51 protein-coding genes, 3 tRNA genes and 1 other RNA gene (2 of these 55 running past the window's edge) are annotated in these 56817 nt (G+C 63.1%); 25 read left to right on the forward strand and 30 right to left on the reverse strand.

Going from position 1 to position 56817, the window contains the following annotated elements; translation table 11 throughout:
• From VRS74_RS07535 to VRS74_RS07545, 3 genes are all read right to left on the reverse strand, one after another.
• A protein-coding gene (locus tag VRS74_RS07535; protein WP_354144756.1) for a tyrosine-type recombinase/integrase crosses the window boundary here: on the reverse strand, nt 1-188 show its 5' end (the start). 445 nt of this gene lie to the left of the window's left edge; 188 of the gene's 633 nt are visible here — the first part of the coding sequence; it begins with the start codon at nt 186-188; its stop codon lies off the left edge, out of view.
• Nucleotides 189-335: 147 nt separating this feature from the next.
• On the reverse strand, nt 336-608 hold the full coding sequence (locus VRS74_RS07540; protein WP_354144635.1) for a conjugal transfer protein TraD: 273 nt from the start codon (nt 606-608) through the stop codon (nt 336-338).
• On the reverse strand, nt 586-891 hold the full coding sequence (locus VRS74_RS07545; protein ID WP_354144757.1) for a conjugal transfer protein TraD: 306 nt from the start codon (nt 889-891) through the stop codon (nt 586-588). Before VRS74_RS07545 ends, VRS74_RS07540 begins: the two co-directional genes overlap by 23 nt.
• Nucleotides 892-1063: 172 nt before the next feature.
• On the opposite strand from VRS74_RS07545, the gene traA reads away from it, so the two are divergent.
• Both traA and VRS74_RS07555 read left to right on the forward strand, forming a co-directional pair.
• Entirely contained in the window at nt 1064-3961 is a 2898-nt protein-coding gene (traA, locus tag VRS74_RS07550) for a Ti-type conjugative transfer relaxase TraA (RefSeq protein ID WP_354144636.1), read from the forward strand.
• Nucleotides 3962-3971: 10 nt separating this feature from the next.
• Entirely contained in the window at nt 3972-4730 is a 759-nt protein-coding gene (locus VRS74_RS07555) for a DUF6118 family protein (RefSeq protein ID WP_354144637.1), read from the forward strand.
• A gap of 159 nt (nt 4731-4889) precedes the next feature.
• Here VRS74_RS07555 and VRS74_RS07560 read toward each other — a convergent pair whose 3' ends face one another.
• Nucleotides 4890-5363 carry a MarR family winged helix-turn-helix transcriptional regulator gene (locus VRS74_RS07560; RefSeq protein WP_354144638.1) on the reverse strand — a complete coding sequence of 158 codons (474 nt, stop codon included), beginning with the start codon at nt 5361-5363 and terminating at the stop codon, nt 4890-4892.
• A 77-nt stretch (nt 5364-5440) separates the two neighbouring features.
• Here VRS74_RS07560 and VRS74_RS07565 point away from each other — a divergent pair, with 77 nt between their 5' ends.
• From VRS74_RS07565 to VRS74_RS07580, 4 genes are read left to right on the forward strand one after another with little or no spacing between them, the layout of a single operon-like run.
• Nucleotides 5441-6328 carry an alpha/beta fold hydrolase gene (locus VRS74_RS07565; RefSeq protein ID WP_354144639.1) on the forward strand — a complete coding sequence of 296 codons (888 nt, stop codon included), beginning with the start codon at nt 5441-5443 and terminating at the stop codon, nt 6326-6328.
• A complete protein-coding gene (locus tag VRS74_RS07570; RefSeq protein WP_354144640.1) occupies nt 6325-6738 on the forward strand; it encodes a hotdog fold thioesterase in 414 nt (137 codons plus the stop codon). The genes VRS74_RS07565 and VRS74_RS07570 overlap by 4 nt, the downstream gene beginning before the upstream one ends.
• A 26-nt stretch (nt 6739-6764) precedes the next feature.
• Entirely contained in the window at nt 6765-7844 is a 1080-nt protein-coding gene (locus VRS74_RS07575) for an efflux RND transporter periplasmic adaptor subunit (RefSeq protein ID WP_354144641.1), read from the forward strand.
• A gap of 1 nt (nt 7845) precedes the next feature.
• Entirely contained in the window at nt 7846-10938 is a 3093-nt protein-coding gene (locus VRS74_RS07580) for an efflux RND transporter permease subunit (protein ID WP_354144642.1), read from the forward strand.
• A gap of 162 nt (nt 10939-11100) precedes the next feature.
• Here VRS74_RS07580 and VRS74_RS07585 read toward each other — a convergent pair whose 3' ends face one another.
• Both VRS74_RS07585 and VRS74_RS07590 read right to left on the reverse strand, forming a co-directional pair.
• Nucleotides 11101-12294, reverse strand: coding sequence for a tyrosine-type recombinase/integrase (locus VRS74_RS07585; RefSeq protein WP_354144643.1), 1194 nt, complete (start codon nt 12292-12294; stop codon nt 11101-11103).
• Nucleotides 12295-12490: 196 nt separating this feature from the next.
• Nucleotides 12491-12576, reverse strand: a tRNA-Tyr gene (locus VRS74_RS07590).
• A 136-nt stretch (nt 12577-12712) separates the two neighbouring features.
• Here VRS74_RS07590 and rlmB point away from each other — a divergent pair.
• A complete protein-coding gene (gene rlmB, locus VRS74_RS07595) occupies nt 12713-13510 on the forward strand; it encodes a 23S rRNA (guanosine(2251)-2'-O)-methyltransferase RlmB (protein WP_354144644.1) in 798 nt (265 codons plus the stop codon).
• A 22-nt stretch (nt 13511-13532) separates the two neighbouring features.
• Nucleotides 13533-14408 carry a hypothetical protein gene (locus VRS74_RS07600; protein WP_354144645.1) on the forward strand — a complete coding sequence of 292 codons (876 nt, stop codon included), beginning with the start codon at nt 13533-13535 and terminating at the stop codon, nt 14406-14408.
• Between the two features lie 105 nt (nt 14409-14513).
• Here the strand turns inward: VRS74_RS07600 and VRS74_RS07605 are convergent, their stop codons facing one another.
• The 6 genes from VRS74_RS07605 to VRS74_RS07630 all read right to left on the reverse strand — a co-directional run bounded on the left by VRS74_RS07605 (nt 14514) and on the right by VRS74_RS07630 (nt 21438).
• The gene (locus tag VRS74_RS07605) at nt 14514-14786 is read right to left on the reverse strand and encodes an HU family DNA-binding protein (RefSeq protein ID WP_354144646.1); all 273 of its coding nucleotides are present in this window, start codon (nt 14784-14786) and stop codon (nt 14514-14516) included.
• A 259-nt stretch (nt 14787-15045) separates the two neighbouring features.
• Entirely contained in the window at nt 15046-17442 is a 2397-nt protein-coding gene (lon, locus tag VRS74_RS07610) for an endopeptidase La (protein WP_354144647.1), read from the reverse strand.
• 125 nt (nt 17443-17567) lie between these two features.
• The gene (locus VRS74_RS07615; RefSeq protein ID WP_354144648.1) at nt 17568-18383 is read right to left on the reverse strand and encodes a hypothetical protein; all 816 of its coding nucleotides are present in this window, start codon (nt 18381-18383) and stop codon (nt 17568-17570) included.
• Nucleotides 18384-18447: 64 nt separating this feature from the next.
• Nucleotides 18448-19242 carry a class II aldolase/adducin family protein gene (locus VRS74_RS07620; RefSeq protein ID WP_435521387.1) on the reverse strand — a complete coding sequence of 265 codons (795 nt, stop codon included), beginning with the start codon at nt 19240-19242 and terminating at the stop codon, nt 18448-18450.
• 47 nt (nt 19243-19289) lie between these two features.
• Entirely contained in the window at nt 19290-19631 is a 342-nt protein-coding gene (locus tag VRS74_RS07625) for a YbaB/EbfC family nucleoid-associated protein (RefSeq protein ID WP_354144649.1), read from the reverse strand.
• Between the two features lies 1 nt (nt 19632).
• A complete protein-coding gene (locus VRS74_RS07630; RefSeq protein WP_354144650.1) occupies nt 19633-21438 on the reverse strand; it encodes a DNA polymerase III subunit gamma/tau in 1806 nt (601 codons plus the stop codon).
• An 87-nt stretch (nt 21439-21525) separates the two neighbouring features.
• On the opposite strand from VRS74_RS07630, the gene VRS74_RS07635 reads away from it, so the two are divergent.
• The gene (locus VRS74_RS07635) at nt 21526-22011 is read left to right on the forward strand and encodes a DUF4188 domain-containing protein (RefSeq protein WP_354144651.1); all 486 of its coding nucleotides are present in this window, start codon (nt 21526-21528) and stop codon (nt 22009-22011) included.
• 14 nt (nt 22012-22025) lie between these two features.
• On the opposite strand, the gene ffs is transcribed toward VRS74_RS07635, so the two are convergent.
• The 5 genes from ffs to VRS74_RS07660 all read right to left on the reverse strand — a co-directional run bounded on the left by ffs (nt 22026) and on the right by VRS74_RS07660 (nt 27153).
• An RNA gene (ffs, locus tag VRS74_RS07640) (signal recognition particle sRNA small type) lies at nt 22026-22120 on the reverse strand.
• Nucleotides 22121-22169: 49 nt separating this feature from the next.
• Nucleotides 22170-23042, reverse strand: coding sequence for a hypothetical protein (locus tag VRS74_RS07645; RefSeq protein ID WP_354144652.1), 873 nt, complete (start codon nt 23040-23042; stop codon nt 22170-22172).
• 274 nt (nt 23043-23316) lie between these two features.
• On the reverse strand, nt 23317-23595 hold the full coding sequence (locus tag VRS74_RS07650; protein WP_354144653.1) for an ETC complex I subunit: 279 nt from the start codon (nt 23593-23595) through the stop codon (nt 23317-23319).
• Between the two features lie 115 nt (nt 23596-23710).
• Nucleotides 23711-26143, reverse strand: a complete 2433-nt coding sequence (gene hrpB, locus VRS74_RS07655; protein ID WP_354144654.1) for an ATP-dependent helicase HrpB — start codon at nt 26141-26143, stop codon at nt 23711-23713.
• Nucleotides 26140-27153 carry a polyprenyl synthetase family protein gene (locus VRS74_RS07660; protein ID WP_354144655.1) on the reverse strand — a complete coding sequence of 338 codons (1014 nt, stop codon included), beginning with the start codon at nt 27151-27153 and terminating at the stop codon, nt 26140-26142. The genes hrpB and VRS74_RS07660 overlap by 4 nt, the downstream gene beginning before the upstream one ends.
• A gap of 67 nt (nt 27154-27220) precedes the next feature.
• On the opposite strand from VRS74_RS07660, the gene VRS74_RS07665 reads away from it, so the two are divergent.
• Nucleotides 27221-27538: a chorismate mutase gene (locus tag VRS74_RS07665; RefSeq protein WP_354144656.1), complete on the forward strand. Its 318-nt coding sequence runs from the start codon at nt 27221-27223 to the stop codon at nt 27536-27538.
• A 111-nt stretch (nt 27539-27649) separates the two neighbouring features.
• Nucleotides 27650-28033 (forward strand): PilZ domain-containing protein, encoded by a 384-nt coding sequence (locus VRS74_RS07670; protein ID WP_354144657.1) that lies wholly within the window; start codon nt 27650-27652, stop codon nt 28031-28033.
• 9 nt (nt 28034-28042) lie between these two features.
• Here the strand turns inward: VRS74_RS07670 and VRS74_RS07675 are convergent, their stop codons facing one another.
• The 4 genes from VRS74_RS07675 to VRS74_RS07690 form a co-directional block, all read right to left on the reverse strand.
• Complete coding sequence (locus VRS74_RS07675) at nt 28043-29554, reverse strand: sensor histidine kinase (protein WP_435521388.1); 1512 nt, start codon at nt 29552-29554, stop codon at nt 28043-28045.
• Nucleotides 29505-30182 (reverse strand): response regulator transcription factor, encoded by a 678-nt coding sequence (locus tag VRS74_RS07680; RefSeq protein ID WP_354144658.1) that lies wholly within the window; start codon nt 30180-30182, stop codon nt 29505-29507. Before VRS74_RS07680 ends, VRS74_RS07675 begins: the two co-directional genes overlap by 50 nt.
• Nucleotides 30183-30284: 102 nt before the next feature.
• A complete protein-coding gene (locus VRS74_RS07685; RefSeq protein ID WP_435521389.1) occupies nt 30285-30593 on the reverse strand; it encodes a PepSY domain-containing protein in 309 nt (102 codons plus the stop codon).
• Nucleotides 30594-30669: 76 nt separating this feature from the next.
• Nucleotides 30670-31401, reverse strand: coding sequence for an SIMPL domain-containing protein (locus VRS74_RS07690; protein WP_354144659.1), 732 nt, complete (start codon nt 31399-31401; stop codon nt 30670-30672).
• 116 nt (nt 31402-31517) lie between these two features.
• On the opposite strand from VRS74_RS07690, the gene VRS74_RS07695 reads away from it, so the two are divergent.
• The 5 genes from VRS74_RS07695 (at nt 31518) to accC (ending at nt 37408) form a co-directional block, all read left to right on the forward strand.
• Entirely contained in the window at nt 31518-33101 is a 1584-nt protein-coding gene (locus VRS74_RS07695) for an amidohydrolase family protein (RefSeq protein WP_354144660.1), read from the forward strand.
• Between the two features lie 48 nt (nt 33102-33149).
• Nucleotides 33150-34958, forward strand: coding sequence for an ABC-F family ATP-binding cassette domain-containing protein (locus VRS74_RS07700; protein WP_354144661.1), 1809 nt, complete (start codon nt 33150-33152; stop codon nt 34956-34958).
• A gap of 90 nt (nt 34959-35048) precedes the next feature.
• Entirely contained in the window at nt 35049-35498 is a 450-nt protein-coding gene (locus VRS74_RS07705; protein ID WP_354144662.1) for a type II 3-dehydroquinate dehydratase, read from the forward strand.
• A gap of 68 nt (nt 35499-35566) precedes the next feature.
• Nucleotides 35567-36055 (forward strand): acetyl-CoA carboxylase biotin carboxyl carrier protein, encoded by a 489-nt coding sequence (gene accB / locus VRS74_RS07710; RefSeq protein ID WP_354144663.1) that lies wholly within the window; start codon nt 35567-35569, stop codon nt 36053-36055.
• Between the two features lie 3 nt (nt 36056-36058).
• The gene (gene accC, locus VRS74_RS07715) at nt 36059-37408 is read left to right on the forward strand and encodes an acetyl-CoA carboxylase biotin carboxylase subunit (protein ID WP_354144664.1); all 1350 of its coding nucleotides are present in this window, start codon (nt 36059-36061) and stop codon (nt 37406-37408) included.
• 16 nt (nt 37409-37424) lie between these two features.
• Here the strand turns inward: accC and VRS74_RS07720 are convergent, their stop codons facing one another.
• Nucleotides 37425-37871: a GFA family protein gene (locus VRS74_RS07720; protein WP_354144665.1), complete on the reverse strand. Its 447-nt coding sequence runs from the start codon at nt 37869-37871 to the stop codon at nt 37425-37427.
• Nucleotides 37872-37874: 3 nt separating this feature from the next.
• Nucleotides 37875-38339, reverse strand: a complete 465-nt coding sequence (locus tag VRS74_RS07725) for an Lrp/AsnC family transcriptional regulator (RefSeq protein ID WP_354144666.1) — start codon at nt 38337-38339, stop codon at nt 37875-37877.
• Between the two features lie 174 nt (nt 38340-38513).
• On the opposite strand from VRS74_RS07725, the gene VRS74_RS07730 reads away from it, so the two are divergent.
• From VRS74_RS07730 to VRS74_RS07745, 4 genes are all read left to right on the forward strand, one after another.
• The gene (locus tag VRS74_RS07730; protein WP_354144667.1) at nt 38514-40367 is read left to right on the forward strand and encodes a histidine kinase dimerization/phospho-acceptor domain-containing protein; all 1854 of its coding nucleotides are present in this window, start codon (nt 38514-38516) and stop codon (nt 40365-40367) included.
• Nucleotides 40368-40439: 72 nt separating this feature from the next.
• Nucleotides 40440-40515: transfer RNA gene (locus VRS74_RS07735), tRNA-Ile, on the forward strand.
• 38 nt (nt 40516-40553) lie between these two features.
• Nucleotides 40554-40630: transfer RNA gene (locus tag VRS74_RS07740), tRNA-Pro, on the forward strand.
• A 76-nt stretch (nt 40631-40706) separates the two neighbouring features.
• On the forward strand, nt 40707-42041 hold the full coding sequence (locus tag VRS74_RS07745) for an MATE family efflux transporter (RefSeq protein ID WP_354144668.1): 1335 nt from the start codon (nt 40707-40709) through the stop codon (nt 42039-42041).
• A 57-nt stretch (nt 42042-42098) separates the two neighbouring features.
• Here the strand turns inward: VRS74_RS07745 and VRS74_RS07750 are convergent, their stop codons facing one another.
• Nucleotides 42099-44372: a TonB-dependent receptor gene (locus VRS74_RS07750; RefSeq protein ID WP_354144669.1), complete on the reverse strand. Its 2274-nt coding sequence runs from the start codon at nt 44370-44372 to the stop codon at nt 42099-42101.
• A gap of 214 nt (nt 44373-44586) precedes the next feature.
• Nucleotides 44587-45993, reverse strand: coding sequence for a M20/M25/M40 family metallo-hydrolase (locus tag VRS74_RS07755; RefSeq protein ID WP_354144670.1), 1407 nt, complete (start codon nt 45991-45993; stop codon nt 44587-44589).
• Nucleotides 45994-46118: 125 nt separating this feature from the next.
• Here VRS74_RS07755 and ettA point away from each other — a divergent pair, with 125 nt between their 5' ends.
• Entirely contained in the window at nt 46119-47792 is a 1674-nt protein-coding gene (gene ettA / locus VRS74_RS07760; RefSeq protein ID WP_354144671.1) for an energy-dependent translational throttle protein EttA, read from the forward strand.
• A gap of 44 nt (nt 47793-47836) precedes the next feature.
• Here ettA and VRS74_RS07765 read toward each other — a convergent pair whose 3' ends face one another.
• On the reverse strand, nt 47837-48346 hold the full coding sequence (locus tag VRS74_RS07765) for a YybH family protein (RefSeq protein ID WP_354144672.1): 510 nt from the start codon (nt 48344-48346) through the stop codon (nt 47837-47839).
• Nucleotides 48347-48751: 405 nt separating this feature from the next.
• On the opposite strand from VRS74_RS07765, the gene VRS74_RS07770 reads away from it, so the two are divergent.
• Nucleotides 48752-49774, forward strand: a complete 1023-nt coding sequence (locus VRS74_RS07770; protein ID WP_354144673.1) for an RcnB family protein — start codon at nt 48752-48754, stop codon at nt 49772-49774.
• 84 nt (nt 49775-49858) lie between these two features.
• Here VRS74_RS07770 and VRS74_RS07775 read toward each other — a convergent pair whose 3' ends face one another.
• Complete coding sequence (locus VRS74_RS07775) at nt 49859-50416, reverse strand: cytochrome b (RefSeq protein WP_354144674.1); 558 nt, start codon at nt 50414-50416, stop codon at nt 49859-49861.
• A 118-nt stretch (nt 50417-50534) separates the two neighbouring features.
• On the opposite strand from VRS74_RS07775, the gene VRS74_RS07780 reads away from it, so the two are divergent.
• Nucleotides 50535-51206: a prolyl hydroxylase family protein gene (locus VRS74_RS07780; RefSeq protein ID WP_354144675.1), complete on the forward strand. Its 672-nt coding sequence runs from the start codon at nt 50535-50537 to the stop codon at nt 51204-51206.
• A gap of 19 nt (nt 51207-51225) precedes the next feature.
• Here the strand turns inward: VRS74_RS07780 and VRS74_RS07785 are convergent, their stop codons facing one another.
• Both VRS74_RS07785 and VRS74_RS07790 read right to left on the reverse strand, forming a co-directional pair.
• Nucleotides 51226-51759, reverse strand: a complete 534-nt coding sequence (locus tag VRS74_RS07785) for a DUF1003 domain-containing protein (RefSeq protein ID WP_354144676.1) — start codon at nt 51757-51759, stop codon at nt 51226-51228.
• Nucleotides 51760-51769: 10 nt separating this feature from the next.
• Nucleotides 51770-53401 carry a lysine--tRNA ligase gene (locus VRS74_RS07790; protein ID WP_354144677.1) on the reverse strand — a complete coding sequence of 544 codons (1632 nt, stop codon included), beginning with the start codon at nt 53399-53401 and terminating at the stop codon, nt 51770-51772.
• A 229-nt stretch (nt 53402-53630) separates the two neighbouring features.
• Here VRS74_RS07790 and VRS74_RS07795 point away from each other — a divergent pair, with 229 nt between their 5' ends.
• Together VRS74_RS07795 and VRS74_RS07800 are read left to right on the forward strand one after the other, a co-directional pair.
• Nucleotides 53631-56273, forward strand: a complete 2643-nt coding sequence (locus VRS74_RS07795) for an ATP-dependent DNA helicase (RefSeq protein WP_354144678.1) — start codon at nt 53631-53633, stop codon at nt 56271-56273.
• Nucleotides 56274-56288: 15 nt separating this feature from the next.
• Nucleotides 56289-56816 (forward strand): SixA phosphatase family protein, encoded by a 528-nt coding sequence (locus VRS74_RS07800; RefSeq protein ID WP_354144679.1) that lies wholly within the window; start codon nt 56289-56291, stop codon nt 56814-56816.
• On the opposite strand, the gene soxR is transcribed toward VRS74_RS07800, so the two are convergent.
• Nucleotides 56813-56817 carry the end of a redox-sensitive transcriptional activator SoxR gene (soxR, locus tag VRS74_RS07805; protein ID WP_354144680.1) on the reverse strand. The gene runs 448 nt beyond the window's last position, so 5 of the gene's 453 nt are visible here — the last part of the coding sequence; its start codon lies beyond the right edge, outside the window; its stop codon occupies nt 56813-56815. The genes VRS74_RS07800 and soxR overlap by 4 nt on opposite strands.

The following is a 56817-nucleotide window of genomic DNA, read 5'->3' on the forward strand; positions in this document are numbered from 1 at the left end:
CAGCCGCGCAACTTGCTATCAATGGCTAGATCGAAGAGCGCTCGATCTCGAACGCGTCGCTCGCGATCGAGGAAAAAGCGGATCGCCCAAATCTGTTTCTGATTTAACGGTCGCTTCGGCCCGATCTTTGCACCAAAGTTCCAAGGCACCCGGTTCTGGGCAGCTGGGTCGAATTGTGAGTAAGTCATCTTCATTCTCCACGGCCAGAATGGCCGCGGAGAATGTCTGCTCTTGGGGGCTATGATCTCGAATGGCTACGTCTTGGATTGGGGCGCGTAGCTGCCATCAGCCAGCAGACGAAAAGCCATAAGAATTCTCCATGAAGCTCATCAATTTCAGCCCTGCTGCTCCGCCTCAAACGCCCGCTTGCCCTTGCGCCGGAACAGCACCAGCGCCTGCGCTCCATCCGGCCCGCGCAGCTTGGCGGCGACGGTGAGGAATGCACCGTAGAGTGCGGCGCGATCATCATCGGTGAGATCGACCAAATCGGCTTTGGCGACCAGGCCGCCCAGCTCGATCAGTTGCTTGGTCCGTTCGCGCCGTTTGACCTGCCACTCGCGCATGTCGGTTCGCGCCTTTGCCGCCTCAAGCCGATGCCGTACCGCCATCGAGCGGCAAAGTGCCTTCCGACTGTTTGTCAGGTCCGCTCGCAGTGTCGCGTGACTTTCGTTGAAAGAAGGCCGCGCCACGCTTGCGCCAGCCCTCCCCGGTTGCCTTGTCGCTTTTGGTAGCAGCATCGAGCAGCGCGCCAGCCAGAACATCGGCATCGAGCGCGTCGGCTCCGGTTGCCGTGACAAGCGCGCCGAGGTCGCGCGCTCGGCGTTCCTTCAACTGCTTTGCCTTGTCGGCGAGGGCCTTCAGCTCCGAATCAAAATCGCGGGGTTTGCGCATGGAGTTCTCCATCTTTGGTGTGATGGAGCCATGATAATGAGGACGGTAATCCAATGCAGTAAGGTCGCCGGGACAGTGTGATACCGCCTAGTCCCGATCAGGATTTTATCATGAGAGGGCGCGCTTATACGTCGTGCCGACGTGACGTTTGCGGTGTAACTGGATTGCCGACATGGCAATCTTTCACTTCAGCGCAAAGGTCATCGGAAGGTCGAGCGGACGCAGTGCCGTTGCGGCGGCGGCCTATCGTGCAGGCGAGCGACTGCACGACGAACGCATCGACCGCGATCACGATTTCACCAACAAGGCAGGCGTTCTTCATTCCGAAGTGATGCTGCCCAAAAGCGCGCCCGAAGCCTTCGCCGACCGAGCTACGCTGTGGAACGCGGTCGAGGCCGCCGAGAAGCGCAGGGATGCCCAGCTTGCCCGCGAGGTCGAGTTCGCCCTGCCCCGCGAGCTTTCGAAGAAAGACAACATCAAGCTGGCGCGCGAGTTCGTGAAAGCCGAGTTCGTCGAGAAGGGGATGATCGCCGATCTCAATGTCCATTGGGATATCGGCGAAGACGGCAAGGCTAAACCGCACGCGCATGTCATGCTGACGATGCGGGAAGTCACCAAGGACGGCTTTGGCGCAAAGGTCCGCGACTGGAACAAGACCGCGCTGATCGAGCAGTGGCGTGAGCGCTGGGCCGATCATGTCAATCGCGCCCTCGCAGAACGCGATATCGATGCACGGATCGATCACCGCAGCCTGGAAGCGCAGGGCATTGCGCTTGAACCGCAGGACAAGATCGGTCCCGCAGCCTCGCGCATTGGCGGGCGCGGGCTGGAAGCCGAGCGGATCGAGGAACACCGCGCCATCGCCCAGCGCAATGGTGAGCGGATTATTGCCAACCCGGCGCTGGCGCTGGATGCGATCACGCACCAGCAAGCCACGTTTACCAAGCGCGATCTTGCCGCATTCGTCCATCGGCACAGCGACGGCAAGGACCAGTTCGACGCTGCCTACAATGCCCTGCGCGCATCGCCTGACATGATCGCCCTTGGTAAGGACGGACGCGGGCAGGATCGGTTCACTTCGCGGGCGATGATCGAGACCGAACAGCGCTTGCATCGTGCCGCCGACGCGATGGCGCAGCGCGCCAAGCATGGCGTCAATGATGTGCAGCGAAACGCTGCTTTTGCCAGTGCGGCGAAGCGCGGTCTGGTTCTTTCAGGCGAGCAGAAATCAGCGTTCGAGCATGTGACGACGAAAGGCGGACTTGCGGTTGTCATTGGCTACGCCGGGACCGGCAAAAGCACGATGCTGGGCGTAGCCCGCGAGGCATGGAAAAGCGCGGGCTGCACTGTGCGTGGCGCAGCGCTGTCCGGCATTGCCGCCGAAGGCTTGGAGAACGGCTCCGGTATCGCATCGCGCACCATCGCCAGCCTTGAGCATCAATGGGGCAAGGGACGCGAACAGCTGACTCCCAAGGATGTGCTCGTCATCGACGAAGCGGGCATGGTCGGCACGCGCCAGATGGAGCGCGTGCTGTCCCATGCCGCCAAGGCCGGAGCGAAGGTTGTTCTGGTTGGCGACCAGCAGCAGCTTCAGGCCATCGAGGCAGGCGCGGCCTTCCGTGCGATCCACGAGCGCCACGGCGGGGTCGAAATCAGCGAGGTTCGCCGCCAGCTTTCCGCATGGCAGCAGGATGCGACCAGGCACCTCGCTACGGACAGAACCGGCGAAGCAATCCGCACCTACGAAGAACGCGGAATGGTCCATGCCGCCGACACCCGCGAAGCCGCGCGAACCGTACTGATCGAGCGCTGGGATCGGGAACGGCAAGGCAGCCCAGACGACAGCCGGATCATTCTCACCCACACCAATGATGAGGTGCGCGAGCTGAACCAGATGGCGCGCGGGAAGATGCGCGGGGCTGGCGCACTGGGTGCCGATGCCACGATCAAAGCAGCACGCGGCGAACGCCAGTTTGCATCGGGCGACCGCATTATCTTCCTTCGCAACGAACGCGGGCTTGGGGTCAAGAACGGGACGCTGGGCACGGTCGCAAAGGCAGGTACGCAACGCATGGCCGTGCGCACCGACGATGGCCGCGAGGTCGCCCTCGACACGAAAGATTATGCCCACATCGATCATGGCTACGCAGCCACGATCCACAAGGCGCAGGGCATGACCGTAGACTGTGCCCATGTGCTCGCCACTCCCGGCATGGACAGCCATTCCGCCTATGTCGCCATGTCACGCCATCGCGCGGGGCTGGCGCTGCACTATGGACGCGACGATTTTGCCGATCAGTCGAAGCTTGTTCGCACGCTCAGCCGCGAGCGCGGGAAGGATATGGCAGGCGACTACAAACCCGAACAGGCTTTCGCCGAACTGCGTGGAATCAGTTTCCGTGAGCGGATCATTGAGGCGGTCCGGCAGGTTCCGGAAAAGGCGAAATCGATCTTCGGAAACTTCCGACCGCAGGCCCGATCACTTGAGCCGCTTCCGGCACAAACCAACACGCAAAACGACCAGCTCCGCGCGGTCGAACGCTACGCCCGCGCGCTTGCTGATATCGGCACGATGCAGGCCCAGGGCTTGCCCGTACTCCCGCACCAGAAGGATGCGCTGGAGAAGGCAGGAAAGGCGCTCGAAGCGATCCGCCCCCATGCCGCCGCCGATCTCGCCAAGGCGCTGGAGCGGCGTCCTGAGCTGATTGCAGCAGCCGCTGGCGGGCGCAGCCAGGAGGCCATGCGCGCCATGGGCCAAGAGGCCGCAGTGCGCACCGATCCGGCGTTGCGATCAGAGCGCTTTGTCAGCGACTGGAAGGGGCTGAGCTCGGCACGCAAGCAGCTTGAGCAGCAAGGCGACCGTGCAGGCGCAGCACGCGTGTCAGCCAAGCTGACCGAGCTGGCGAAGTCGCTTGAACGCGATCCGCAGGTCGAGGGGCTGTTGCGCGGCAAGACCCGCGAACTGGGCATCGATCCAAAGCCCGAACGCAGCATCGCCAAGGAACTCACCCTGTCCCTCACCCGCGAACGCACCCGCGAACGCACCCGCGCTTTCGATATAGGCATTTAGGAGAAACGACATGGACGACGACCACATCGAAGAAGTGCAGCTGGACCTCGAAGTCGAGGAAGCGTCCGCGCCGCAGCCTGAGCCGGAAGCTGTGCAAGAATCCGATCCGGCAACGGAAGCCTTTGCCCGTCTCGAAGGCGAAATGGCGATGGTGCGCCATACGGTCCAGAACATGGCCAGGGAGCGCGCCGACATCGTTATCCCGGACTACACCGCGACGCTCGGCCAGATGGCCGATCAGCTGGCACATGTCTCCAAGAGGTTGACCGCAATCGGCAGCAAGCCTGCCATCGAGCTGACGCCGGAAGACATTGCAGTCCAGATCAAGCGCGCCTCGCTCGACATGCTGCGCGATGCAAGCGACCTGTTCCGGCAGGGCCGCAAAGACCTGGATTTTGCAACCGCTCAGCTCACCGCAATTGTCGGGCGCGTCCGCACCGAGGCCGAGCAGAAGCGGCAGACCTGGCGCTTTGCGGGTATCGGGTTGGCTGCCGGTATGCTGCTTTGGTCGATCCTGCCCGGCACCATCGCGCGGGCCATGCCCGAATCTTGGCATTGGCCAGAATGGATGGCTCGCAAGGCTGTTGGCGAGCCGACTATCGTAGAAGCGGGCATTCGGTTGATCCGGTCACAGAATCCAAAAGCTTGGGAGGAACTGGCTACAGCGCAGCTCATCCTGAGCGCAAACCGAGAAGCCTTGGCACGCTGTCATGAGCGAGCGTTGAAGACTGAGCAACCTGTCAATTGTACTATCAAGTTGGCTCCATAGCGCGACCGCTTTATCCCTCGCCAATCCGGAACGGACGTTCAGCTGACGACCCTAGTTGCGGACATAACTGGCCAAGCAGCAAAATTGCCACCGCTTCTCGGGGATGGCGTCAAATCCAGCTGGCCATGTAACATTCTCTTCGGGGGACCATCCCTCCCGCTAGGCATCGCCCAAATTGTGCTGCATTGTGGCCAAGGTAGAATTGAATGCTTCCAAGTCCTCGCCCTTTATCCCCTCAAGCAAGCGCGCATAGACCTGATCTGCTTCGATCCTCATTTTCGGAAGCAAGTCGATTGCAGCGGGCTGGAGGTGCACCTGCCACACGCGCCGGTCATTCTTGGCGCTGCGCCGCTCGACCAAGCCCAGATGTTCTAGCCGGTCGATCGCTTGCCCGATGCTTGCCCGCTCAAGTTCCAGTTGCCCGGCCAGTTCGGTCTGGGTCATGCCGGGTGTGCGATAGAGATAGGCCAATGCACGCCACTGGGTACGGGTGAGGCCAAACTGTTCGACTGAGGTGTCGAAGGTGCGACGCAATCGTCTTGTCAGCTCTTCCAAGAGAAAAACCAATCGGTCTTGATCGGTTAGGAAGGCTGCTGCCTTTTCGTCGGCATCATTGTGGAGCTTGGTTGCCATGCAGAGCACCTTAACACAGCACCGATTTAGATAAAGTCATTTACTGTAAGGCAATTTACAATATAGTGGTTTGCGATATGGAAAGCGTGACCACCAAAATCGAGGGATCGGGAGGAATTTCCCTTGCCGCAGAAGTGGTCGGTGACGACAGCGCCATGCCGGTCCTGCTCGCTCATGGTGGCGGCCAGACACGCCGCGCGTGGAAGCGGGTAACTGGTGATCTGGCCAGGGCTGGCTACCGCGCGATTGCCATTGATATGCGCGGTCATGGCGATAGCGATTGGTCTCGTAGCGGAGCATACGAAATGCGTGACTTCGCCTCCGATCTTGTTGCTATCGCTTCGAAGCTAGATCGCAAGCCAGCCCTCGTGGGTGCCTCTCTTGGCGGGCTTTCCGGAATTATTGCCGAAGGATGCCTCGCCCCCGAAAGCTTTGCATCGCTAACCCTTGTTGACATTGCTCCGCGCATGGAGGCGGGCGGCGTGATGCGCGTAGTGGGCTTCATGGAAGAACATGTCGACCGGGGCTTTTCTTCACCTCAAGAGGCGGCAGAAATTATCGCCCGCTACATGCCCCATCGCAAGAAACGCGGTGCAGGCGAAGGACTGCGCCGCTATTTGCGACAGAAGGGAGATGGCCGCTACTATTGGCATTGGGACCCTGCGTTCATCCGCAACATCATGACCGCTAAGCGGAGCGATCAGACCCATCAGGAACGGCAGTTCGATATGCTGAGCGATGCGGCAAGTCGGCTTTCCCTGCCGCTTCACCTCATTCGCGGCGGATCGAGTGATCTGGTTTCCGAAGACACAGTGACACATCTGCGCGGTCTCGTTCCGCACATGGAATACACCGACATCGCCGATGCCACCCATATGGTGGTGGGTGATGCGAATGATGCCTTCTCGATTGCTATCGTCAATTTCCTGATGCGCCAGCACGGCCCCGAAGGGCCGATTTCATGAATCAGAATGATACCCCGATTGATCGTGAGCGCCTCGATGAACTGTTGCGGATTGCCCCGTTTCACCGATGGCTTGACCTAAAGATTCGGTCCGGTTCGCGTGATCAACTCGTGATCGAAATGCCCTGGCGTGACGAGATTGTTTCCAACCCGATGATTGGTTCGGCTCATGGAGGGGTTCTCGCGTCATTGATCGACCTCACAGGGCTTTATACCCTGCTTGCGCACGGTGTGACTGCGAAGGCGACCGCTGATCTGAGGGTCGATTATCATCGACCAGCAACCTCTGGACCGCTGATCGCGACTGGTCAGGTGGTAAAGGCCGGGAGACAATTCTCGGTTGCCGAGACCAGTGTCACCGGGCCCGATGGCAAGCTGCTCGCCAGCGGCCGAGGTGCCTACATATGCTAGCGCGCATAGCTCTTGGAGGGTTGGCTGTGTTTGCGCTGACGCTGGCTGGCTGTTCAGGCGAAACTGAGGGGGATGAGACCGCGCCAGACGCTCAGGCAGGGCCACGCGAAGTTACGACGGCAATGGTCGAATCCCAACCGCTCGCTGAACCAGTTAAGGCATTCGGAACGATTGCAGCCAAACAGCGCAGTGCAATCGGTGCGCTGACCGAAGGGCCGGTGGAACGAATTTTCGTCAAGGTCGGCGACAGGGTTTCTCGCGGACAACCGCTTTTTCGTATCCGCCAGGCCGATTATCAGCGACGCGTAGTTGAAGCACAGGCAGCAGTCGATCTGACAAGTGCGCAAGCGATTGAGGCCGAAAGGCGTTACGAACGCGTTATGGCCCTTGCCCCAAGGGGTTTCGTTTCGAAAGCCCAGGTTGACGCAGCCGAGACGGAACTGGCTGTAGCGCGAGCGCAGAAGGCACAGGCTCAGGCGGCCCTCGGCACCGCACAGCAGGCATTGGCCGACACAATCACGCGCGCGCCATACGATGGGGTAGTAACCGCGCGGATGGTCGATGAAGGCGTATACCTGAACAATCGCTTTTCGATGGGGGGGCAATCAGCCGCGCTGGAATTGCAAGAGCTCGGGATCGTTGCCGCCATCGTCAACGCGCCGCAGGAATATGTCGACGCGTTTCGACGCAACATGCCAGCGCGGGTCTACATTGAAGGATTCGAGCAGCCATTCGACAGTACCGTGTACATCATCAACGACCGGGTCGATCCTGAAAGCCGGATGGTCGAACTGCGGCTGCCGATCGACAATCCCGATTACCGCATCAGTTCAGGGCTGGCAGTCAGAGCCGAGATCTCGGTGCCGCCAGTGCAAGCCATCGTTTTGCCCCGCTTGGCAATACTCGGCGACAGTGCTGCAGCCTACGTCTTCGTGGTCGTAAGCGGAAAGGCACAGCGCCGGGAAGTGGCGTTCGATAGTATCGATCTCGATCGGGTGCGTATCCGCTCAGGGCTGGAACCGGGCGACGAGGTTATTCTCAATCCTCCGGCCACACTGCGGAATGACGAGCCGGTCAAATCACGCAGAACCCGCGGCGCGAGCTGATATGTGGCTTGCAGACGTTTCGATCCGGCGACCGGTATTCGCGACGATGCTGATCGCTTCGCTCGTCGTACTTGGCTTGGTCTCGTTCAACCGGCTCGGGGTCGACCTCTTTCCTGAGGTAGAATTTCCATACGTCTCTGTAACAACCGCTCTGCCTGGCGCTTCGCCGGGCACCATGGAAACCGAAGTCACCGACGTCATAGAGGAACAGCTCAATACGATCGCTGGCTTGCGCCAGATGCGATCGATTAGCGCCGAGGGTGTAAGCATCGTCAACCTCGAGTTCGAGCTGGAGGAGGACGCCGATCTCAAGGCGCAGGAAGTACGCGACAAGATGTCGCGGCTCGCGGCCGATCTGCCGGACGATTCCGAACCGCCGGTCATCGAGAAGGTTGATCCCGATGCCGCGCCGATCCTTTCGGTTCTCCTGTCAGGCGACATGCCAATCCGCGACCTGACCACTTTTGCAGATGAGGAGGTGAAAGAGCGATTGCAGCGCGTGCCCGGCGTCGGTTCGGTCGATCTGGTTGGCGGGCGAGAACGCGAAATGCGCATATGGCTCGATGCCGCTGCGATGCGCGCGCGCGGAGTAACGGCAGACGATGTGCTCGGCGCGATCCAACGCGAGAATGCTGAGCTGCCGGGCGGGCGCCTGGTTACCGAGGGGCGTACGCGCCAGTTCGGCATCCGCACCCTTGCCGAAGCACGAACGGCGGCGGAATTTGCCGCAATACCGATCCTTTACCGGCCCAATGGACAGACTGTTCGGATCGGCGAGGTAGGGCGGGTCGAGGACTCCATTGAGGACGAGGAGAGCTATGCCCAGCTCGATGGGGAACCGGGCGTTGTTCTCGAAGTCCGCAAGCAAAGCGGCGAGAACACGGTCGCTGTGGCAGAACAGATCCGCGCGGAAATCGAAAGCATCCGGACCACCGCTCCCGAGGGCGTCAATTTCATCATCGCTCGCGACACGTCCCGCTTCATTGAACAGGCCATCGGCGACGTGCTGTTCGACCTATTCATTGCCGTGGTGCTGGTGGTGGCAGTGACATTCCTGTTTCTCCTTAGCTGGCGCGCAACGGTGATCGTGCTGCTCGCCATTCCGACCTCGATTGTCGCAACCTTTGTTGCCTTCGCGGCTTTCGATTTTACCGTTAACATGGTCACGTTGCTGGCGCTGACAGTCGCTATCGGGTTGTTGGTCGACGATGCCATCGTCGTGGTCGAGGCGGTCCAGAACGACGTCGATGAAGGGGAAGATGCGACCGAAGCCGCCCACACTGCAACCAGACGAGTGGCCTTGGCTGTGCTGGCTGGCACATTCGCGACGCTGGCGGTGTTTGTGCCGATCGCCTTCATGGAAGGAATTGTTGGTCGTTTCTTCTTTCAATACGGTCTGGCAATCGTCTTTTCGGTCAGCGTTTCGATGCTGGTCGCATTCACGCTCACACCAGCACTATCGGCAAGGTTGCTGCGCCCCGAACATGCGGAAAGTGGCTGGCTCGGACGCATTGAACGGTTCCATATCGGGATGCGTCAACGCTACGAAAGGCTGGTGTCCTGGGCGATCGACCGCCGTTATCTCGTGCTTGGGGGCGCGCTCGCCAGCGTGCTGATCGGCGGATTTTTTGCCGCGCTCGTTCCAAGCACATTCATGTCCACCACGGACCGATCCGAATTCCTTGCGACGGTCAAGCTTCCTCAGGGGACAGGGGTTTCCGAGGCGAAGAAGGCGGCAGAGCAGGTCGATTCCTCGCTGCGCGAGAATCCGGAGGTCGAACTCGTTTTCGTGAGTGCAGGCAGCGGAACCAATCCGAAGATCAACGAGCTGGATGTCTATATCGGGCTGAGCCCCAAGCGGTCGCGCGAGGCGACGCAGGACGACGTGATGACCTTCGCGCGGAACGAGATACTGGGAGATGTTCCGGCCGCACGGGAGGTGTCCATGCAGGAAGTTCCATGGGTATCGGGCGCCGGGGTCGGACAGACTGCAATTGAATTGATCATAACCGGACCGGACACCGCAGCCATCAACGAGTACGCGCGGTCGTTGGAAGACATGCTTGCCGCACGGTCCGAATTTGTCGATGTACGCTCGTCTTACGAAGGCGGCAGGCCGGAACTGCAAATCGTCCTCGACCGTGACCGGGCCGCCGATCTCGGGATTTCGGCGCGCAGCCTGGCCGCCGCATCGCGAACGCTGGTTGGCGGAAGCGATGCGGGCACATTCGAGGCTGATGGACGTCGTTATGATATTCGCGTCCGCTTGGAGGAAAGTGGACGACAGGGGCTTGGCGATGTCGAGGCACTTCCGCTCAGGACCGGACAGGGCACTCTGGTCGATCTTGCTGCCATTGCCGATGTTGACGTTGCAATGAGCGCTGCTGAAATCGAGCGCATCGATCGCTCGCGCCAGATTTCAGTGCTCGCCGATACGGCTCCCGGTGTCGCGCTGAGCGTTGCCGTTGCCGATGTGGAGAAGTTGCTCGCTGCCAATCCGCCACCTGCCGGCTTGGCGACACGAATGGAAGGCACTGCCCGTCGCCTCGCCGAAACCAGCGAGGCCATTATCTTTGCATTCGCACTCGCAATCGTCGCGCTCTACATTGTACTCGCCAGCCAGTTCAACAGCTTCGGGCAGCCCATCATCATCATGCTTACGGCACCACTGTCGTTCTCCGGCGCCTACTTCCTGATGTGGGCGGCGGGCCAGGAAATGAGCCTGTTCGCGCAGATCGGCATGATCGCTCTGATGGGGATCGTGATGAAAAACGGTATCTTGCTGGTCGATCTCGCCAATCAGTATTGCGAAGCTGGTAAGGATGCGGCTTCTGCAATGCGCGACGCCGCGCCAGAACGCTTACGACCCGTCCTCATGACCGCGCTTGCTGCCGTATTCGGGATGCTGCCAGTAGCGCTGGCGCAGTCAGATGCGGCGGAGTGGCGCAATGCTATGGGCTTCATCATCATCGGCGGGCTGGCCACTTCGACTTTCCTGACGCTGCTGGTCGTCCCGGCAGCCTACGCGGCAGCCTCGGACTTACGAAGGGTCGTGACCAATTTCCGATCCTCGTTTTTGCAGAGACCGTCGTAGGAAGGAGCGCTGGCTTCGTCGGTACCAGTTTGTGTGATCTGCGTGCGGTCGAACAGATATTGTCCGCTTTCACCCCCAATCCCGGTTGAAAAGATCCGCAACCGACCTTGCCAAAAGCGGTCATCCGAGCTTGATGTGGGCGCGCACGAGTGACTGGCGATTTTACGGCTTCGGGGAACTCGTCCCAGTACAATAACTGCCCCATGCTTCCATCAATTCGACCCGTGCACCTGGATTGTCCGGCGTGCCGAGATAGGTCGTGCGGCGATAGGCGGCCTGCACTGCGTCAGGCGTCTTGTGCGCCAGTGCAGCTTCGACAACCGCATTGGGGAAGCCCTCGTTCGCGGCCCAATCGGTGAAGCTGGAGCGGAAACCGTGGACGTGGAACGGCTCCTGCATGTCGCGCATGACCTTGAGCAGTGTCATGTTGGACATCGCCTTGCCGGTCATGCCGGGGAAAACCACTTCGGCACCCTCCATCTGCATTGCTTCTGCCTTCACAAGCACCGCCAAGGCCGCTTCTGACAGCGGCACGATGTGCGCCCTGCTGCGCTTCATATGCTCGGCGGGGATTGTCCAAAGGCGCTGGGCCAGATCGAATTCTTCCCATTTCGCGAGCCGCACTTCCTGAGAGCGAACACCCGTCAGAATGAGGAGGTCAAGCGCGAGACGCGAGTAAGATGGCTTGCGGCGCAGCGCGGTCAGGAACGGTGGAACGGCGACATATGGCATCGCCTTGCGATTTACCGGCTTCTTGACCTGTCGAGGCAGCCCTCGCCCCGCTTTCAGGCTGCTATTGCCCGATGGAGCCTCCGTAGAGCGCCATCCCTTTGCGTGGGAGAAGTCGAGCACTGCGCAAATCCGGTTGCGTACCTGGCGAGCTGTTTCGGGGATTTCCTGCCAGATCGGAGTCAGGACCGTGATGATGTCGGCAGCGGTGATCCCGCCGGTCGTCATGTCGCCCAGTTTGGGAAAGGCGTAGTTTTCCAGACTGGCCAGCCACTGGCGACCGTAGACGTCGCTTTTCCAGCCTGCCTCGTTCTCCGAATGATATTGGGTGGCAGCTTCGCGGAAGGTGACTTTGGCAGCTTCCTCGTCTTTGCGCTCGGTCAGCACATCGCGCTTTTCGACCTTTACGGCCTTGCGGAGTTCAGCAGCCTTCGCACGCGCTTCGGCCAGCGTAACCAGCTTTGCACTACCCAGACCAATATCCTGTCGTTTACCATCGCGCTGGAGTCGCAAAAGCCAGGAAGCCGCACCAGTTTTTCCAACTTTCAGAAAAAGACCGTCGCCGTCCTGATAGGTGCCCGGATTCGCCAAGGCAGCCTTGACCGCCACTGCTGTAAGTTTGCCCATTCTCGTTCCCCACATTTCTGGAGGCCAATTGAGAGAGCCGCAGTGTGGGGAAGCCTACTTCCTTCCCCACACCTTCCCCACACTCACTGCCGGTTGCAGGCAAATAACAGCGAACAGGGGCGGCCATCGGAAGGCAGAATACCCTTGGTTTTCTGGGATTTCTAGGGCTTTTCGGGGATGTTCTGAGATAGGGCGGTGGTGGACAGGGCTGGATTCGAACCAGCGTACGCTTGCACGGGCAGATTTACAGTCTGCTGCCTTTAACCACTCGGCCACCTGTCCACACCATTCTGGCGGAAAATTGAGAGCCGCGCAGGCGGCCCCGTTTGCCGAGAGGCGCCCCTTTGGCGAAGCGACGCTTGCCTGTCAATGGTGCTGCTGGCAGGGGGGCGCGCGAGACAGCACTTTGCGGAGATCGATGATGGCCAAGGGAGAGCGCAAGCGCGCGCTCAAAGGGCGAGCAGGACGGATGAAGGGCGGACGCGGTTCGGGCCGCGCCTCCACCGGCAGCGTGCGGCTGTGGGGCCGCCATGCGGTCGAAGCCGCACTCAAGAATCCGGCGCGCCAGCACCGCAAGCTGTGGGCGACTCGCGAAGGGATCGGTTCGCTCGACGGCGAATTGCCTGCCGATTTCCCGGTCGAATATGCCGATGCGGCCGACCTTGCCCGGCTGGTGGCACGCGATGCGCCGCACCAGGGGCTGGTGCTCGAATGTGCGGCGCTCGAGGATGTATTCCTCGATGAAGTGATGGACGGGGACGCGGCGCGCCCGCTCGTCGTCCTCGACCAGGTAACCGATCCGCACAATGTCGGCGCGATCCTGCGTTCGGCCGCCGCTTTCGGCGCGGCAGCGATCGTGACGCAAGACCGCCACGCCCCGCCCGAATCGGGCGTGGTCGCAAAGTCTGCGTCCGGCGCGCTCGAGGTGGTGCCGTGGGTGCGCGTGGTGAACCTTTCGCGCGCGCTCGAGGAGATGGCGGAGGCCGGATATTGGCGCATCGGGCTGACCGGCCATGCCGAAGCGACGCTTGCCGAAGCCCTGCCGACGGGGCCGGTCGCGCTGGTGCTGGGCGCAGAAGGCGCAGGGATGCGCCTGAATATCGAGGCGCATTGCGATGCCTTGGCCAAATTGCCCATTACCCGCGCGGTTGAAAGCCTCAATGTCAGCAATGCCGCAGCCATTGCGCTTTATGCCGTGGCAACCCGCCCGATTTGATCCAGATGGAGAGGACAGAACCATGACTGCTCCCACCCGCATTCGCGCCGCAGCAACGGCAACGCTCGCCGCGCTTTCACTGCTCCTGACCGGATGCCTCGTGAGCCCGGGCAAATTCGCGTCCGAGCTGGTGCTGGACCGTGATGGAAGATTCCAGTTCACCTATGAGGGCGAGATCTTCTTCCTTGGCCTCAGCAAGCTGGCGCAGATGGGCGCTGGCGTAGAAGAGTTCGAAGCCTCGACCTGCTATGACGACGAATACAGCGAACGGGAATGTACCGCAGAAGAAATCGCCGAGCAGCGCGCCGAATGGGAAGCGGGGGCGGCTGAGCGGGCCGAATCGGCAAAGAAAGAGGCCCAGAAGATGGCCAAGCTGATGGGCGGCATCGATCCGACCGATCCTGACGCGGTCGAAGAAATGCGCAAGCTGCTGCTTCGCCACAAGGGATGGGAGCGAGTAGAGCACAGGGACGACGGTTTGTTCGACGTCTCCTATTCGTCCAGCGGCCGCCTCAGCCACGATTTCATGTTCCCCGTGATCGAGGATTTTCCCGCCGCCAATGTCTTCGTGCAGGTGATCCTGCGCGACGCAGATGTCGTTCGCGTGAATGCACCGGGCTTCGCCGCTCAGGATGACTCCTACCCGATGGCCGCCATCGGCGGCGGGATGGCCGGACTCGCTGCCATGGGCGCTATGAAGGAGAATGGCGGCGAAGAAGGCGACATGCCGGATATCCCTATGATGGACGGCACCTTCGCCATCGTCACCAACGGGCGCATCCTGGCCAACAACACTGATGAAGGCCCGGCAGAAGCTTCGGGCCGGTCGCGGCTCGAATGGAAGATCAGCCAGCGCACGAAGAGCGCGCCAACCGCGCTGGTCAAGCTGGGAAGCTGAACCGGCGTCCCCCTGCCAAGGACAAAGGAAAACCCCGCCAGCAAGCTGCCGGCGGGGTTTCTTTTTGTGAGCCCGCGCAAAGGCGCCAGGGCTCGCCAATCAGCCTTAGTTGACCGAATCCTTCAGGCCCTTGCCTGCCTTGAACTTGGGCTGGTTCGATGCCTTGATCGTCATCGGCTCGCCGGTGCGGGGGTTGCGCCCCGTCGAAGCCTTGCGCTTGGCAACAGAGAAAGTACCGAAACCGACCAGCCGCACTTCGTCGCCATTAGACAGTGCCTTGGTGATGGTATCGAACACGCCCTCAACCGCGCTCGAAGCATCGCTCTTTGACAGGCCGCTGGCGTCAGCGACCGCGCTGATCAGATCGTTTTTATTCATTATGGAAAATCCCTTTAACTCAACGGTGGATTTTTTGATTGGCGGGACGCCGCCACGAAGCGCGCAAGTTGAGACGTTTTTGGCGGCGCTGTCAAAGGCAAATCGGCCCAAAAAGCGCCGTTTTCGGGGAATCCCGGACCGATTCCGCTGAAGCGTCAGGAACGGCTTAAGAACGTTCGGGGATTAACCATGCCGTAGCGGCAGCGCGGGGGTGCAGCGCAGCTCCGAGTCGCTGCGCTGCACCATTGCCGTGGTCGCATCAGTGCGCGGTGGGCACGCCCTCGCCGCCCGGACCGGCCACGCTCGGCTGGCTCGCCAGATCGTCGGCCTCGCTCCACTCAATCGGCTCGAGCCGTTCGGTCAGGGCACGCTCGAGCACTTCGTCGACATGGCTAACCGGGATGATCTCCAGTCCTTCCTTCACATTGTCGGGAATTTCGGCCAGGTCCTTCACGTTCTCTTCGGGGATCAGCACCGTCTTGATGCCCCCGCGCAGCGCAGCGAGCAGCTTTTCCTTCAACCCGCCGATCGCCAGCACGCGCCCGCGCAGCGTGACCTCGCCGGTCATCGCGACATCGGGGCGCACTGCGATCCCGGTGAGCGCCGACACGATCGAAGTGACCATGCCGATGCCCGCGCTCGGCCCGTCCTTGGGCACTGCGCCCTCGGGCAGGTGGATGTGGATATTGCGGCGATGGAACAGCGAGGGTTTGATGCCATAGGCGGGCGCCCGCGCCTTCACGAAGCTGAATGCCGCCGCGATGCTTTCGCTCATCACATCGCCCAGCTTGCCGGTCGACTTGATCTCGCCCTTGCCCGGCGTCGTCACGCTTTCGATCGTCAGCAACTCGCCGCCGACCGAGGTCCAGGCCAGGCCGGTTACAGCACCGACCTGCGGCTCGACTTCCGAAACGCCGTGCTTGAACTTGCGCACGCCCGCGAAGTCCCCGAGGTTTTCCGGGGTGATGATCACGCCCTGCGCCTTGCCTTCGAGAATCTGGCGCAGGCTCTTGCGGCAAAGCCGCGCAATCTCGCGCTCCAGAGTACGCACGCCTGCTTCGCGGGTGTAGTACCGGATCAGGTCGCGCAAGCCGTCATCGGTGAGTTCGAATTCGCCATTCTTCAGCCCGTGCGCCTTGACCTGCTTGGGTACCAGGTGGCGCCTGGCGATCTCGACCTTCTCATCCTCTGTGTAGCCTTCAAGCCGGATGATCTCCATCCGATCGAGCAGCGGCTGCGGCAGATTGAGGCTGTTCGCAGTGGTCACGAACATGACATCCGACAGGTCGAGGTCGAGTTCCAGGTAGTGGTCCTGGAACTTGCTGTTCTGTTCGGGGTCGAGCACTTCCAGCAGCGCCGAAGCTGGATCGCCGCGGAAATCCTGGCCCAGCTTGTCGATCTCGTCGAGCAGGAACAGCGGGTTCGACGCACCAGCCTTGCGAAGGTTGGTTACGATCTTGCCCGGCAGCGAGCCGATATAGGTGCGGCGATGGCCGCGGATCTCGGCCTCGTCGCGCACACCGCCGAGGCTTTGGCGGACGAACTGGCGCCCGGTCGCCTTGGCGATCGACTTGCCGAGCGAGGTCTTGCCTACGCCCGGAGGGCCGACAAGGCACAGGATCGGGCCCTTGAGCTTGTTCGTGCGCGCCTGCACAGCCAGATACTCGATGATCCGGTCCTTGACCTTCTCCAGGCCATAGTGATCGGCGTCGAGAATCTCCTGCGCCAGGCTGATGTCCTTCTTGAGGCGGCTCTTCTTGCCCCAGGGCAGGCCCAGCAGCACATCGAGATAGTTGCGGATGACTGTCGCCTCAGCACTCATCGGCTGCATGCTCTTGAGCTTCTTGAGTTCGGCCTGCGCCTTCGCACGGGCTTCCTTCGACAGCTTGGTCTTCTCGATCTTCTCGGTCAGTTCGGCGATTTCATCGCCTTCCTCGCCATCGCCACCGCCCAGCTCGCTCTGGATCGCCTTGAGCTGTTCGTTGAGGTAATATTCGCGCTGGGTCTTCTCCATCTGGCGCTTCACGCGGCCGCGGATCTTGCGCTCGACCTGCAGCACCGACAGCTCGCCTTCCATGAAGGACATAACCATTTCGAGCCGCTTCAGCGGATTGGGTTCGGTCAGCAAGGCCTGCTTGTCGGCAACCTTGGCGCTGATCCCCGCAGCGATCGTGTCCGCCAGTTCGCCGGCATCGTCGACATCGCTCACATCGGTCGCTGCATCGTCACCCAGTTTCTTGTTGAGCTTGGCATATTCGCCAAACTGTTCGACCACCTGCCGCATCAGCGCAGTCACTTCACTGCCCGAAACGGTCTCGCCTTCGATCAGTTCGACCTCGGCCATGACATGGTTCGCCTCGACATTGAGACCGGTAAGCCGCGCGCGCGACTTGCCTTCCACCAGTACGCGAACCGTGCCGTCAGGCAGCTTCAGCAGCTGGAGCACCTGCGCCACGACGCCGATGTCGTAGAGATCGTCGCGGCCGGGATCGTCGCAGCCGGGCTCAAGCTGCGCGAGGAGGAAAATGTCCTTGCTCGCTTCCATCGCAACTTCGAGCGCCGCGACCGATTTGTCGCGCCCGACGAAGAGCGGAACCACCATGCCGGGGAAAACGACGATGTCGCGCAAGGGGAGAAGGGGGAATTGTTGAGTCATAATCATCCGCGGCCGCCATTGGGGCTGAGCCTTTCAGGGAATATGGGAAGCGCGCGGGCAGCCCGCAATGGGGGCCCTTCCTTCAGCTGTGGATGCGGCACGCCGGCCTGCGGAAAAGCGCGCGGTTAGCCGACTTGCGTGCTGTGCCCACCGTATTGCTGTAGCAGCGCCAGTGCCTGCTCGCGCTCGACCCCGGCGACACGCGTATCGACCGAAAGCAGCAGCTTGCCACGCTTGATCTGGCGACCGTAATATTCGGCCGAGACGCCGTCGACGTCATGGTCGGTCAGCATCTTCGCGATCGCTCCGCCGGTCGCGCCGATCACGCCGCTGACCGACGCCACAGACGACAGTGCCGATGTGGCGATCGCACCCGCCGCTGCTACTGGACCAACACCGGGCACCAGCAGGACAGCAAGGCCGAACAGTGCGCCGGCCACGCCGCTCCCCGCCACGATTCCGGTAACGCTCAGCACGCTATGGCCTTCGGGCCATTCGGACTTGGGGTCGCTGAAGTGGTTCGCCCGACCCAGCAGCGAAATAGCATCTGGCGAGACACCAGCTTCATGCAAGCCTCCGATCGCCGCTTCGGCCTGTTCGAGACTTTCGAACAAGGCAGTCACCACGTGTTCGCGCACGGATTGTTCGCTGGCGCGCGCTTCCTCGAAAGCCGCCGCAAATGCTTCTCGCTCGGCTTCGCGGCGAAAGATCACCCTCAACCCCGAAGTCTCGTGCAGCTTTGCGACGCTCGGCGTCTCGACCGGCTGGAACAAGGTCCGCAACAGCATATCGCGCGTCGTGGGGCGCAATTGCTGATCGGTGCCGCGATTGATCCATTCGACTGCCGCGGGGCGCGGGTGGTCGTCTGGCAAATAGTTTACCGCTGCCAGCTCTTCGGCCTTGATCACATAAGCGGGTCTTGAATCGTCCGGCTTTGCCATCGAGTCTCGATATTCGAGTTGGTCGTCCAGGGTAAGCGGCGGCGCGAGGGGCGCCACCCGAAAATCAATTGCGGAAGCTGGGATCAATCCTGTCGAGCTTGCGCAGCAGCGCTGGCCAGGCAAGGCCATTGGCGATCATTCCCATACCCTCGGGCGGGGTTTGCGCCTTGACCTTCTCAGGCGTGCCTTGCGGCGGATTGTAGAGATAGTCGCGCCCGGCAGAGAGCATCTTGACCTGCGCATCGCAGGCGCGCTCGACGAAATAGAGCCGCAGGAAGCATTCGCCCACGGTCTTGCCGATCGCCAGCGTGCCGTGATTGCGCAGGATCATGACATGCTTGTCGCCCATGTCCTCCACCAGTCGCTCGCGCTCCTCGAGGTCGGTGGCGATGCCTTCATACTCGTGATAGGCCACGTCCGAGCTGGCGATCATCCCCGTCTGGGTATGAGGCAGGAGGCCTTCCTTCATCGCGCTGACGGCCTGGCCAGCGGGCGTGTGCAAATGCATCACCGCATGCGCGGCCTCGCAATTCATGTGCAGTGCCGAATGGATCGTGAAGCCCGCGGGATTTACCGGATGCGAAGTCGGCAGCACCGGCTGCCCGTCGACGTCGATCTTGACCAGGCTCGAAGCCGTGATCTCATCGAACATCATGTCATAGGGATTGATCAGGAAATGATGCTCGGGCCCGGGTACTCGCGCCGAAAGGTGCGTGAAGATGAGATCGTCCCAGCCATAGAGCGCAACCAGCCTGTATGCCGCTGCAAGATCGACGCGGACCTTCCATTCCTCGTCGCTCACCTGCGCCCGCACATTCGCATCCGAACCGGCGCCATTGTCGTTCATCAGAGTGGCCATCGCTATCTCTCCATTCGGTTTCCGGCGGGCTTATAGCACAAGCGCGCTCATCCCATGCCTGGCAAATTGAATCCCGGCGGCAAGCCCATGCTGCCCTGGATCTTCCGCATTTCCCCACTCGAAACCCGATCCGCCTTGTCGCGCGCATCGTTGAAGGCAGCAGTGACGAGATCCTCGACCATCTGCTTCTCCTCCGGCTTCATCAGGCTCTCGTCGATCTCGACCCGCAGGATCCGGCCTTTCGCGCTGGCGCGCACCTTCACCAGTCCGCCGCCAGCCTGCCCTTCGACTTCGATCGCGTCGAGCTTGGCCTGCATGTCGTTCATCTGGGTCTGGATCGTCTCGGCGGCTTTCTGGGCCGCCTGGATCATCTCTTCCATCGATTTCACTTTACCGACTCCATTTTCCGCCGCCCTGGGCAGCAATGCCGGGCTCGCTCAGAAGTTCCGCATCGGGAAAGGCCTCTAACGTGGCCTTGACTAGCGGGTGCTCGCGGATCGCGGCTTCGCGGCTGTCCTTGGCGGCCTGCTCCTGTTCGCGCAAGGTGGGGGCAGCATCGCCCTGCCCTTGCTCTACCGCCCAGCGGTTTCCGGTGAGCCGGAACAGGCAGTCGCGCAATTCCGCTCCGGGATCTTCGGACAGACCCTCGGCGATCTGATAGACCAGCCTCCCCGGCGAGAGTTCGACCACACGCACCCAGTCGCGCATCAGCTGGGCCAGCCGCAATTGCCCGCTGTTTTCGACCCGTTGCACCAGCCCGGCCCAGTCCGCCCCGGCAGAAAGCGCCGCGTCGCTGGGCTGCGAAGCGTCTCCGCCAGCGGGAGCCGCGGCGGCAGCGACGGTCACGCCGCGTTCGGCCAAATCCTCGATCTTCTTCGCCAGCTTGCCCGGATCGGGCATGTCGGCGGCATGCATCACCCGCAGCAGCGCCATCTGCGCCGAAACCAGCGGGTCGGGCGCCTGCCGCACTTCCTCATGCCCCTTCAGCAGCAATTGCCACAGACGGTGGAGCTGCGCGGCGGAAAGCCGCTGCGCGAAATCGGCCAGCGCCGCACGTTCCTCAGCCGTGGGCGCATCGGGTTCCGCACCCGAAACCTGCGCCACAGTGATCCGGTGCGTCAAATCCATCAGCCCGCGCATCAGCGCCAGCGGCTCGACCCCCAACGCATATTGCTCGCTCACAGCGGCAAGCAGCGCCTTTGCGTCGCCCTCGAGCACATGCGTGAGCAGGCGGCGCTGCGCGCTTTTGTCGGCAAGGCCCAGCATGTCGCGCACTCGCGTGGCCGAAACCTTGCCTTCATGGTCGAGATCGGCATGCGCGATCGCCTGGTCCAGGATCGACAGCCCGTCGCGTACCGATCCTTCGGCAGCATTGGCGATGATGTGCAGCGCCTCGGCCTCGGCTTCGACGCCTTCCTTGGCGCAGACATTGCCGAAATGTTCTTGCAGCAGTTCCGCCGGGATACGGCGCAGGTCGAAGCGCTGGGTGCGGCTGAGCACCGTCACCGGCAGTTTCTCGACTTCAGTCGTGGCGAACAGGAATTTCACATGCGCGGGCGGTTCTTCCAGCGTCTTGAGCAACGCGTTGAAGGCGTTGCGCGTGAGCATGTGAACTTCGTCGATGATGTAGATCTTGTAGCGCGCCGAAACGGCGGCATAGCGCACCGCTTCGATGATCTCGCGCACATCGTCGACGCCGGTGTGGCTTGCAGCGTCCATCTCGATCACGTCGATATGGCGGCCCTCTGCAATCGCGATGCAGGGTTCGCACTTGCCGCACGGATCGATCGTCGGCCCACCCTGCCCGTCCAGCCCGATGCAATTGAGCGCCTTGGCGATCAGCCGCGCGGTCGAAGTCTTGCCGACCCCGCGCACGCCGGTCATCAGGAAGGCATGTGCCATCCGGTCGCGCTCGATCGCATTGGCGAGGGTGCGCACCATGGCATCCTGCCCGATCAGCTCGCTGAAGGTTTGCGGGCGATATTTGCGCGCCAGCACGCGATACGGCTGGTTGGCAGCCGGAGCGGCAGGCTTGGCCGCCACGGGCACAACAGTCGGCTCAGGCACCGCAGCAGGCGCGGGATCGCCGAACATGGCCGATTGGCCCGCAGCCTCAAGTTCGGCGGCGCTCGGCTTGGCTTCCTCCTGCTCCTGTTCCCAGGGCGGGGTATCCGCATTTTCCGGTGAATCACCCATAAGCAGTTAGGTAGGCGCTGCGATCGGATTTGTCGAAGCCCCCTTTGCAGCCTATCCTCGCAAATTGCAGCATGCAGGGAGAGGCACATGCCAGTGAATGCCGGGCGGTTCTCCGCCAACTACCAGGGCCCGGTCGTCGTCTTCGTGATCGGAATGCGAATCAACCACTTCCTCAAATTCGGAAAATGGATACCGGTCGCGCGTTCGATGCGGCCGATGATCGAGGAGCTGGCCGCCGATCCAGACAGCGGCTTCCTGGGCTCGGAAACGCTTCTACAAGGTCTGCGCACCGTGCTGCTGATCCAGTATTGGCGCGATTTCGACAGCCTCGAAAGTTACGCGCGGGACCGCGAGCAGAAGCACTGGCCTGCCTGGACTGCCTTCAACAAGGCGATCGGCAGCGACGGAACGGTCGGCATTTTCCACGAGACCTACAGCGTTCCCGCAGGCGGGTTCGAGACGATCTATGGCAATATGCCCGATTGGGGCCTTGGGAAGGTGGCTGGCCTTGTTCCCGCAACGGGATCGCGCAACGAAGCGCGCGACCGCATGCGTGCAAGCGCGGGGAACTGAACCGGCAAAGTAATGAAAAAGGAGCCGGCCGACCCGTCGCAATCCACCTGGGCTGCTTCCTTCCGGACCTGACCCGGTGAGCGAACGCAAACGTCCGACCGACTCCCGGGCGCGCATATGGCGATACGCGCACGGCAATGCAAGCCCGGATGCAGGCGCTAATCGATCGCAATGCCGCGACGGCGGGCTTCAGCTTCGAGGGCGGCATTTACAGCGGCATTGCGCCTGCCTTCGTTGCTTGAACCATCCCTGTCTGAAAGGAACATGGTGCGAAGACCGCGGCATTTGCCTGCTCCGTCACCAGCTTCCTGTGCCGACACAACGTCAACGAAAGAGCCGAGGAATTCCGTGAACTGCTCGGCCGGGTTCCAGCCGATATTCTGAGCAACGACATCTTCGATAGCCCAGATTTCTTCCTCGGTGATCTTGCCTGAATGCCTCATAGTCCAGCGCATCCAAGTACCAAGGCGGGATTGGTAGCTGGATTCTGGTTCGAGATCCACGACCGGGCCCAATAGCGCCTCCACTATCGGGCCGTTGTCATCGAGCTCTTCGGCAGCAGAGAGCGCCGCCACGAACTCGGCATTATCGCAGTCAAAGCGCGCCACGTAATCCTTTGCCGCCTGCACTTTCTTAGGTGAGGGTGGTTTGGGGCGCTGCGTTCCGGGCGCCAGTTCACCATCGCGCTCGTTCTTGTCCTCCAGCTGGAGCTTCGCATCGGCGCAAAGCAGGGTGATGCCGCGATGCGTGCTGTGGAGCCCGAGTTCGACGCCCAGGACCCATTGACCGTCATCAACGTCGATTTCCTTCTCGTAGCGGCCAGCTGACAAGGGGGTGAATGGATCTTCGCTGAAATCCCAACCTCTTTCCATTATCCTTTCGCCGAACAGGTCACCCCAATCGGAAAGATCGTCACCCCCGGGAACATCGAGGACGTATTCCACACCGTAAAGCTTGTGCGACCACGAGGTATATTGGAGCTGGGCCTTCTCGAAGCCCGCAGCGACAGCAAGCTCCTTCGCCTGCGCCAAGGCCGCTTCGGTGACATTCCCCTCGGCAGTGCCGAATGCCAGCGGATTGCCGCCAAGCCCGGGGCACAGCGCCTCGACTTGCTGAGCGGAAGGGACCGGGGGAACGGCTGCCACCGCCGCAGACCCATGCGCGAAAACGACAATCGCGGGAAGGACCCCGCCGAATGCTTTGACAAACTGCACCTTAAGAGAACCCCCGCAAACAGCTACCAGGCATCAATTGCCGCGGACTATCCGGCCTCATCAGCTACGCCAAGCGGGCAGGCGTACTAGCTCAACGGAAGTTGTCGGCGTAGGCCTGCAGTTTGAGCGCCTTTGGCGGCGTCGCATGAACGCGTGCGGCGATGCCATAGCGATCTGCATAGTCCTGCGCCGCTTCCTTGCACTTGAAGGTCAGCACAACCTGCGCCTGCGTATCGCCGCTGCCCGTCCAGCCCATCAGGGGATCGGGCCGCCGTGCTTCGGACTGCTCGAATTCAAGCACCCATTCCTGCGTGCGGGCCTTGCCCGACTGCATGGCGTTCTTCGGTCGCTGGTAAATACGTGCAGACATTCGTTTCAAACCCTCAATCGCCGGGCGGCGGGCCTCCGCCCGCCTTGGCTCCGGCCTAACCGGCCGACGCGCGGTCGCGCTTGCGGGGCGCCTCCGGCGTCCCGGTGCCTCTAATTCACGAATCGTCGCGTGAAAAGGCGTTCTTGGTCTTCAGGCTGGGCTTTTCCGCCCATGGCTCGTTCGGCCAGCGATGTTTGGGATAGCGCCCCTTCATGTCCTTCTTCACATCGGCCCAGCTGCCGCGCCAGAAACCGGGCAGGTCGCGGGTCGACTGGATCGGGCGGCCAGCCGGGCTGGTTAGCTTGAGCAGCAAGGGCGTGTGGCCGATCATCGGATGGCTGTCCAGCCCGAACAACGCCTGCACCCGCACTTCCACGCTGGGCGCATCGTCTCCCGCATAGTCGATAGGGTGATGCGTGCCCGCAGGCGAGGCGAATTCGCGCGGCGCCTCTCGATCGAGCCTTTGCCTGCTGTCCCAATCGAGCTGCCCCAGCAGGGCATCGGTGAGCTTGCCTTTCGCAAGGTCGAGATCGCTCCGCCCCGCAAGCAGCGGCGCGAGCCATTCCGCCGCGCTGTGTCTCAGCGCTTCGATCCCCAGCGCCTCGATCCCGGCAAAACGCGCGCGCGCCAGCAGCGCCGCGGGCAGGATTTCCCCCAACCTGTCCACCGCCTTTTCCACCAGCTTATCCACAAGCGCAGCAGGGTCGGGATCGGGGTCCGGGCCACTCGCAAGCGTGATCGCGCCAAGCCGCCTTTCGAGCCTGGCCTCGACCCGCTTAACCTCATCATTCCAGTGTATTACTGAACGTTTCTCGATCAGAGGCTGAAGATGGGTTTCGACCTCCTGAGCGGTCAATTCGGCCGCCGCGGTGATCCGCGCGCCCTTAGCCTGCCCCTGCGCATCGCCAATCACCAGCCACTCCGCCCGGGCGAGCGGCGATGCGGGATCGAGCTGTAAGCCCCTTCCCCCGGCCGAAAGCCATTGCTCGCCCGATTTGTCGCGGCGCTTCGCAATGAAGTCCGGTCGCGCAAAGGCAAGGTAGAGTGCGGGGTTGAGCGACTTCGCGAGGCCTGAAGGAACCAGCCGCTCGGCCGCCTTGGCCCAGCGCTGCGCCAGCTTGCGCGACGCCTCGGCCCGGGCTCCGCGTTCGCCATTCCAGCGCGAAAGCCTTTGCTGCAGGTCCTCTCCGCGTCCGCCCAGTCCGCGCTCCTGCAACAGCAAGACCAGCCTCGCCGCCTGCTCCGCCTGCCCCGCCTCTGCACCGAACAGCACTGCGGCGGCGCCAGCCGGATCGAGCGGAAGCGCCGCGATCTGCTCGCCGCGTTCGGTAATCCGTCCATCCGGACCGAGCGCGCCGAGGCGCTCAAGCTGGCTCCGCGCTGCTGCCACCGCCGGTGCAGGCGGCGCATCGAGCCACATCGGCGATGCCGGGTCCGCCGTGCCCCATTTCGCCAGTGCCAGCACCAGTGGCGCAAGATCGGCAGTGACGATCTCCGGCAGATCGAATTCAGGGCGCCCGGCGTGGCCGTGTTCTTCCCACAGGCGATAGGCGACACCCGGCCCCTGCCGCGCTGCGCGCCCTGCCCTTTGCGCCGCAGCCGCCTGGCTTGCCCGCCGCGTGACGAGGTGCGTGGTCCCGGCCGCCTTGTCGAACTCGGCGTGGCGCGCGAGGCCACAATCGACCACAACCGACACGCCATCGAGCGTAAGCGAGGTTTCCGCGATTGCCGTTGCCAGCACGATCCGCCTTCGCTCTTGCGGATCGCGCCGAATCGCGGTGCGTTGCCCCGCCGGTTCGACCTGGCCATGCAGCGGAAGCACCGGAACATCGGGCAACCGCGCCTCGAGCCGTTCGCGGGTGCGCTCGATCTCGCCGACACCGGGCAGGAAAGCGAGAATATCCCCAGCCTGCTCGCGCCAGGCCTGCGTCACCGCATCGGCCATCGCATCTTCGATCCGCGCGTCGGGCCGCGCGCCGAGCCAGCGAATATCCAGCGGGTAAGCCCGTCCTTCGCTCTCGACCACGGGCGTACCCTCGCCCATCAAGCGGGCGAAGCGCGCACCGTCGATGGTGGCGCTCATCACCACCACGCGCAGGTCTTCGCGCAGCACGCTGCGGCTTTCGAGCGCGAGCGCGAGGCCAAGGTCGCTATCGAGATGCCGCTCATGCGCTTCGTCGAACAACACGGCGGAAACCCCGGCAAGCTCCGGGTCTTCGAGGATGCGGTTGACGAAGATCGCTTCGGTCATGACCAGGACGCGGGTCTTGGCGGAGGTCTTGCTATCGAGGCGGGTGAGGTAGCCGATCGTCTCGCCCGGTTTCTCTCCCAGCAATTCGGCCATGCGCTCCGCCGCCGCCCTCGCCGCGACCCGGCGAGGCGAAGTGAGGATCACCTGGCCGCTGCACCATTCCTCTCCCAGCAATGCCGGAGCGACCGCTGTGGTCTTGCCTGCGCCGGGCGGCGCGACCAGCACCGCCGCGCCGCTGGCATCAAGCGCGCGCAGCAGCTCGGGCAGGACGGCGTGGATGGGAAGCGAGGCGCTCAATACCCTCGCGCAACCGCGAATTGCGCGGCCTCGGCCATCGCCTGGCGCGCCTTGCTATCGGGGAAGATCGAAATCGCATCGATCGCGCGCTGCGCGAAATGGCGGGCGCGCTCGCGCGTATCATGCACCGCATTGTGCCGCGCCATCAGTTCGATTGCATGGGCGAGATCGGCTTCCGAAGTGCGGTGGCCCATGATCGCATCTTTCCAGAACTTGCGCTCGTCCTCGCTCCCGCGCGCATAGGCGAGGATCACCGGCAGGGTCATCTTGCCTTCGCGGAAGTCGTCGCCTGGGTCCTTGCCCATTTCCGCAGCGTCGGAATCATAATCGATTGCATCGTCGACCAGCTGGAAGGCGACGCCCAGGTTGCGCCCGTAATCTTCCAGCGCGCGCTCCTGCTCTTCGCCGCATTCGGCCACGACGGCGCTGATCTGGCTGGCGGCGGCGAACAGGGCGGCGGTCTTGGCGCCGATGATGTGGAGATAGCGTTCTTCGCTGGTCTCGATCTGGCGCTGCGCAGTCAGCTGCGACACTTCGCCCTCAGCGATGACCGCGCTGGCATTGCTGAGAATACGCAGCACCTTGAGGCTGCCGTCTTCCGTCATCAGTTCAAACGCGCGGCTGAACAGGAAATCGCCCACCAGCACGGTGGCGGGGTTGCCGAAGATGATGTTGGCTGCCGCCTTGCCGCGGCGCAATTCGCTGCCGTCGACCACGTCGTCATGCAGCAGCGTGGCCGTATGGATGAACTCGACCGCTGCAGCGAGCTTGTGATGGCGGGTGCCCTCATAACCTACCAGGGCCGCGCCCGCGAGCGTCAGCATCGGGCGCAACCGCTTGCCGCCGCCCGAAATAAGGTATCCGGCTAGGCGCGGAATAAGCGGGATTTCGCTCTGCATCCGCTCCAGGATGACCGCGTTCACCGCATTCATGCCGTTCGCCGTCAGCGACAACATTGGTTCGATCGAAGGCAGCTGCTTGCGCGGCAGGGGGACTATGTCGGCGCTCATGGTTGCGGCACATGGGACGGGGATCGCAGCTTGGCAAGCGCAGATTTGCTGCTAGCTTCGCGCGCCTATGTCGAACCATCCGCCTCGCGCAACCAAGGCCAAGCCAGCCTCCGACCCGGTCCTCGCCGGCTTCCGCAAGAGCATCGACAATATCGATGCGGCACTGATCCACATGCTGGCCGAGCGGTTCCGCATCACGCAGGCAGTGGGCGAATACAAGGCGAAGACCGCCCTGCCTCCGGCCGATCCGGAGCGCGAGGAGCGGCAGATCGCAAGGCTGCGCAAACTCTCGGTCGAAGCGGATCTCGATCCCGAGTTCAGCGAGAAGTTCCTGCGCTTCATCATCGACGAAGTGATCCGCCACCACGAGCGGGCGCGAAGCTGAACTGCCCGGCATGCCGGTGGGCGAACCCTAATACATACGGCAACCGACCTCCGGTAAACTACGTGGGGACCATTTGAGTGCGGATCCACCAAGTCCGGCTAGGCCAGGGGCATGTCAGCACCGCAGTCCCTCACCGATCAGCCGCACAGGGTACGCCGCACTGCCTCGCGGCTTCGCCTGAACCTTCCCGCACGCTTGATCCTGCTCGACCGGACAGCGTCATGCGTGATCGATAATATCTCTCAAACGGGTGCACGGCTGGCGCTCGAAAGCCCGCCGGCGCCGGGCGAATTCGGCCGCCTACAGTGCGCAAACATAGACCGCTTCTTCGATACATCGTGGAGCACCGACCACCGGATCGGCGTGACGTTTGACGAAGCGCTGCCGATGGAAACCTTGCGTTCGCTGCGCGACTACAGCGACCGCTTCCCCCATCACAAGCATCGCGAGCTCAAAGCCCAGGCACGAGACTGGGTGGCCGGCGAGACCGGCTGAGCCAGGCGATCAATCGACCTCTTCGATTTCGGTGGGCAAGGCTCGCGGCAGGGACAGCCGCACCAGCAACCCGCCCAGATCCTCACTTTCGTCGATTGCCACGCTGCCGCCGTAGATTTCGGCAACGTCGCGCACGATCGCCAGCCCCAAGCCCGTGCCGGGCTTGCCGGTATCGAGCCGCGCCCCGCGATCGAAAATCTCGATCCGCTTGTCTACCGGAATGCCCTTGCCGTCATCCTCGACCCAGATCGTGCACATCGGTGTCTCGGGTTCCGCATCGACCGTGACGAATACGCTGCCGCCGCCGTATTTGGCGGCGTTCTCGATCAGATTGCCGAGGATTTCATCAAGGTCCTGCCGCTCGATTGCCACTGTGGCCGAGCGATTCCCGGCAATATCGAAGCGGACTTGCGGATAGAGCCGCTCGACCGCCCGCCGAACTGCCTCCGCGCTTTCGCAAACGGGTGTTCGTGCCCTGCCCACCGCACGGCGCCCCACGGCGCGGGCCCGCGCCAAATGGTGGTCGACATGGCGGCGCATGGTCCGCGCTTCGCGGATCACCGTTTCGGCAAGATCGGGCGCATGCGCAGTCGCCGCATTGTTGACGACGGTGAGCGGCGTCTTGAGCGCATGGGCGAGATTGCCCGCATGGGTGCGGGCCTCCTCCGCCTGCCGCTCTGAATGCTCGAGCAGTTCATTCAATTCCTGCACAAGCGGCTGAACTTCTTCGGGCAATGGCTCGGTGATGCGGTTCGCGCCGGTGTTGCGCAGTTTCTGGATCGCTGCCCGCACCCGCCTGAGCGGTGAGAGACCATAACGAATCTGGAACAGCGCCATCAAGAACAAGCCCAGCCCCAAAGCCGCAAAGCTCCACGCGAGGATCGAACGGATTTCGGCAATCTGCGCGTCGAGATCCTTCGTCGCGCTGGCGACAGCGAAAGTCCAACGGGTGTCGCTGCCCGGCAGGATCACCGACCGTTCAGCCATGCGCAGCGGCTCGCCCTCGAACTGGTCGGAATTGTAGAAATGCGCGTCATTGTCGAAATGATCGCCGCGCAGCGTCAGTGTGCGGTCCCACAGGCTGCGCGACGGGTAAGGCTCGAATCCCTCCCCGTCGATCTGCCAGTAGAGCCCGCTGTTGGGCTCGAGGAAGCGCTGGTCGCCCAGCGTGCGATAGAAATAGACCTCGCCGCCCGCTTCGATCTCTGCCGAAGCGATCATCGCGGTGAGCATATATTCGAGCTGTTCGTCGAAACTGCGCGAAACGAGGCTGGTGAGCGTGCGATCGAGCGCAAGCCCGCCACCCAGCAGCAACACCGCGATCCAGCCTGCGGCAATAACCGCCATGCGCCGCGCAAGGCTGCCTTGCCCGGCCTTGCGCTTCAGGGGAAGGGGCGCGACCGCAGGAACCTGCGCCTGTTCCGGCGCAAGCGGCTGGGCTAGTTCCTCGCCCTCTTCCGCCGCGTCGGGTTCAGGCCCGCGGCTTGTCAGCGGGGTCGTCGAGGCTGTATCCGAGGCCACGGATCGTCGTTATCACTTCTGCGCCGAGCTTCTTGCGGATGCGCGTGACGAACACTTCGATCGTGTTCGAATCGCGGTCGAAATCCTGGTCGTAAATATGTTCGATCAGTTCGGTGCGGCTTACCACCTTGCCCTTATGGTGCATCAGATAGCTGAGCAGCTTATATTCCTGCGCGGTGAGCTTGACCGGTTCGCCCTTGAGCGTGACCCGGCCCGATCGTGTATCGAGGCGAACGTCGCCTGCGGTCAGTTCTGCCGAAGTATTGCCCGAAGCGCGGCGGATCAGCGCGCGCAGGCGGGCAATCAGTTCCTCCGTCTGGAACGGCTTGGCGAGATAGTCGTCCGCACCCGCGTCGAGACCTGCCACCTTGTCGGACCAGCTGTCGCGTGCGGTCAGCACCAGCACCGGGAACGTGCGCCCTTCGCGGCGCCACATGCCGAGCACGGTAAGGCCGTCGATCTCGGGAAGCCCCAGGTCGAGGATCACGGCATCGTAATCCTCTGTCGAGCCCATGAAATGCCCGTCTTCGCCATCGGTCGACAAATCGACCGCATAACCGGTTTGCTCAAGCGTCGACTTGAGCTGCTTTCCCAAGGTCGGTTCGTCTTCGACGATGAGGATACGCATATGTACCTGCTGGTCCTGTTTTCGTTACGCCGGTGTGTTGGGCTTTTGCACCAAGGGCGTCAAGCAAATGGGAATTTTGTCCACCCTGCGCGAGCGGACGGGTCAGTTTGAACGATTGATGATGCGGCCGGTGCGCGCATCGACATCGACATAGGTCACCCGCCCGTCCTTGATGAACTTGAGGCGATAGGCGCGGGCCGTGGCATCATAGGCCGGGCCGAGATACTCGCTGCCGCGCATCTGCGGCAGGACGCGGCGCTCGATCTCGCGAAGCGAAAGCACGTTTCCGGCCTGCATTTCCTTGCGCGCTTCACCCTGATCGGTGCGCGACTGGGCTTCCAGTGTAGCCATCGCCGCAGTGCTGGTGAGCGCCAGCGCAAAGGGGGCAAGGAGGATAGCGAACCGCTTCATAATGGCCTTGTGCCTAAGCGGGCAGCTTTGAACAAGGTGTGAATGGTTCGCATCCCCGCTGTTCAGCCTGCCACCCTCAGGCGCCGCCCCTGACCATCTCGTATTTCACGCTGATCGACACGCCGGTGCTGATCATGCCCGGCTGCACCGGCGGCGCGGCGGAGATCGCGTCGGCGGCCTTTCCGACCATTTCCATCACGGGCATGGGCCCTCCCGCGATCACGGATTCGCTGATCGACAAGAGCCGGATATCGCCATAGCCGGCCAGCGCGGCATAGCGCAGCGCCCGCTCGCGCGCACGCTGCATCGCGCGCGTCCTCGCCGCTTCACGCGCATCGCTGTCATCGTCCTTCGAGAAAGCCGGGCCACCGATGTCGGTCGCACCTGCCGCCACCAGCGCATCGAGCACTTCGCCGGTACGCTCGATCTTGCGCAGCTTCACGGCAACGCGGTTCGACGCCTGGTAGCCGCGGAATACCGGGCGCTGGCTGGCGCTGTCATAGTCGTAACGCGGGCTTAGGTTGATACCGGTGGTCTGGATATCCTTGGCATCCACTCCCAGCGCCTTGATCCGCTCGATCACGCGCTGCATCTCAACCGAATTGGCGCGCAACGCCTCGACCGCAGTCGCCGCATCGGTGGTTACTCCGGCGCTGACAGTGGCTGTGTCCGGCTCAAGCTCGATCGTTTCATAGATGTCGAGTTCGACCACGGGGCCGCTGGCTGCCAGTTGCACCTCAGCGGCATGGGCCACCGGCGTAACTGTAAGCGCGGCAGCCGAGAGTGCGATAGCGATGGGACGGAACATGGAATTCTCCTTTCAAGCGCCACCTGCATGTTGATGGCTTTCGAGCCGGTGAACGGAGCTGTTTGCAAGCGTAAATCTCCGCGCTAGGGCTTGGCGGAAGGGGAGATCGCCGGATGATGAAGAAACTGCTTTTGGCTTGCGCAGCAATCTGCGCTGCGAGCGCGCAGCCGCTTTGGGCGCAGGCGCGCCCGCAGATGGAGCGGGTGCCCGATCGCCCTGCAGGCGAAGGCGAAGGGCCCTACACCACGCTGCTGATCCGCAGTGCGACGCTGATCGACGGCACCGGCGCCCCGCCGGAAGGGCCGGTCGACATCGTGGTAGAGGGCAATCGCATCGCGCGGATCGTGCGCGGCGGAAACGCACGCGTCGCAGCCGACCGAGTGATCGATGCCGCCGGCATGTATGTCCTCCCCGGTTTCATCGACGTTCATGGCCACAATGGCGATCCGGACAAGGCGCCGCAGCCTTCCTATGGCTTCAAGCTGTGGTTGGCACATGGCGTGACCACCGTGCGCGGAGTCGGCTTCGGCTGGGGCCCCAACGACCCCTCGATCGACCAGAAGCGCCGCAGCGCTGCCAACACCATCACCGCACCGCGCCTGTTCGCCTATGCGGTGCCGGGTGACGTCTGGCCCGAAGGGGCTGTCGACACGCCCGAAAAAGGCCGCGCCTGGGTGCGCTGGATTGCCGCGCGCGGATATGACGGGGTCAAGTTCTTCAACAATGAGCCGCCGCACATCCTTGCCGCCATCCTCGACGAAGCAGAGAAGCAGAAACTCGGCTCGGTGGCGCATCTGGGCCAGCGCGGCGTGGCCGAAGTCAATGCACGCAAGGCGGTCGAGCTGGGGCTGGACGGCGTCACCCACTTCTATGGCCACTTCGAGAGCCTGCTAGATGGCAGCGCGATCCCGCAATATCCGGCGGACTTCAACTATCTCGATGAGCAATCGCGCTTTGCCTGGGTCGCGCGGCTGGCCGACCAGGTCGGAGAGCCGGGCAGCAAGGCGTGGAACGACTACATCGACTTCCTGATCGATCACAAAGTGACGCTCAGCCCCACCTTCAATATCTACTCCGCCAGCCGCGACGTGATGCGCGCACGCAACCTCGAATGGCACGAGAAATACACGTTGCCGCAGTTGATGCAGTTTTATTCGCCCAGCCTCACCAATCACGGCAGCTATTACCATGACTGGACCAGCGAGGATGAAACCGCCTGGCGCAATTTCTATCGCAAGTGGTTCGACCTGACGCGCGAGTTCAAGAACCGCGGCGGTCGCGTGACCGCCGGTTCGGACCCTGGCTATATCTACCAGACCTGGGGCTTCGCCTATATCGGCGAGCTTGAGATGCTGCGCGAAGCTGGCCTGACTCCGCTCGAAGTGATCCGCGCGGCAACGATCGATGGCGCGCGCGAGCTGCAGGATCCCAAGGGCGGCGAACCGGCCTTCGGTTCGATTGCCGAAGGCAAGCTGGCCGATCTCGTGATCGTACCCGAGAACCCGCTGGCGAACCTCAAGGTGCTCTACGGCACCGGGCACAGGCGCCTCAATCGCGAGACCAACCAGCTCGAAACGGTTGGCGGGGTACGCTGGACGATTAAGGACGGGGTCGTGTTCGATGCCCCCGCCCTGCTCGAAAGCGTGGCGCAAATGGTCGCTGAGGAGAAGCGGAAACAGGGCGCAATCGCCACACAATAGAAACCGCATCTTGCCGCAGGCCGCGTGCTCGCCTAACGCGCGCGGCCTATGGCGCAACCACCGATCCTCTCCTGGGAAGGCCTTGGCCTGCAGCAAGGCGGCCGCTGGCTGCTTGGCGGCCCCGATCGTGCGCCGATAGACCTGCATATCGGCCCGCGCGACCGACTGGCGCTGATCGGGCGCAATGGCGCGGGCAAGACCACCTTGTTCCGCCTAATCGACAATCGCATCGAAGCCGACCTCGGCACGCGCAAGATCAAGCCCGGCACGCGCATCGTCTTCCTAGAGCAGGAACCGGATTTCACCGGCTATGCCACGCTGATGGACTTCGCGCTGGGCGGCGAGCATCCGCCCGCGACGCATGAGGTGGAAGCCATCGCGGGCCAGCTTGGCATCGATATGGCGACCCCTTCCGCAACCGCCAGCGGCGGCGAGAAGCGCCGCGCGGCAATCGCCCGTGCCCTTGCGCAGGATCCCGACCTTTTGCTGATGGACGAGCCGACCAACCATCTCGACCTGAGCGCGATCGACTGGCTGGAGGACTGGCTGACCCGCTATCGCGGCGCATTCGTGGTGATCAGCCATGACCGCACATTCCTGAAGCGGCTCACCAGCGCCACGCTGTGGCTCGATCGCGGGACCATTCGCCGCAAGGAAGTGGGCTTTGGCGGCTATGAGGCGTGGGAAGAGCAGGTCTACGCCGAGGAAGCGCGCAACGCAGAAAGGCTCGACGCCAAGCTCAAGATCGAAGCGCATTGGCTCGAGCGCGGGGTAACCGCACGCCGCAAGCGCAACCAGGGGCGGCTCGAAAAGCTGTGGCAGATGCGCGCGGCGCGCGCGGCGATGATCTCTTCCAGCGGCACCGCCAAGCTCAAGCTCGCGAGCGACGAGGAATTCAAGTCGAAGTCCGTCATCGTGGCCGAGAAGGTCGGCAAGAGCTTCGACGGGCGTGCAGTGATCAAGGACTTCAGCCTGCGCATCCAGCGCGGCGACCGGATCGGCATCGTCGGCGCCAATGGTGCGGGCAAGACGACGCTGCTCAAGCTGCTCACCGGCGAAATGGCGCCCGATACGGGCAGCGTTACGATCGCCAAGACGCTTTCGGGCGTGATGATCGACCAGCAGCGCAGCCTGATGGAGCCCGAACGCACCGTGCGCCAGGTGCTGGCCGAGGGCGGCGACTGGATCGACGTGCGCGGCGTGCGCAAGCATGTGCAGGGCTATCTCAAGGATTTCCTGTTCGATCCCAAGATCGTCGACACGAAAGTCGGCGCATTGTCCGGTGGGGAGCGCAGCCGCCTTCTGCTGGCACGCGAATTCGCGCGCACCGCGAACCTGCTGGTGCTCGACGAGCCGACCAATGACCTCGATCTCGAAACGCTCGACCTGCTGCAGGAAGTGATCGCCGATTTCGACGGAACGGTGCTGATCGTCAGCCACGATCGTGACTTCCTCGACCGCACCGTCACCATCACGCTTGGCCTAGATGGCTCGGGCAAGGTCGATGTCGTCGCGGGTGGCTACGAGGATTGGGAGAAGAAGCGTCGCGAGCCAGGCGCGTCCAAGCCCAAGGCAGTCTCGACCGCGAGCAAGCAAGCCGCACCGCCACCTCCACCGCCGCCGCGCGCCGACAAGCTCTCCTACAAGGACCAGCGCGATTACGAATTGCTGCCTGCGCGGATCGAGGAACTCGAAGCGGCGATTGCCAAAGGCGAAGCGATCCTGTCAGACCCCGATCTCTACACTTCGGACCCGCAGAAGTTCGCGACCATCAGCAAGGGCATCGAAAATGCACGTGCCGAAAAGGACGCGGCCGAAGAACGCTGGCTCGAACTGGCCGAGCGGGTCGAGGGATAAGGCGCGAAGATCGCTTCGGCTCGCGCAGCGGCCTTGAAAGCAGCTGACCTTCTGCTTCCCTGTCGCGCCCACAATCGCTAACCAGCGCGCATGAGCAACGCATCCAACACCGTCTATGTCCTCAACGGGCCCAATCTGAACCTGCTGGGCTTGCGCGAGCCGGAAATTTACGGAACCACCACGCTCGACGATATCGCGGGCATGCTGGAGGATCGCGGTCGCGAACTCGGGCTCGAAATCGACATGCGCCAGACCAACCATGAAGGCATGCTGGTCGACTGGTTGCACGAAGCGCAGGCGGAGGGTGCGCGCGCCGTGCTGCTCAATGCAGCGGCTTACACGCACACTTCGATCGCCCTGCTCGACGCGATCAAGGCAATCCGCACGCCGGTGATCGAAGTGCACCTGTCCGATCCCTCCAAGCGCGAGGAATTCCGGCACCGTTCTTATGTCGGCATGGCGGCGGCCAAGTGCGTCCAGGGACACGGCGCGCAGAGCTACATTATCGCTCTCGAGGCGGTTGCGTCGGGCGAAATCTGAGCTTCGCCTCTTGCCAGCCACAATTCACGCGAATAGTCACGCGCGCAGCTGAAGTTTGAGGGGCGATAATGGCCGAACGAAAGACCAATGACGGGCGCAACACGTCTGGCATGAATGTCGATACCAAGCTGGTACGCGAGCTCGCGGAACTGCTCAACGAAACCGGACTCACCGAAATCGAAGTCGAGGACAACGACCGCAAGATCCGCGTCGCACGCGGTGGCACGGTTGCCATGGCGGCGCCGATGGCGGCTCCCGTCGCTGCTTCTGCGTCAGCTCCGGCGGCTGCCGCTCCAGCTGCGGAACCCGCTGCCGAAGTCCATGCCGATGCACTCAAGTCGCCGATGGTGGGCACCGCCTATCTTGCGCCTGAGCCTGGCGCCGCCAATTTCATCAAGGTGGGCGACAGCGTGAAGCAAGGCGACACGCTGCTGATCGTCGAGGCGATGAAGGTGATGAACCCGATCACCGCCAACAAGGCCGGCACGATCAAGGCGATCCTGATTGAAAACGGGCAACCGGTCGAATTCGACCAGCCGCTCGTCGTCATCGGATAAGCAATGGCGATCAAACGTATCCTGATCGCCAACCGCGGCGAAATCGCGCTGCGCATCCATCGCGCGGCACACGAGATGGGGATCGAGACGGTGGCGGTGCATTCCACCGCCGATGCCGATGCGATGCATGTCCGGCTGGCCGACCAGGCGGTTTGCATCGGCCCTCCGCCTGCCAGCGACAGCTATCTCAACGTAGCCGCCATCATCTCTGCCGCCGAAGTGACCCACGCCGATGCGATCCACCCCGGCTATGGCTTCCTTTCGGAGAACGCCAAGTTCGCCGAGATTGTCGAGGCGCACGACATCGCGTGGATCGGGCCCAAGCCCGAGCATATCCGCACGATGGGCGACAAGGTCGAGGCCAAGCGCACCGCGGGCGCATTGGGCCTGCCGCTGGTGCCCGGCTCTGACGGTGCGGTTTCGGACTTTGACGAAGCCCGCAAGATCGCCAAGGAAATCGGCTATCCCGTGATCATCAAGGCCGCTTCGGGCGGCGGCGGGCGCGGGATGAAGGTGTGCCAAAGCGAGGACCAGCTCGAAACGCTGATGCAGCAGGCTGGTAGCGAAGCCAAGGCCGCGTTCGGGGATGCGACCGTCTATATCGAGAAATATCTCGGCAATCCGCGCCACATCGAATTCCAGGTGTTCGGCGACGGCAATGGCAATGCGATCCACCTGGGCGAGCGCGACTGCTCGCTCCAGCGTCGCCACCAGAAAGTGCTCGAAGAGGCCCCCTCGCCCGTCATCTCAGCCGAGGAACGCCACCGCATGGGCGAAATCTGTGCGCAGGCAATGCGTGACATGGGTTATCGCGGTGCAGGAACGATCGAGTTCCTGTGGGAGAACGGCGAGTTCTACTTCATCGAGATGAACACCCGCCTGCAGGTCGAGCATCCGCTGACCGAAGCGATCACCGGCGTCGACCTGGTGCGCGAGCAGATCCGCATTGCCGAAGGCAAGCCGCTGTCCGTGGCGCAGGAAGATCTGGAGTTCCACGGCCATGCGATCGAATGCCGCATCAACGCCGAAGACCCGTTCACATTCGCGCCCTCGCCCGGCGCCGTGAATTACTATCACGCGGCAGGCGGCATGCATGTGCGGGTCGATTCAGGGCTCTACGCCGGCTATCGGATCCCACCCTATTACGACAGCATGATCGCCAAGCTGATCGTGTATGGGCGCACCCGGGAAGGCTGCATCATGCGCCTGCGCCGCGCGCTTGAGGAAATCGTGGTGGAAGGGGTGAAGACCAACATCCCGCTGCATCAGGAACTGCTGCGGCAGGACGACATCCTCAACGGCGACTACAGCATCAAATGGCTGGAGGAATGGCTGGCCAAGCGCGCTGGGTAACCCTCGCGCGCTGCCGTCAGCCAAGATCGAAGCCTGCGTCCTTCGCTTCGGCGATCGTTTCCGCACCGCTGAGCCGGGGATGATCCCCGGCGAGCTTGCACCAGGCCGCGGCTTCGTCAGCGAAAATCTCGCGTTCGATTGGATATTCGTCCGCGTCGGCAAACAGCCCCGCAAGGAAGCTGCGATTGCCGGTCGGCAGGAATTTGTACCAGAGATTGCTGCCGCATTGCTTGCAGAAGGCCCGTTCCGCCCATTCGCTTGAGCGATACACGCTGACGCTGTTCTCGCCCGCAATCGAAAAGCTCTCGCCACTCAGCGCCGAATAGAATGCGCCACCCCACCGCCTGCACATGGCGCATTGGCAGACTTCGACATGCTTCTTCGGCTGGTTGAGCGTGATCTGCACCGCCGTGCACAGGCAGTGCCCGTCGATAGCGCTGTCGGCAATGTCGGAAGCGGCCATCGCCTACTCCAGCGGAACGCCCGGCTCGTGCTTCGCAGTGCGGATCGTCAGCGAGGTCTTGACGCTTTCCACATTGGGAGCAGGCGTGAGCTTGCTGGTCAGGAACTCCTGGAAGCTCTGCAAATCCTTGCTGACAACCTTCAGGATGAAGTCGATCTCGCCATTGAGCATATGGCACTCGCGTACTTCGGGCAGCGCCTTCATATGCTCTTCAAACTCTCGCAACGCACTCTCGGCCTGGCTCTTGAGGCTGACCATGGCGAAGACGGTGATGGCGAAGCCGAGCTTCGACGCGTCGAGCTCTGCATGGTAGCCCTTGATCACCCCGTCTTCTTCGAGCCCGCGCACACGCCGCAGGCACGGCGGCGCGGTAAGACCGACACGCTGAGCCAATTCGACGTTGGTGACGCGACCTTCGCGCTGCAATTCGGCAAGCAGCCGGCGATCGATCTCGTCTAGACTGGCCATAAATTGCGCCTTTCACTGGAAATCCGGCCCGCTTCGAACCGGAAAGCAACACAAACCGCCTTCATGGGGCGTCAAAGCTAATATTATTATCCCTGCCAGCAATTGTCCCGCTTTGCAACGCATCGAGAAACGCTCTCCGCAAGCCGAGCCGCTTGCTGTTAGGACAAGCTTGGCGTGATCCGTGCGAGCGCCGCCCTGCGCGATTCGCGCTTGCCTGGAGACGTGATGTTTTTCGACGACCGCCTTGCCACTGTGTTGCGCCACCGCGCCACCAGCGAGCGAGGCGCGCGTACGCAATTCAGGCAGCTGCTCGACCTCCTCGGCAACCGCAAATACGGACGTGACGACAGCCTGGTGGCTGCCGCATGGTTGCGGCTCGGCGCATTGGGCGAGCAGATTCCCGCTTCCGAGCGGGCACGGATGATTCGCGAGCCGGGCTGGCGCTTCCGCAACCCGCAGCTTGCAGCGCATTTGGCCGAAGATGAGCCCGAAGTCGTGGCCGCCGCATTGTCGCGCGCCGACCTTGCCGAAGATGACTGGGTTGCCCTGATCCCGCGCCTGCCGATCCGCGCGCGCGGCTTCCTGCGCCTGCGAAGGGGACTGCCGCCCGGTGCCGAGGCGCTGCTCGAGCGATTGGGCATCCATGATCGCGGCCTGCCTCAACCTTCCGACGAGTCAGGAGCCGAGACGCAAACGCTTGAACTGACGGAAGACGAATCGCTTTCCGACGATTTCGAGGCGCCGCCGATCCCCGAGCCTCAGCCGGAGCCAGAGCCGGTGCGCGCGGCCGTGCCGCCACGCCGCTCACGCCCCGCGCCTCCCGCACCCGGCACTCCGGACGAAAAGAGCGAAATCGCCGCACTAGTCGAGCGGATCGCGCAATTCCGGCGCGACCGCAGCGCAGAGCCGACCACAAGCGACCTTTCGCCGCGCTTGCCGCTGGGCGAGCAAGCCGCTCTGCCCGAGCACGCGATTGCCGGTTTTGCCTTCGCCAGCGACGTCGACGGGCGGATCGAATGGGCCGATCCCGAAGTCGCGCCGATGGTGATCGGGCAGCGCCTGTTCGACCGTCGCGGCGCCGAAGGCAGCGGCTTGGCAGGCGCAATTGCCAGCGCCTTTGCGCAGCAGCAACCGATCGAGGGACTCACTCGCACGCTAGAAGGTGCAGGCGCGATCCGCGGCGAATGGGTAGTGGATGCGCACCCGCGCTTCTCGCGAACCGGGGGGCGCTTCTTCGGATATGTCGGACGTTTTCGCCGTCCGTTCGATCCCGGCAAATACGCAGTCGGTACGCCGACCGAAGCGGACCGGATTCGCCAGCTGCTCCATGAGCTGCGAACTCCGGTGAACGCGGTTCAGGGCTTTGCCGAACTGATCCACCAGCAGCTCTATGGTCCGGTCCCCAACGCCTATCGTGCGCTCGCAGCCACGATCGCCAGCGACGCCGCCAGCATCCTCGCCGGGTTCGACGAACTCGAGCGGCTGGCCAAGCTCGAAAGTGGCGCGATGTCGGTCGGAGGTGGGAAGACCGACCTGCTTGAACTCACCCATCGAATGACCGAACAGATCGCGCTGGTTCTTGCCCCGCGGATGGCGGGCATCGACCTGGCACAGGGTCCGGAACGCAGCCTTTGGGTCGAGATCGATCGCGACGAGGCCGAAGCGCTGGCGTGGCGCATGCTCGCCACTCTTGCGGGCGCAGTCACAGCGGGCGAAGTGCTCGCCGCAGAGATCGAGGCCGATCAGGACCAGGCGCGGCTGTGGTGCCAGATTCCCGCGCAGCTCATCGCGGAGGATGACGTTTTCACAGCCGAGATCAAACCGAGCGCAACTGGCCTGAGTGCCGGACTGTTCGGCGCAGGATTCAGCCTCCGGCTGGCGCGTGCAGAGGCGCGCGGAGCTGGCGGCGATTTGCAGCAAGTGGAGGATCGCGTCTGTCTTTCGATCCCGCTCACGGCGGTGTCGCTGGGCAGCACCTCGAGCGATGCCAGCGATGCCGGAGATGCGCGCGGCAACGAAGCCGTCTGAAAGCTCGCGATGCGCGCTTGTTTCGCGCGAAGTTGCAATGTAGGGCGCAAGCCGCATTACGCACCGCTGCTCGGGCCTGTAGCTCAGCGGTTAGAGCTGGCCGCTCATAACGGCTAGGTCGCGGGTTCGAATCCTGCCGGGCCCACCAGCGGCGGCGGGTCTTGCCCGGTAATGCACGAAATCGGTCGGGGAGTGGCGCAGCCTGGTAGCGCACCTGTTTTGGGTACAGGGGGTCGCAGGTTCGAATCCTGTCTCCCCGACCAGCATTTCGAGACTCGACACCATCCGGGGGATGGTGTCGGCCGAAATGCTCCCAAGCGAAGCGCGGGAGGTGCCACGATGAAGCCAGCCCCCCTCGAAACCCGCGCGATCTGGGCCATAGCAATCCCCGCCATGCTGACCAATGTCGCCACCGCGCTGATCGGTATCGGCGACATGTGGATCGTCGGGCGGCTGGAAGATGCCGCCACGCAAGGCGCAGTGGATGTGGGCGCACGCCTGTTCGCGATGCTGTTCACCGTGATGAACTTCCTCAAGATGGGCACCACCGGCCTTGTGGCGCAGGAGGGGACACGCAGCGGCCCGCAGGCCCAGGCCGCGATGCTGGCGCGCGGAATTGCAGTCGGGCTGGCCATCGCGGCGCTGCTGCTGCTGTTCAAGCCACTGCTGATGCCCGCACTGCTGGATGCCTTGGGCGCCCGGGGCGAAGTGCTCTCCTTCGCGCATATATATGCCGAGATCCGATACTGGACCGCGCCCGGCGTGATGCTCAACCTCGCGCTGATCGGCTTTCTGGTCGGGCACAGGCAGATGGGCGCGGTGCTGGCCATCGAAGTGATCTACAATGTAGTCAATGTCGCGCTCGGGCTGCTTCTGGCCTTGCATCTCGACTGGGGCATCGCCGGGATCGGCTGGTCGAGCTTCATCGCCGAATACGCCAAGCTCGCGATCCTTGGCGTGCTGGTATTACGAGGCAATGCAGGTGGCGCATTGCTGGCTGCGCTGTCCGATCGCGCATTGCTCAGCTGGCAGGCCTTGCGGCCATTCCTCGGCGTCAATCGCGACCTGTTCCTGCGCACGCTCGTGTTGATGATCGCCCTCGCCGCGATCACCCGGCTTTCCGCCGAACGCGGCCCTGAAGTGTTGGCAGCCAACGGCATCATCTACCAGCTGTTCGTGTTCACCGCGCTGCTGCTCGACGGGTTCGAAAACGCGGCGCAAGTGCTCAATGGCGAGCGGCTGGGCGCACGCGACCGGGCAGGTTTTGCCGAATATGTCCGCGCGATATTGTGGCGGGGCCTGGCCGCTGCGGCAGTGGTGGCATTTGCCTTCGCCCTATTGGCAGACCCTATCCTCGCAAGCTTCGCCGCTACGCCCGAAGTCGCGCAGATCGCGCAAGCGCAGGCGATCTGGCTTGTCGCGATCCCCTTTGCAGGGGTCGCCAGCTTCGTGTTCGACGGCGTGTTTGTGGGTGCCAGCTGGACCCGCGCCATGCTGCTGTCGATGGCAGGGGCAGCCGTAGTCTTCGCAGTCGCGCTTTGGCTTAGCTGGCCGCTCGGCAATGGCGCACTGTGGGGCAGCTTCGTGCTGTTCCTGCTGGTGCGCGCAGGGCTGCAGGCGGTCCAGATGCCTCGCCTGATGCAGCGGGGCTTCGGCGAGGCGAAACCCGAATAGAAAAGGGCCGCGCGCCCGAAAGCACGCGGCCCCTTCTAGCTTCGTATCAGGCCGGGATCAGAAAGTGATGCCGGCTTCCACACCCCAGATGCGCGGTTCGTTGACCATCGCGGTGAGGTTGTTGAAGTCGATGCCCGACACTGCCGATACATCATTGGTGATGTTGCGGCCGAACAGCGCGAAGTCATAGCGATCGGTGCGATAGCCGATGCGGAGGCCGCCTTCGAGCATCGAATCGTCGCTGAACTCGACCGACTGGTACAGGAAGAACTGCACCTTCGAGCGATAGGCCCAATCGGTGAAGAGATAGAACTCGCCAGCCGTGCCGGGGATCTTCTCGCTCAGGCCAAGCGACCAGTTGGCGGTCCACTTCGGTGCCTGCGGCAAGCGGTTGCCGTCGATCGAGTAGATGCCGCTCCCGACCGTACGCTCGGGATCGAGCACGGTGCACGGCGCTGCGCAACCAGCGACATAGGCGTTCGGGTCGTTGATCTGCGTGTCGTTATACGACAGGCCCGCAGCGAATTCGACACCAGCCATCGGGCGTGCCTGCAGTTCGGCTTCGAAGCCGTAGCCTTCGACCTGGTCCGCATTGAGCAGCGTGGTGAAGTTGTTGGCGCCGCCGACGGCAGTCAGCTGCAGGTCTTCGGTGGTGAAATAGAAGCCGCCGAGGTTGAAGCGAACCTTGCCGTCGGCGAGGATCGTCTTGACGCCCGCTTCGTAGCTCATCGTGGTTTCGCTATCGGCGACCGAAATGTCGCGACCGAAGGCCAGGCGGCCCTGGATCGACGGGGCACGATAGCCGCGAGCCACGCGAGCGTAGAAGTTGACGTCTTCCGAAGTCGGAACGGTCGCTGCGAGGTCCCAGGTCAGGACGCTGTCGCTGACCGAAGTCGAGATCGGAGCTACCGGGCCGAGAAAGCCGAGGAAGTCAGGACGGGTATCGACTGGGCGCGACGCCGTGAAATCGCGGTTGTCGTCATTGTAACGCGCGCCCGCCTGCAGGCGGATGCCATTGTCGAATTCGTAGAACAGCGAGCCGAACACGCCCCATGCATCGCTGACCTGGCGCTGCAGCGCGATCGCGTCAGGCGAAGTGTCGTCAGGCGTGCCGAAATCGAATGTCTCGATGTCCAGCTTCTCGTTGAAATAGAACACGCCCGCCTGGTAGCCGAGCGGGCCGCCATCGTTCGAAGCAATCCGCACTTCCTGCGTGAACTGGTCGAGGCTGGGGATGTTGTCCTGCGACTGAGCCGAGAACGGGATCACGCCCGGGCCCATTTCCGGGGCGAAGGCATTGCCGAAGCCGCCGTCGATGTCGCCGCGCGAATAGAGGTTGCCGTTCCAGTAGCTGGTCACCGACGTCAGGGTGACGGCACCGAAATCATATTCGAGCACCGCGCCGAGGTTGTAGGTTTCGAGCTTCTGGAAGTTGATTCCGTCGGCGCGCACTTCGCCACGCTTGAACTTGGTCGAGGGGCCTCCCAGACCGATCAGGTCATTGCTGCCGGCGGCAAATGCATTGGCGCGGAATACGCGCGCGGTGCCGTCGAGGTCGCGATACTGGCCAATCAGGCGCAGCGAGAGATCCTCGGTCGGATCAAGCTGGACCTGCAGGCGCAGCGCCACTTCATCATAACCCTCAAGGTCGTCGCCCGGACCGTTGTCGATATTGTCGACCCAGTCGCTGCGGCCCTGGTAGAGGCCCGAAGCACGAACCGCGACAGTGTCGCTCAGCTGGCCGCCGACCGCACCTTCGACATTGATCGAGTCAAAGCGGCCGTAGCTGCCGCGGATATAGTTGTCGCCCTTGCCCGGCTTGACCGTGTCGAACTTGACGATGCCGGCCGGCGTGTTGCGGCCGAACAGCGTGCCCTGCGGGCCGCGCAGCACTTCAACGCGGTCGAGGTCGAAGATCGGGAAGCCCTTCAGGATCGGGTTTTCCAGCACGACGTCGTCATAGACGAGGCTGACCGGCTGCGAGGCATTGAGGTCGAAGTCGGTGTTGCCGAGGCCGCGGATGTAGAAGCGCGGGAAGGTGCGGCCGAACGAGCTTTCGATATTCAGGCTGGGCACGCGGCCCGAAAGCGCGCGGATATCGGCACCGGCGCTGGTCACGACTTGCAGCGCTTCGCCGCCGAGCGTGCCGACCGAGACCGGGATCTCCTGCAGGTTTTCCTCGCGGCGCTGCGCGGTGACGATGATGACGCCGACGCCGTCCTGGTCTTCGGCGGTGGCACCGGCATCCTGCGCAAAGGCGGGTGCGGCGCTGAAAAGGGTGGTGGCGATGGCGGCGCTGGCCGCAGTGGCAAGAAGACGCGTGTTACGCATGGTCGATATACCCCTGTTGGCGGGATCGCGCTGCCAAAGGAGAGAGTCAGCGTCGATCCGGGCGATTGGACCCAATGGTAGTCTAAAACTGGCACGGCCTCTGTCCGCAAAACTGCGCGAGGTCAATTTGCAGCGGGGGAAACGCTGTCTCTATTCTGTCACGCGTTGCCAAATGGCCACGAATTCGCGCTGCAGGGCCTGAATTGGCGAGCGATTACTGGTGCATGACTGGCGGAGCGTCAGGCCTGATCGGCGCCGGTTTGATCGGTTCAGCCTCATTGGCGAGGATTCCGACCACCTGGGTCCACACCGCCACATTCTGCCGCAGCTGCACCGGATCGATCTTGTCGAGCGTGTCGTCAGGCGTGTGGTGCAAGTCGAAATAGCGCGTGCCGTCCTGCTTGAGGTCGATAATCGCGGTTTGCTGGACACGGGCGATCTCGATATCCGCCCCGCCATTGGCTACGTTGTTCGAGGTCGCCACGCCGAAACGCGCCACAGCTCGGGCGATCCGCCCATGCAATTCGGAATTGGCGGTGCTGAAGTTGCTGTCGAAGCGCCAAATCCGGTCGGCCCCGAAATCGCTCTCCAGCCCTACCCCGATCGGTTCGTCGCGATGCGCGGCGGCATAGGCCTTGCTGCCCCACAGGCCGGTCTCTTCCGCCCCGGCGAAGAGCACGCGCACGGTGCGCAGCGGCTGGCCGGTACGCTGGACATGCAGCGCCGCCGCGGCAACGATCCCGCATCCCGCACCATCGTCGATCGCGCCGGTGCCCAGATCCCAGCTGTCGAGATGGCACGCAACCAGCACCGGGGGAAGCGAGGGATCGCGCCCAACGATCTCGCCCACGACATTGCCGCTCTTGGTTGTGCCAAGATTCTGCGGCGTCAGCACCAACCTCATGCGGACCGGCTTGCCATCTGCGCGGGCGAATATCCGCTCCAGATTGTCGGCATCGGGATTGCTGATCGCGCCTGCCGGAATCGGATCGACGCCCTCGGCAAAATTGGTTCCGCCAGTATGCGGCGTGCGGTGGTTTTCGGTCCCGATCGAGCGGATCACTGTTGCGATCGCGCCGTTAGTTGCGGCCAGGCTTGGCCCGGTCCAGCGCGCGGGGCCGGCAAAGCCATAGCTCGATCCGTCCTGCGTGGGCCGCATGTCATGGCTGATGAAGGCGATCTTGCCCGCAAGGCTGCCCGCCGGAGCAGCGGCGAGATCGGCATAGCTCGGGAAATAGATGACTTCGGCCTCGATCCCTTCGGCTCCGGTCGAAGCCGAATTGCCAAGCGCGGTGATGTGCATCGGCTGAGCGAAGGGAGCGATAACCCAGGCCCGTTCCTCGCCGCGCACCCAGGTCGGCATGTCATAGGGTTCGTCGGCGACATTGGCGAAACCATGTGCCTTGAGCCAGCGCATCGCCCATTCGCGCCCGCGCGCTTCGGCTTCGGTCCCTGCCTGTCGCGGCCCGACTTCGGTGGTGATGCCTTCGACGAAATCCCACGCCCAGCCATCACCCGCGAGCGCTTGGTCGGCCTGCTCGTCGAGAGAAGGCGTCGGCTTGGTGGCATGGGCAGCGGTGGCGAGCGAAAGCGCGGCAAGCGCGAGGAGCGGGGTTTTCATATGCGGTGCTGCTAATCCCGCGCGTTCCCCAAGTCCAGCTTGCCCTTGCCCCGCGCAGTCCCTATCTGCGCAGCCAAATTCCATCCACGCGAAATTCCCTTAAAGGACGACCCTAAGGAACCCCAATGGCCGCCCAGTACGCATATGTCATGAAGAACATGACGAAGACCTTCCCCGGCGCGCAGAAGCCGGTGCTGAACAACATCAACCTGCAGTTCTACCAAGGTGCCAAGATCGGCATCGTGGGTCCGAACGGCGCGGGTAAGTCGACGCTGATCAAGATCATGGCGGGGATCGACAAGGACTTCACCGGCGAAGCATGGCCGGGCGAGAACATTACTGTCGGCTATCTTGAGCAGGAGCCCGAGCTCGATCCGACCAAGACCGTGCTCGAAAACGTGCGCGAAGGCGCAAAGGAGACCGCCGATCTGGTCGCGCGCTTCAACGAAATCAGCGCGCTGATGTGCGAGCCGGACGCCGATTTCGACGCGCTCGGCGCGGAAATGGGCGAACTTCAGGACAAGATCGACGCAGTCGATGGCTGGACGCTCGACAACCAGCTCGAAGTGGCGATGGAAGCCCTGCGCTGCCCGCCGGGCGACATGGGCGTCGAAACCCTGTCGGGCGGTGAAAAGCGCCGCGTCGCGCTCACTCGCCTGCTGATCCAGAAGCCCTCAATCCTGCTGCTCGACGAACCGACCAACCACCTCGACGCCGAAAGCGTCCAGTGGCTGGAAAACCACCTCAAGGAATATGCCGGCGCGGTGCTGATGATCACCCACGACCGCTATTTCCTCGACAATGTGGTAGGCTGGATCCTCGAACTCGACCGTGGTTCCTACTACCCCTACGAAGGCAATTACTCGACCTATCTCGAGAAGAAGGCGAAGCGGCTCGAGCAGGAAAGCCGCGAGGAATCAGGCAAGCAGAAGGCGCTGCAGCGCGAACTCGAATGGATCCGGCAGACGCCCGCCGCGCGCCAGACCAAGAGCAAGGCGCGTATCCGCAAGTTCGAGGAACTGCAGAACGCGCAGGACAACCGCGCAGTCGGCAAGGCGCAGATCGTGATCCAGGTGCCCGAGCGCCTCGGCGGCAAGGTGATCGAGGCCAAGAACATCTCAAAGGCCTATGGCGACAAGCTGCTGTTCGAGAACCTCAGCTTCACCCTGCCCCCCGGCGGCATCGTCGGTGTGATCGGGCCGAACGGCGCGGGTAAATCCACCCTGTTCAAGATCATCACCGGCAAGGAACAGCCCGACAGCGGCACGATCGAGATCGGCTCGACCGTGCGGCTGGGCTATGTCGACCAGAGCCGCGACCACCTCGATCCCAAGCACAATGTGTGGGAGGAAATCTCCGACGGGCTCGATTACATGAAGGTCAACGGGCAGGACATGAGCACGCGCGCCTATGTCGGCGCGTTCAACTTCAAGGGCCCGGACCAGCAGAAGAACGTCGGCAAGCTGTCGGGCGGTGAACGCAACCGCGTGCACATGGCCAAGATGCTGAAGGCAGGCGGCAACGTGCTGCTGCTGGACGAACCGACCAACGACCTCGACGTGGAAACGCTCGCCGCGCTCGAAGACGCGATCGAGAATTTCGCCGGCTGCGCCGTGGTCATCTCGCACGACCGCTTCTTCCTCGACCGACTGGCGACGCATATCCTCGCGTTCGAAGGCAACAGCCATGTCGAATGGTTCGAAGGCAATTTCGAAGCCTATGAGGAAGACAAGCGCCGCCGCCTTGGCGACGCTGCGGATCGCCCGACGAGGCTGGCGTACAAGAAACTGACGCGGTGATTTGGCGCTAGGGGCCGCTAGCGGCAAGTGAGCGCCAAGCCGGGTCAGCTTCCCCCGGCCGGCTGGTCACTGTTGATTATGTCCGCGGCGGCCTTCCACTCGCCATCGACCTTGCGCCAGACGACCACATACTTGCCGATTTCGATCTGCTCCGTGCCTTCGGGCGCGACCGACAGGCGGTACGTCCCGCGGTCGAGCGCCATGTCGCCCGACGACGAGACAATGATCTGCTCCGGAGCGAAGGTTAGGTCGAAACCGGGCGTACTCATCATCGCCGCCCAGTTCTCCTGAATAGCAGCCCGTCCTTTGCCGATCGGCGCATTGGACGGCATGAAGGCGCCGTCTTCAGTGTACATCTGCGAAATTGCAGCCGCGTCCTTCGATTTGATCAGTTCGAGCCATCGAGCAACCTGGCCGCGAATGGCATCCTCGTCGGCAGCGCTCGTGGTGCTTGCGGCAGCCTCGGTAGACGCAGCGTTCGTGTTCTCTTTTCCGGCATCACATGACGAGATGAGCAAGGCGCTCGCGGTAATCAGCAGCAGGCGGATTTTCATGGCATCCCTCCCAAAGAGCATGATGAATCAAAATTACCATGGAATCCGCCGCGGCGGTAGAATGCAATGCTCGCCATGGTTGTTCATCAATTCGCTGACCCATGCGACACATGCGACATAGTCCTGAAAGAGAAAAACCTTCTCCCGCATTTGGCCGCGAAGGCTTGGACTGTGGGAATACGACGATGGCAAAGAACCTTGCGCTCTTGGCAGATCGCGGCCCTGTAGGAAAATAGGAATGGATGCTGGCGACCCAGAAAACGCGACGCCGACATTCATCAAGCCACCCCCGAACATGAACGGAAGGGTGACCAAGCGGTTCAGTTTGACGACAGCGACCGAGTCGTAACCAGAGGCATCAAACGGTGCCGCAGGTGGTGGAGCGGCAGCAACAGGAGCCGATCCATGACTATTGCCAAGCTGATGAAGGGCAGCGCCTTTTCCGCCATAGCGGCCGCGCTCGCCTTCACTGCAATGCCCTCCGCCGCATCCGCACAGGAACGCCAGGTCGAAAGCAGATCCGAGCGCCAGCAGGCCCGACAGAACTCGGGCCAGCGGCGTGAAGCCCGCCAGGAAAACCGCAGCGAGCGCCGCGAGGCCCGCCCCCAGAATGCGCAGCGCCAGAATTACGAAGGCGAGCGCCGCAGCCAGCAGGCCGAACGACAGCAGCCCAACCTCCAGCAGTTCCGCCAGCAGGCCCGCGAGCAGCGCTCGGCTCCGTATCAGCAGCAGAGCGAAAACCGCACCGCCCGCGAAACCTATCGCCCCGCCGTGAACCAGGCGGGCAGCGAGCGGCGCGTCGCACGCGAGGAATATCGCACCGAACGCCGCGAGCAGCAGCAGTCAAGCGACGGCCGGCGCAACCAGTCCTATTCCGACGGCAACCGCAACCGCACCTATACCGGTGACAGCCGCCGCGACCGCCAGGATTACCGCGACAACCGCGACAGCTATCGCGAGGGATATCGCGATGGAGACCGCCGCGGAAATTACGAGGACCGCAACAGTCGCCGCGAGGCCTATCGCGACGGCTATCGCAACGGGCGGCAGGATTCGCGGCATGCCTATCGCGAGCGGCGTTATTACGACCGGGGCGATTATCGCCGCGATTACCGCCAGTGGGATCGCCGCGACTGGCGCAGGAACAAGCGTTACGACTGGTACGACTATCGCCGTTCGAACCGCTATGTCTTCCACATCGGCCGTTACTACTCGCCCTATCGGAACCATTATTACAGCCGGCTCAGGATCGGGTTCTTCCTCGACGGGCTGTTCTTCGGATCGCGCTATTGGATCAACGATCCGTGGCAGTATCGCCTGCCCGACGTCTACGGCCCCTATCGCTGGGTCCGCTATTATGACGACGTGCTGCTGGTGAACATCTACACCGGCGAAGTGGTGGACGTGATCTACGACTTCTTCTGGTAATCGCTTCAGCGAGCGGCCGGTTTGCGCATTCCGGCCACGAGGAACCCCCGCCAGCCCAGGCCAGCGGGGGTTCTTCCGTTTAGGTCAGGCTTTCGGTTCGCCGAAAGGAAGCATGCGGAAAATATTGCCGTCCTTGTCGATCAAAGTGTGCTTGAGCGTGCCGAGGATGTGCACCGCCACCAGCACGAGCAGCACCGTGCCCGCAGCCGCGTGGGATTCGAAGATCGCCTTGGCGCCCTCGGGGTCCGGAGCGACTGGCAGCGGCGGCAGCTCGAACAGGCCGAACACGCTGATCGGAGCGCCATATTTAGACATCGCGAACCAGCCTGCGAGCGGCATGACCGTAAGCAGTACGTAGAAAACGATATGCGTTCCCTTCGCCAGCATCCGTTCCCAACCCGCAAAATCGCTCGAAAGCGGGGGCGGCTTGCGGACCAAACGCCAGCCAAAGCGGAGCAGGATCAGCGCCAGGATGGTAATGCCGATCGAGAAGTGATTGCTCATTATCTGGCTCTGGGCTTCCTTGGTGGCCGCATGTTCGGCAGCCTCGGCAATCCGCCAGTTGGCGATCACCGCGATGGCGACAAGCCAATGGAGCAACATCGCAACACCACTGTAACGCTTTGAACTTCCTTCCGTCATGACGCGTATCTCCCCGTCAGGTTGCGCAGCCATAGTAACGGTTCGATCCACGCGAGCAAGCGGATCGGCCTATGCCGGACGGGCTTGCACCTTGAGGCGGCTTTGCTAAGCCCGCGGCATGACGGCCAAGCAGGACATCATTCCCGACCAGGACGCGCTGAAGCGCGCCGGCGAAGAAGTGCGCACGCGGCTCGCCGCCGATCCGGGAGCCTACAAGGTCGACACGGACAAGGCGGAAATCTTCGCATTCGGCGATTTCCTGACCTCCGCCGAATGTGTGCGATTGTGCATGATGATCGACGCCACCGCCAAGCCCTCGACGCTCCACGAACAGGACTATTCCAGCGGCTTCCGCACCTCCTATTCAGGCGATCTCGACCCCTACGATCCCTTCGTGATGGGAATTTCGCGGCGGATCGACGACTTGCTTGGCCTGAACCCGGAATGGGGGGAGACGATACAGGGGCAACGCTATCTGCCCGGCCAGCAGTTCAAGCCGCACAATGACTGGTTCTATACTACCGAGAAATATTGGGAGCTTGAGCGCAAGCGCGGCGGCCAGCGCAGCTGGACAGCCATGGCTTTCCTAAACGATGTCGAGGAAGGCGGAGAGACCCATTTCACCAATGTCGGGATCAAGATCCAGCCCCGGCCGGGCGTGTTGATGGTGTGGAACAATGCCCTGCCCGATGGCACGCCCAATGAAGACACGATCCATGCCGGCACGCCTGTGGTGAAGGGCATCAAATATGTGATCACCAAGTGGTATCGCACCCGCAAGTGGCGCTGAAGCGGCACACTCGCGCGACTTAAGGCTGGGGGTCGACCTCGACTTCGGAGTCCTTGCCGCGTTTCATCCTGCGCGCCAGCTTGTCCACCTTGCGCGAAAGCCGCAGGATTTCGAGCTGGGTGCGCAAATTGACCTCATAATCGTGGCGTGCGGTGATCCGGTCTTTCGCCGACTGCCGGTTCTGGCTCATCAGGATGATCGGAGCCTGCACCGCGGCCAGCATCGACAGCATCAGGTTCAGGAAAATGAAGGGGTATTCGTCGAAGGGATGGAAGCCGAGATGCTCGAGCGTCCGGCTGTTCACCAGCATCCATACGAACAGCACCACAGCGAAGGCCGAGATGAAGCCCCAGCTGCCGCCAATCGCCGCCACCCGATCGGCCAGCCGGTCGCCGACGGTCTCATGCGCATGGGCCAGTTCGTCGGCATCGCGCCCGGTAAAGGTGCCGGACGCAACGCGCTTCAGGACCCGCTGCTCATCGGCCTCGAGCTCGTCGTACTCACGACCGAGCAACTCGCGCGCCAGCTTGTGCGGATCGGCATCGCGAGTCATGCGCCACTCCCTATCTTTCGAGCGCCTCGTCAATCAGCTTCCGGCTGTTCTCGACGCCGTAAAGCGCGATGAAACTGCCCATCCGGGGCCCCTGCTCGCTGCCGAGCAAGGTTTCGTATAGGCATTTGAACCAGTCGCGCAAATTTTCGAAGCCGAATTCCTCGCGCTTGCCGATTTCGTAGACGATTGTCTGGATATCCTCGCCGGGCGTTTCCGGGTTCATGATCGAAAGCGCGCAATCGAGCGCACGCAATGCTTCGCGCTCGTTCTCTTCCGGAGCGCGCTTGTTCAGCGTCGGCGCCACGAAATCGCGATTATAGGCGAGCGCAGTCGTCACCAGCACGTCCAGCTCGGGGTGCTTCGCCGGATCGGGATCGGCGATATAATTGCCGAGATAGGACCAGACCGCTTCCCGGTCGGCTTCCGCCCCGAGCACGCCAACGAGGTTGAGCAGCAGGCCATAGGTCACCGGCAAGCTGTCGCCAGCGCCGGGTGCTTCCTCGGCCTGCCAGCCGCCATTGGCGCGCAGCAGGTGCCAGGCGGGATTGCCGAGTTGCTTTTCGAGGTCCTGCTCGGCCAGCCGTTCGCGGAATTGCCAGTAATCGTCGACCGCGCGCGGGATCACGCCCACATGCAGCTGCTTGGCGCTCTTGGGATTGGGGAAGATGTAGAAGCCCAGACTCTCTTCCGAGCCATAGGTCAGCCATTCCTCGATCGTCAGGCCGTTGCCCTTGGACTTGGAGATTTTCTCGCCATTGGCATCGAGGAACAGCTCATAGATGAGGCCCTCTGGCTTCCGGCCGCCCAGCACTTCGACGATTTTGCCCGACTGCACGCCGCTGTCGGTCAGATCCTTGCCGTACATCTCGTAATCGACGCCCAGCGCATACCAGCGCATCGCCCAGTCGACCTTCCACTGCAGCTTGGCCATGCCGCCCAGAACCGACTGCTCGACGGTCAAGCCATCCTCGTCCTCGAAGCGGATCAGCCCGGTATCGGCATCCACCACTTCGACCGGAACCTGCAACACCCGGCCCGTGCTAGGCGAAATCGGCAGGATCGGCGAATAGGTGCGACGGCGCTCTTCACGCAGCGTCGGCAGCATGATGTCGAGAATGTCCTGGTTGTGCCGCAGCACCTGCTTCAGCGCCGGATCGAAGCGGCCCGAATTGTACATGTCGTTCGACGCGACGAATTCATAATCGAAGCCGAACCGGTCGAGGAAGGCGCGCAGCATGGCATTGTTGTGCGCGGCAAAGCTTTCATGCCCCTTCTCGAAGGGATCGGGGATGCGCGACAGCGGCATGCCGAGATGCTGCGTCAGCAGCGCCTGGTTGGGCACATTGTCGGGCACCTTGCGCAGCCCGTCCATATCGTCGCTGAAGGCGACCAGCCGCGTCTTGCCGTCTTCCGGGCGCGCACCGATCAGCGCCTCAAAGGCACGCCGCACCAGCGTGGTGCGCAGCACTTCCTGGAACGTGCCGATATGCGGCAGGCCCGACGGGCCATAGCCGGTTTCGAACAGCACGGGCGAGCCATCGGGCTTGGTGCCTTCGGGATAGCGTTTGAGCAGTCGCTGGGCCTCCTGGAATGGCCAGGCCTTGTTGACGCGCGCGGCGGCGATAAGATCGTTCATGCTCATGCGGGTCGCCCTATGCGCAAGGCGGCGCATGTTGCAAGCGCGAACAGAGTCGGCGCAAATGATCGTTGCACAATGAGCCGCCTGCGCTTGCGCTCCGTTCCGTATCCGTTCTAACGCTGGTCGCGTGAGTTCCCCGCTTTCCCTTTCCGCGCTCCATGCAAGCCATTCGGGCACTTGGCTGAGACCCCCGAATGGCGCGACGAGCACGGTGTCGAAGGGCGACGCAATCATGGCGGCGGCAGACACGCCGGTTCTCCTGCTCAATGCGCCGCTGGTGGCGAGCAGGCTGGGCTATCCCGACCTGTCGGGGCTCGACCTGCTCGAATTGTTCGCTTTCGTGCATCCGGCCCGTTTCTGCGTGCCGACGCCGCGCGGCCTGGCCGAGGCGCTGGGGCTGGAGGAGCCGCAGGGCGACGAGAACGTCCCGGCTTTCCTGCAAGCGGCAGCGGGAGCGCTGATGGCGATTTGCGAAAGCGCCGAATGGCCCGAGCGCGAAGGCGCATGGAGCGCGCTGCAGAACCTCGTGCGCCTGCGCTGGCCATGGGCGCAAGTGCTTGGACCATTCCTCGCGCGACCGGCGAAGGCCGAACGCTGGCTGTTTTCGAAGCTGCCCGAATGGGAGGAGGCGCCCGAGCGCGCCGCTCCGCGCCAGGTCGAGCTTTCACCCAATGCCGTTTTGGCCCGGCTCGACCAACTGACCGGCGCGGGCGCCGAACAACGCGAGGGGCAGCGCGCCTATTCATGCGACGCTGCCGAGGTGTTTTCCCCGCGAGACAGGCGTGGGGCGCCGCACCTGCTGCTGGCGCAGGCGGGCACCGGGATCGGCAAGACCTTGGGCTATCTCGCACCGGCTTCGCTCTGGGCGGAGGAATCGGGCGGCACCGTGTGGGTATCGACCTATACCAAGAACTTGCAGCGCCAATTGCGGCAGGAAAGCCGCCGCGCCTGGCCCGCCGAGCGGCCGGACGGCTCGCCGCCGGTGGTGGTGCGCAAGGGGCGCGAGAACTATTTGTGCCTGCTCAACCTCGAAGATGCGCTGCAAGGCGGCTTTGCAGGGCGCGCCGCCATATTGGCGCAGCTTGTGGCACGCTGGGCGGCCTATTCGCAAGACGGCGACATGATCGGCGGCGACTTGCCCGGCTGGCTCGGCACGCTGTTTCGCAAGCGCGGCGTCGCGGCGCTGACCGACCAGCGCGGCGAATGCGTCTATGCAGGGTGCCCGCATTACAGGAAGTGCTTCATCGAACGGGCCGCGCGCTCCTCCGCGCAGGCCGATCTCGTCATCGCCAACCATGCGCTAGTGATGGTCAATTCCGCGCGCGGCCGCGACACCGGCCAGCGCCCGACACGGATCATCTTCGACGAAGGCCATCACGTGTTCGAAGCGGCGGATTCGACCTTTGCTGCGGCGCTCACCGGGCAGGAAGCGATCGAACTGCGGCGCTGGATCGTGGGGCCCGAGCGCAACAGCCGCGGGCGGCGGCGCGGGCTCGCAGCGCGGCTCGCCGACGTCTCGAGCTATGACGAGGCGGGTGGCGATGCGGTTGAGGCCGCGCTCGAAGCCGCGCACGCCTTGCCTTCGGACGGCTGGCTGCAGCGCATCCACGAAGGCGCCCCGTCGGGCCCGGTCGAGGCCCTGCTGGCACAAGTACGCGCCGCGACCTATGCGCGCGATGAATCGGGCGGGCAGGAGGCCGGTTACGGGATCGAGACCGAGGCCGCCGCGCTGCCGGGCGAGCTGATCGAGGCTGCAGGCGATGCCGAAGAGGCATTGGCTGCTATCAGGGCCCCGCTGATGAAACTCGGCACAAGGCTCGAAGCGATACTGGCGGATGCGCCCGACTGGCTCGATGCGCAAGGCCGCGCGCGGATCGAAGGCGCGCGCCATTCGCTCGCCTGGCGGATCGACACTCTCGCAGCATGGGAAGCCCTGCTGGAGCGGCTTGGCGGGCCGGCCGACCCCGAATTCGTCGACTGGCTGGCGGTCGACCGAAGCGAAGCGCGCGAATTCGACGTCGGGATCCATCGCCATTGGCTTGATCCGATGAAGCCATTCGCCAAGGTGGTGCTCGAACCCGCGCATGGCGTGATGCTGACCAGCGCCACGCTGACCGACCGCAGCGAAGCCGGGCCGGACTGGGACAGCGCAATCGCGCGATCCGGCGCTGCCTGGCTCGACGCTCAGCCTCAGCTCACCGCCGCCGACAGCCCCTTCGACTACGCGAGCCGCGCCGAAGTGCTGATCGTCACCGACATCCGCAAGGGCGATTTGCCCGCGCTGGCCGGGGCCTATGCCCGGCTGATCGAGGCATCGGGCGGCGGCGTGCTGGGCCTGTTCACCGCGATCCGCCGTCTTCGCGCGGTGCATGGCCGCATCGCCGACCGGCTCGCGCGCGAAGGCCTGCCGCTTTACGCGCAGCATGTCGATCCGATCGACACCGGCACGCTGGTCGACATCTTCCGCGACGATCCGCGCGCTTCGCTACTCGGCACCGATGCGCTGCGCGACGGGGTAGATGTGCCCGGCCATTCGCTGCGTTGCGTGGTGATGGAGCAGGTGCCCTGGCCGCGCCCCGACATATTGCACAAGGCGCGGCGACTGGCGGGCGGCGGCAATGCCTATGACGACCGGATCATCCGCGCGCGGCTGGCGCAGGCATTCGGCCGGCTGATCCGCAGCAAGGAGGATGCCGGGCATTTCGTGGTGCTCTCGCCGGCTTTCCCCACCCGCTTGCTGACCGCCTTCCCGCCCGGCACGCCTGTCCTCAGGCTGACACTTGAGGAGGCTTTACAACGCATCGCCAGTGGTGTTTTCGGAACGGGCAACCCCGCCACCGGTGTGAACGAATCCGTCGGAGAGGAACCCGCCTGAGGTGAAACCGCAGAAATGAAGATTCTGGGCCTCTTCCGACACGCCAAGTCCGATTGGGACGATCTGGCGAAGCGCGATTTCGATCGCGGGCTGAACGATCGCGGGCGCAGGGGCGCCGTGCTGATGGGCGAGCACATCCGCAATCACGGCATCAAGTGGGACGTGCTGGTCGCCAGCCCCGCCGAAAGGGTCAAGCAGACGCTCGAAGCAGGGCTGCCCGACATCGAGCCCGTTTTTGACCAGCGGATCTATCTCGCGAGCGCGGATACCATCCTGGAAACGGTGATGGACAAGGCGGGCGATGCGAAGGCCGTGATGGTCGCGGGCCACAATCCCGGCCTGCAGGAAGTGTTGTTCGAGCTTGTGCCGCATGCAAACGAGAACGCACTTTTCTTCGAGGCCGCGCGCAAGTTCCCGACCGCATCCTATGCCGTGCTCGAACTCGATATCGACGACTGGTCGGAACTGGCGAGCGGCTGCGGGACGCTGGTCTATTTCGCCCGCCCGCGCGATCTCGATCCCGAACTCGGCCCGGAAGACTAGC

The organism is Altererythrobacter litoralis (assembly GCF_036324225.1).
In the GTDB taxonomy this organism is placed as follows: Bacteria; Pseudomonadota; Alphaproteobacteria; order Sphingomonadales; family Sphingomonadaceae; genus Erythrobacter; species Erythrobacter litoralis_A.

Coding starts and splice junctions, on each gene's coding strand:
- VRS74_RS07565 (WP_354144639.1), top strand. CDS start 5,441: ATGGAAAGCGTGACCACCAAAATCGAGGGATCGGGAGGAATTTCCCTT.
- accC (WP_354144664.1), top strand. CDS start 36,059: ATGGCGATCAAACGTATCCTGATCGCCAACCGCGGCGAAATCGCGCTG.
- VRS74_RS07775 (WP_354144674.1), bottom strand. CDS start 50,416: ATGACGGAAGGAAGTTCAAAGCGTTACAGTGGTGTTGCGATGTTGCTC.
- VRS74_RS07725 (WP_354144666.1), bottom strand. CDS start 38,339: ATGGCCAGTCTAGACGAGATCGATCGCCGGCTGCTTGCCGAATTGCAG.
- VRS74_RS07545 (WP_354144757.1), bottom strand. CDS start 891: ATGCGCAAACCCCGCGATTTTGATTCGGAGCTGAAGGCCCTCGCCGAC.
- rlmB (WP_354144644.1), top strand. CDS start 12,713: ATGATGGCCAAGGGAGAGCGCAAGCGCGCGCTCAAAGGGCGAGCAGGA.
- VRS74_RS07600 (WP_354144645.1), top strand. CDS start 13,533: ATGACTGCTCCCACCCGCATTCGCGCCGCAGCAACGGCAACGCTCGCC.
- VRS74_RS07745 (WP_354144668.1), top strand. CDS start 40,707: ATGAAGCCAGCCCCCCTCGAAACCCGCGCGATCTGGGCCATAGCAATC.
- VRS74_RS07615 (WP_354144648.1), bottom strand. CDS start 18,383: ATGGCAAAGCCGGACGATTCAAGACCCGCTTATGTGATCAAGGCCGAA.
- VRS74_RS07605 (WP_354144646.1), bottom strand. CDS start 14,786: ATGAATAAAAACGATCTGATCAGCGCGGTCGCTGACGCCAGCGGCCTG.
- lon (WP_354144647.1), bottom strand. CDS start 17,442: ATGACTCAACAATTCCCCCTTCTCCCCTTGCGCGACATCGTCGTTTTC.
- VRS74_RS07720 (WP_354144665.1), bottom strand. CDS start 37,871: ATGGCCGCTTCCGACATTGCCGACAGCGCTATCGACGGGCACTGCCTG.
- VRS74_RS07660 (WP_354144655.1), bottom strand. CDS start 27,153: ATGAGCGCCGACATAGTCCCCCTGCCGCGCAAGCAGCTGCCTTCGATC.
- VRS74_RS07770 (WP_354144673.1), top strand. CDS start 48,752: ATGACTATTGCCAAGCTGATGAAGGGCAGCGCCTTTTCCGCCATAGCG.
- VRS74_RS07630 (WP_354144650.1), bottom strand. CDS start 21,438: ATGGGTGATTCACCGGAAAATGCGGATACCCCGCCCTGGGAACAGGAG.
- VRS74_RS07670 (WP_354144657.1), top strand. CDS start 27,650: ATGTCAGCACCGCAGTCCCTCACCGATCAGCCGCACAGGGTACGCCGC.
- VRS74_RS07750 (WP_354144669.1), bottom strand. CDS start 44,372: ATGCGTAACACGCGTCTTCTTGCCACTGCGGCCAGCGCCGCCATCGCC.
- VRS74_RS07665 (WP_354144656.1), top strand. CDS start 27,221: ATGTCGAACCATCCGCCTCGCGCAACCAAGGCCAAGCCAGCCTCCGAC.
- VRS74_RS07560 (WP_354144638.1), bottom strand. CDS start 5,363: ATGGCAACCAAGCTCCACAATGATGCCGACGAAAAGGCAGCAGCCTTC.
- VRS74_RS07540 (WP_354144635.1), bottom strand. CDS start 608: ATGGCGGTACGGCATCGGCTTGAGGCGGCAAAGGCGCGAACCGACATG.
- VRS74_RS07800 (WP_354144679.1), top strand. CDS start 56,289: ATGAAGATTCTGGGCCTCTTCCGACACGCCAAGTCCGATTGGGACGAT.
- VRS74_RS07795 (WP_354144678.1), top strand. CDS start 53,631: ATGGCGGCGGCAGACACGCCGGTTCTCCTGCTCAATGCGCCGCTGGTG.
- VRS74_RS07700 (WP_354144661.1), top strand. CDS start 33,150: ATGGCGCAACCACCGATCCTCTCCTGGGAAGGCCTTGGCCTGCAGCAA.
- VRS74_RS07680 (WP_354144658.1), bottom strand. CDS start 30,182: ATGCGTATCCTCATCGTCGAAGACGAACCGACCTTGGGAAAGCAGCTC.
- VRS74_RS07705 (WP_354144662.1), top strand. CDS start 35,049: ATGAGCAACGCATCCAACACCGTCTATGTCCTCAACGGGCCCAATCTG.
- VRS74_RS07585 (WP_354144643.1), bottom strand. CDS start 12,294: ATGGGCAAACTTACAGCAGTGGCGGTCAAGGCTGCCTTGGCGAATCCG.
- VRS74_RS07690 (WP_354144659.1), bottom strand. CDS start 31,401: ATGTTCCGTCCCATCGCTATCGCACTCTCGGCTGCCGCGCTTACAGTT.
- VRS74_RS07580 (WP_354144642.1), top strand. CDS start 7,846: ATGTGGCTTGCAGACGTTTCGATCCGGCGACCGGTATTCGCGACGATG.
- VRS74_RS07790 (WP_354144677.1), bottom strand. CDS start 53,401: ATGAGCATGAACGATCTTATCGCCGCCGCGCGCGTCAACAAGGCCTGG.
- accB (WP_354144663.1), top strand. CDS start 35,567: ATGGCCGAACGAAAGACCAATGACGGGCGCAACACGTCTGGCATGAAT.
- VRS74_RS07685 (WP_435521389.1), bottom strand. CDS start 30,593: ATGAAGCGGTTCGCTATCCTCCTTGCCCCCTTTGCGCTGGCGCTCACC.
- VRS74_RS07755 (WP_354144670.1), bottom strand. CDS start 45,993: ATGAAAACCCCGCTCCTCGCGCTTGCCGCGCTTTCGCTCGCCACCGCT.
- VRS74_RS07765 (WP_354144672.1), bottom strand. CDS start 48,346: ATGAAAATCCGCCTGCTGCTGATTACCGCGAGCGCCTTGCTCATCTCG.
- VRS74_RS07780 (WP_354144675.1), top strand. CDS start 50,535: ATGACGGCCAAGCAGGACATCATTCCCGACCAGGACGCGCTGAAGCGC.
- VRS74_RS07785 (WP_354144676.1), bottom strand. CDS start 51,759: ATGACTCGCGATGCCGATCCGCACAAGCTGGCGCGCGAGTTGCTCGGT.
- VRS74_RS07570 (WP_354144640.1), top strand. CDS start 6,325: ATGAATCAGAATGATACCCCGATTGATCGTGAGCGCCTCGATGAACTG.
- VRS74_RS07620 (WP_435521387.1), bottom strand. CDS start 19,242: ATGGCCACTCTGATGAACGACAATGGCGCCGGTTCGGATGCGAATGTG.
- VRS74_RS07555 (WP_354144637.1), top strand. CDS start 3,972: ATGGACGACGACCACATCGAAGAAGTGCAGCTGGACCTCGAAGTCGAG.
- traA (WP_354144636.1), top strand. CDS start 1,064: ATGGCAATCTTTCACTTCAGCGCAAAGGTCATCGGAAGGTCGAGCGGA.
- VRS74_RS07695 (WP_354144660.1), top strand. CDS start 31,518: ATGAAGAAACTGCTTTTGGCTTGCGCAGCAATCTGCGCTGCGAGCGCG.
- VRS74_RS07650 (WP_354144653.1), bottom strand. CDS start 23,595: ATGTCTGCACGTATTTACCAGCGACCGAAGAACGCCATGCAGTCGGGC.
- ettA (WP_354144671.1), top strand. CDS start 46,119: ATGGCCGCCCAGTACGCATATGTCATGAAGAACATGACGAAGACCTTC.
- VRS74_RS07635 (WP_354144651.1), top strand. CDS start 21,526: ATGCCAGTGAATGCCGGGCGGTTCTCCGCCAACTACCAGGGCCCGGTC.